Genomic DNA, 46,008 nt, shown 5'->3' with positions numbered 1-46,008 from the left:
GAAGATACACGGTTTAAAATAATTTAATTAATTTAGTAGAAATATGGAGTGTGATATCATGAATATTAATCTCATGGATAGAAAAATGCTTAAAATACTCTGTGCAAAGTCTGTATGTATGAGCTTGGGCGACAATTTGCACAGAGATAAATATTTAGTCGCTTTCAATAAATAAATTAATATATCTACAGGCTTTGTTTCCTTAATTAAATAATAGTTTTAAGGAAGTGAGCTTTATGAAATATGTAAGAAGTGATAGAATACTACCAGATGATTTAGTTAAAGAAATTCAAAAGTATATTCAAGGGCAATATATATATGTCCCTTCCCCTCCTGAAAAGAAAAAAAGATGGGGTGAAAAATCTAAAAGTAGAGATTATATAAAAGCTAGAAATGCAAAGATATTAAAGCAATATATAGGTGGAAAATCAATTAGCAATTTAGCTGAAGAATTCTTCCTTTCAGATAGTAGTATTAAGAAAATTGTATATAAAAAGAATAAATAGGTTAAAGCTACCACTCTTTTATGGGTGGTAGTTTTTATGTAAAAAATGATATAGAAATGATTAATCTCTTTCTAAAAAAATATAGAAGCTTTAGAATTATATTGAAGATGAAATTCATTTTAAAAATGAATTTGTAGATTTTTTTGTAAAGATTACAATAAAAGGAGAGAGTAAAAATGAATAAAAAAATATCATTAATTCATTCTAATAATTTAGCTTCAGTAGATTATGCTTATGCTGGACGTATCCCTTCAGGAATGGACATATTATTTTTAGCGGGGTCATGCCCTATTAATAGAGATGGGGAAGTACCTCATTTGAATGATTATGAGCTTCAGGCAAAACTCTGTGTAGAAAATTTGAAAGAAGCACTGAAAGACTGTGGTGCCAATTTAGAAGATGTTGTATATACTAGAGTTATTGTAGCATCCCAAAATCAAGCAGATTTGGTAACTGCATGGGATGCAATAAGAAAAGAGTTTGGTAATCATGATGTTCCAAGCACTTTATCTGGAGTTACAGTATTAGGATATGCAAATCAATTGGTAGAAATTGAAGCAGTAGCAGCAGTAGAAAATAGTAAGAAATGATAGTAAATATATAAATGAAGATTTTATTTATAGTTTAAGTTATTGATATAATAATCGATAAATCTAATAAAAGATGGTTTAAATATGGGGAAAATGAGAGTGTATTGGAGGAATCAAATATGAATGGTTTAGAGATTATTGATATCATTGAGAAGTCTGACAGATTACCAGTAATGAGTAGTGAAATAACTAATATAATAAATATGATTAGTGATTATGATACCATAAACATAGAAGATCTTGCGGAGAAAATAGCAAGTTGTGGTAATCTTAGAGAATCATTATTAAGCAATGTCAATTCTGGGTATTTTAGATTAGCAAGAAAAATAGAGTCTTTATCAGATGCAATAGTATATTTAGGAATGGAGACTGTTGAAAGGTTAATAATAGCATATTTAATAAAGTATTTAATTCCTAATGAGATGGGAAGATCAAAGGAGCTAAATAGGGGAAAGTATTGGAAACATTGTCTAGGTACTTCAATTTCAGCTACATTATTGGCTGAAAAGATAGGTAAAAAAGATAAATATAAATATTTTGCTTATGGATTGATTCATGATTTAGGAGTAGCATTACTTGATATATGTGTTCCACATATAGTTGATGAAGTTGTAATAGCGCAACAAAAGGGAATTCATCAAATAATAGCAGAAAGATTAGTAATGAAGGGAGCTACACATGAGCAATTTGGGCAATGGCAATGTGAAAGATGGGGACTACCTGAAGATATTAAAGAAATTGTATCACATCATCATACACCTTTAATGGCTAAAAATTATAAAGAAGAAGTTTATATTCTTTGCATAGCAGATTCAATTAGTTCTTTATATTATGAAAGACTATTATGTTTGAATACTAAATATGTATTAAATAAAAGTGTTATGAAGCAGATGGGAATAACTGAAGAAGATATTGAAGAAATAACTAAAGTATTACCAATGAAGGTTGAAGAAGCAAATAAACAACTTAATTTCAATTTATTTCAGCAATAAAATTAAGAGAGCTCCATCTAAGAGCTCTCTTATATATTTGCTTATAAAGCTTATTTTCATAAAACTTTTATAACTTAAAAGTATTTATAGATGAGTTAAAAATGCTTACTACAGAAATTAGACTAGTTAATACTCCTGATAATAAAAACCACTTATCTACTCCAATTATTTCGCACATTGGTCCAGCAATTAATAATCCGATAGGTGTAGCAAATAACATTATACTATTTACTATTCCAATAACTCGTCCCAAAATGCTAGGTTCAATAGAACTTTGGATTAATACATAAAATGAAGCACTATATAAGGGTCCGCTTAATCCTATTAGGGCTGACATAACAAGAAATCCTATGAATATATTGCTTGGAAGCAGTCCAGATATAGTTAAAGCAATACCTGATAGCAGGACAGAATAACCTATTATTTTTACCTTTTTGTATCGTTCTCCTATAATTCCGATTAATGTAGAACCAATAAGCATTCCAACTGCAAAAGCAATCTCAGCAAATCCAGCTTCAACAGCTCCACCATTAAAATGCGAACTTACAATAAGAGGAAATAAAGATCCTATAGGAATATATATCACAGCAACCATTGATAATATTATGGTTAATATAAACAATGCTTTATGTTTTTTTAGTTCTTTAAATCCATATTTAACTTCAGTAATAAAGCTTTCATTTTTAGTTTCTTCTATTTTTATTGGATTAGGTATATTTACAAAAGTTATTGATATACAAGCTATTACAGCTCCAATAATATCTACAAGCATAACATATTCAATAGAAACAAAACCAAGCATAAAGGCTGCTAAAGCTGGTCCAAAAATATTAGATGCAGATTGAATAAATTGAGTTACACTTGCTGCAACTGATAAATTTTCCTGTGGGACAATCATAGGGATTGATGCTTGCATTGCTGGCATATGAAATGCACTGCCTATAGATCTAATAATAAGAACAATATAAATTATACTTAAAGATTCTCTGCCAATAAAAAATGCAATTATTAAAATTAATGTTGCCATTGCAATTGCTATATCAGCATAAATCATAATAAGTTTACGCTTATTTCTATCTACAATTGCTCCAACAAAAGGTCCTAAAATTGCTTGAGGCAGAAAACCAACCATTGATGCAATGGTTAAAACAATTGCAGAGTTTGTTTCCATTGTTAACCACCAAACTATAGCAAATTGAACCATACTGCTTCCTATAATAGAAAAAAATTGTCCGGCTGATATTATATAAAATACTTTTTTCCAATTGTTAATTTCATTATTTTTTAATTTCTTTTCCATAAGTCAAATCTCCTTAATACTATTAAATTTTATTTCAAATTAGTTTAATAGCACAGAGCATGACTTTACTTAATGATAGTCACAATCTGTGCACTATCTTCTTAATTTTAAAGATCCAACTATCATATTTAATCCTCCTTAAAATTAGGCATAAAAATACTCTGAAGAATTATAGTTACCTCAAAGTAAAGTTAATGTCTAAAATTCTCTTATAGGATAATTTATTTTAATGGATTTGTAAAGCGCTTTTACTTATTTCTGAATTTTTGGACCTCAGAGGTAGTAAATTAAAGCTAAAAAAATCCAATTTTATTAAAAAAGTCCAAGCTTTACGTAATATTTCAGTTATTTTAAAAAGGAAATCTAAAAATATTAAAAACTTACATAAAGATATTTCTAAATTAAATTAAGGATCATGTGATAATATAAATATGTAGAGTGTAAAGCATTACAAAGTAAAGTAACATATAAGTGTTTGCATTGATTTAAGAAGAAGTTTATATAAATGTAAGCTATATATGTTAGAGGTTAAATACTAATAAAATATTATACATGTAATTTAATATGGAGGGGTTTAAATGAAAATCAAAAAATTAGCATCGATTTTATTGGCAGCAACGTTAAGTTTAGGTCTAGTAGCTTGTGGGAGTAATAGTGGAAGCACAGGCAAGAAGGACGAAGACAGCAAAAGCAAGAAAATAACAATATGGGCATGGGATGAAGCTTTCAACATAGTAGCAGCAAATAAAGCTAAAGAAATATACAAGAAAGAAAATCCAGATGCAGAAATTGAAGTTGTTACAATGGCTCAAGATGATATTGTAGCTAAATTAAATACAAGTTTATCCTCAGGATCATATGAAGGACTTCCTAATGTTGTATTAATTGAAGATTATAAAATTCAAGGATATTTAACAGCATACAAGGATGAATTTGCAGACTTATCATCAGTAGCTAAAAAAGATGACTTTGCAGAATATAAAACAGGTGTAAATTATATTGACGGTAAATTATATGGAGTACCTTTTGATAGTGGAGTAGCAGCAACTTTTTATAGAACAGATTTAATTGAGAAAGCTGGATACACTAAGGAAGATATGGAAAACTTAACTTGGGAAAAATACATTGAAATAGGTAAGGCTGTAAAAGAAAAAACTGGAGTTGCAATGTGTACATTAGATCCTAGTGATATAGGACAAATTAGAATGATGTTACAAAGTGCAGGAGCATGGTACACAGATGCTGATGGAAAAGTTTCAATTGCAGACAATCAAGCATTAAAGGATTCTATAAAAGTATATAATGAATTAGTAAAATCAGGAATAACAAAGCAAACAGCAGATTGGGATCAATTTGTAGGAGCATTTAATAATGGCGAAGTTGCATCAGTAGTTACTGGTTGTTGGATTGGACCTTCAATTAAAAAGGCTGAAGATCAAAGTGGAAAATGGGCTATAGCACCATTCCCTAAAATGGCAAGCAACTCTAAATCTGTTAATGCATCTTCAATAGGAGGAGCAGGTTGGTATGTTCTTAAAAATGTTGGAAATACAGATATGGCAAAAGATTTCCTAGGAAAAACATTTGCTTCAAATGCAGATTTAATGAACGATTTAGCAGATTCTATAACTTTAGTTAGTACTCTAAATAAAGCAGCACAAGCTTCAAATTATTCAAAACCAAATGAATTCTTTGGTGGACAAGAAATATTTGCAGATTTTGCAGATTGGACAGGTAAAGTACCTTCAGTAAATTATGGTTTACACACTTATGCTATAGAAGATATCATGACTGAAGCTGTTCAAGCTATAGTTAATGGAGCAGATATTGATTCAACATTAAAAACTTTCCAAGGTCAAATTGAATCAGCAGTAGCACAATAAGGATAAGAGATAAATATTATATTCCTTGAGACCTCGCAGGCTCCAAGTCACCAGAATATAATATTTATCATCACAGACTTAATAAAAATAGGTAATTAGTCTATAAATTCATAAATAATAAAAAATAGCCATTTATTAAAGGATAATTAGTAAATGGCTATTTCTTGTATAGGGGGAGTACACTTGAAGAGGAGTAATAACAATAGAAGTATAAATTATAAATTAGATCGAAAAGCGTGGTTATTTGTTATACCAAGTATCATACTAGTAACTGTATTTGTGTTTTATCCAATGATACAAGCCTTTATAACATCATTACAAAGTGGAATGGGTAATAATCTAAGTTTTGTTGGTATAGATAATTATAAAAGAATGCTTACAGATTCAACATTTAAAAAAGCATTATTTAACACGGTATTATATTTAGTGATTCAAGTACCAATCATGATTATTTTAGCTCTTGTAATATCAGCTCTATTAAATGATAAAAAATTAAAAGCAAGAGGATTTTTCAGAACAGCGATATTTCTTCCATGTGTTACATCACTTGTAGCATACTCAATTATATTTAAAAGTTTATTTGCAACAGATGGATTTGTGAATGTATTTTTAATGAAAATTAACATGATATCACAACCAATTGCATGGATTACTCATCCTATATGGGCTAAACTATTAATCATAATAGCAATAACATGGAGATGGACAGGTTACAATATGGTCTTTTACTTAGCAGGAATGCAATCAATTGATGATTCAATATATGAAGCAGCTGAAATTGATGGAGCAAATGCTTTTATGAGATTTAAATGTATAACACTTCCATTATTAAAGCCTATTATCTTGTTTACAACAATAAACTCAACAATAGGAACATTACAATTATTTGATGAAACTGTGAATATAACTAATGGAGGCCCAGCAAATGCAACAATAACTATTTCACAATATATATATAACTTATTATTTAAATATTCGCCGAATTTTGGATATGCAGCAGCAATTTCATATGTAATAGTTCTTATAATAGTAATACTATCATTTATTCAATTAAAAGCAGGAGGAGATAAAGATGAGTAAAAAAAGTGGAAAAAGCAGAGTAATAAATTTTTTGAAATATTCATTTTTAACTATTTTATCTTTTGTATCAATTTTCCCATTTATTTGGATGATTATAGCTACAACTAATAAATCAGTTGATGTAACAAGAGGAACTTTAATACCAGGAAGCTATTTCTTTGAAAACTTAAAAAGTCTTTTAGGATCAGATCTTAAATATATGACAGCATTTAAGAATTCATTAATAATTGCAGTTCTTACAACAGTCTTAGCCATGATAGTTTCTTCACTAGCAGGATATGCATTTGAAGTATATAAAACTAAAACTAGAGATAAAGTATTTAATTTTATATTACTATCTATGATGGTACCTTTTGCAGCTTTAATAGTTCCTTTATTCAGATTATTTAGCAAGCTTAATAATGTGCCAGGACTAAAGACAATATCATTAAATACTCATGGAGCAGTAATTATTATTTCAATTGCAACAGCCTTTTTGATATTTTTCTTTAGGCAAAATACAAAGACTTTTCCAAAGGATTTAATAGAAGCAGCAAGAATAGACGGTCTTGGAGAATTTGCTATATTCTTTAGAATTTACATGCCAACAATGAAATCAACTTATGCAGCAGCAACAATAGTTACATTTATGGCTAGTTGGAATAATTATTTATGGCCACTTATAGCTTTACAATCACCAGATAAAAGAACTTTACCACTTGTTATATCAGCTTTAGGATCATCATATACCCCAGACTATGGAATGATTATGACTGCAGTTGTAATTGCAACACTTCCTACAGCATTAATCTTCTTCTTAATGCAAAAGCATTTTGTTGCTGGTATGACAGGTTCTGTAAAGGGATAAAATTACCAATTTTCTGGACCTCAGGGGTCCAATAAATTGGTCCCCTGAGGTCCAGAAAATACCAAAATACTAATATAAAGAGGAGTGTATAGAGATTTATGTTAAAGTCAATAAACACACAAAATCAAAAGAACAAGACTATTGAACCTAGTTTAGCTTGGCTATCAGACCCAGAAATTTTTAGAGTTAATAGAATAGATGCTCATTCAGACCATTTGTTTTATGAGAATAGAGAAGATTTAGCATTAGGTTATAATATGCCTCTTAAGCAAAGTTTAAATGGAAAATGGAGATTTTCTTATGCAGTTAATCCAAGAAGTAGAATAAAGGATTTCTATAAAGAAGATTATGACTGTAGTGGATTCGATTTTATAAAAGTCCCAGGACATATTCAAATGCAAGGATATGATAAGTGCCAATATATAAATACAATGTATCCATGGGATGGAGTAGAAGAACTTAGGCCTCCACACATATCAGAGGATTACAATCCAGTAGGAAGTTATGTTAATTTCTTTGAAGTAAAAGATGAACTTAAGAATAAAAGAATATATATATCCTTCCAAGGGGTTGAAACAGCATTTTATGTTTGGTTAAATGGAAGTTTTGTAGGGTATAGTGAAGATACTTTTACCCCATCAGAATTTGAATTAACAGAATATCTTAAATATGGAGAAAATAAACTTGCAGTTGAAGTATATAAAAGAAGTAGTGCAAGCTGGATAGAGGATCAAGATTTTTGGAGATTTTCAGGAATATTTAGAGATGTATATTTATATGCAGTTCCAGAGTTTCATGTAAAGGATTTATTTGTAAAAGCTAACTTAGATGATAGCTATAATAATGGTAAACTAAAGGTTGATATAAATTTGGTAAAATTTACACCCCTGGGGTCCAAAAATTTCCAAATGAAAGCTTATTTAAAGGATAGAGATGATAATTTAATTTATAGCTTCGAAAATATTGATGTAAATGACAGTCTAAATGAAGCTAATGTTACTCTTAGTGCAGATATAAGTGATATTAAATCTTGGAGTGCTGAAGATCCATATTTATACACTCTTTATATTGAACTTTTAGATAGCGAAGGAAATTTATTAGAAATAGTTCCACAAAAGCTTGGATTTAGAAGATTTGAAATGATAAATAATATAATGCACTTAAATGGAAAGAGAATAATATTTAAAGGCATAAATAGACATGAATTTAGTTCTGTTAATGGACGAGCAATAACAGAAGAGGATATGCTTTGGGATATAAAATTCTTAAAGCAAAATAATATAAATTCAGTAAGAACATCTCATTATCCAAATCAATCTTTATGGTATAAGCTTTGCGATGAATATGGTATTTATTTAATAGATGAAGCTAATTTAGAAAGTCATGGTTCATGGCAAAAGATGGGAGCTTGCGATCCAGAGTGGAATGTGCCAGGATCACTTCCAGAGTGGAGAGATGTTGTTGTTGATAGAGCAGAATCTATGCTTCAAAGAGATAAGAATCATCCATCAATTTTAATATGGTCTTGTGGTAATGAATCTTATGCAGGAAGTAATATTTTAGAAATGACAAAGTATTTCCATGAGAAAGACGATACAAGATTGGTTCATTATGAAGGCGTAGTTTGGAATAGAGATTTTGAAGAAATAACTGATATGGAAAGTAGAATGTATGCAAAACCAGCAGATATAGAAGAATATTTAAATAATAATCCTAAAAAACCTTATATAAGCTGTGAATATATGCATGCCATGGGAAATTCCTGTGGAGGAATGAAGCTATATGCAGATCTTGAAGATAAATATCCAATGTATCAAGGTGGATTTATATGGGATTATATAGATCAGTCTATAGAAATAATTAAAGATGGAAAAAGAGTATTTACTTATGGCGGAGACTTTGATGATAGAGCAACAGATTACTGTTTTTGTACAGATGGAATTATTTATGCAGATAGGACAATATCTCCAAAGGTTCAAGAAGTTAAAAAGCTTTATGCAAATGTTAAACTTACTCCAGATAATAAAGGAGTAACAATAAAAAATGATAATTTATTTATAAGTACAGGTTGTTATGATTTTGTTGTGTATATAGAAAAGGAAGGAAATAAAGTTTTTGAAAAGACAATAAAAATTGATGTTAAGGCAAGTAGTAAAGAATATATCAAAATAGATTATCCAGAAATAAAAGAAAATGGAGAATATACTTATAATGTTTCTATGAGATTAAATGAAGATACATTATGGGCAGAAAAGGGACATGAAGTTGCTTTTGGACAAGGAGTTTATAATATAGAGAGCAATAATAATTGTATAAAAGGAGACTTGAAAGTTGAAAACGTAGCTTGTACAATTGTAGATGATGATGGTAATGTTTGCACTTTAGACAGCCCAAATACATTTAAAATAATTCATGGTGATGTGAATATAGGGGTTACAGGTAAAAACTTTTCAATGATGTTCTCTAAACAAGAAGCTGGTTTAATATCTCTTGTATATGATGGAAAAGAATATATAACAAGAGTTCCAAGAACATCCTTCTTTAGAGCAGCAACAGATAATGATAAGGGAAATAATCATAATTTTAGGACAGCACAGTGGCAAATAGCAGGAATGCATCAGATATTAGTAGATTTTAAATATATAGAAGAAAAAGATAAGATAACTTTAACTTATAAATTTGAAATGCCAGTTAGTGTTAAAACTTTTAATACAGTGACTTATACAGTGACTCCAGATGGAAGCTTAAAGGTTGATTTACACTATGAAGGTGTTGAAGGATTACCTGAATTACCGTTATTTTCTATGGATTTTAAGCTTAAAAAAGAATTAAGTAATTTTGAGTATTATGGATATGGCCCAGAAGAAAATTATATAGATCGTAATAATGGGGCAATGCTTGGAAGATTTAAAAATACAGTATTAAATAATTTATCCAGATATTTAATCCCACAAGAATGTGGTAATAGAACAGAAGTAAGATGGGTAAAGGTTACAAATAACAATGATGAAGGATTATGCTTTAAATATGTTGATAAGCCATTTGAGTTAAGCGTATTGCCATATAGCGCATATGAACTTGAAAATGCAATGCATATAGAAGAACTTCCACCTGTTAATTATACATGGGTACGTATAATTGCAAAACAAATGGGTATAGGTGGAGATGATAGCTGGGGAGCTCCAGTGCATGATCAATATAAAGTTTCATCTAAAGAAGATATAAACTTAAGCTTTATTATATCAAAGAATTAAATTTTTGAACCCCAGGGGACCAATTAATTGGACCCCTGGGGTCCAAAAAATTCCAAAAAGTATGGAAGGTTTTGAGGAGTGGTATTATGAAAAAGGGTTATTGTAAAGTTTTAATTGTAGAAGATGAATTTATTATGCGTCAAGGAATGAAGCATATGCTTGAGTGGGAGAAGGAAGGCTTTACAATAGTTGGAGAAGCAAGCAATGGACAAGAAGCCTTGGAATTAATTGAAATTTTAAGACCAGATATTATAATTTGTGATATAGTTATGCCTATATTAAATGGTGTTGATTTTTCGAAAATGGTACAAAAGGATTATCCAGATTTACAAATCATTATTTTAAGTAGCTATGATAATTTTGAATATGTAAAAAGTACTCTTTTAAATGGAGCAGTGGATTATATTTTAAAGCCAACATTAAATCCAAGTCAATTGTTAGCAACATTAAAAAAGGCTGTTGATAGAATTCCAGGTTTAGAATTGGTTAAAAATGAAGAAGTTTATTACAATAATTTAATTGAAAGATACTTACTTGGTTTTGATTCTAAATTAGATAGCAATAAATTTATAGATATATTTCCATATAGCTCTTTTAGAATATTTGGTATAAATTTAAAGCATGCTTGTGGAAGAAATAAAGATGATATAAAAAGAATAAAAACAGTAACCGAGAATTTTTACTTAAATAATAAGAGCTACAAATATCTAAGGATAATGATAAATGATGAAATCTTTCTAAATATAATTAATTACAAGATAAGCAAAGAAAATGAAATAGAAAAAAATATTGAAAAATATCTTGAGAAGAATATTATAAATAAAGAAAATGTTCTTTTTATAATCACCCCTAAGTTTGATAACATTTACAAGGTTAAAGAAGCTTACAATGAAAAATTTATACCATATTTGTCTCATAAGTTTTACCATAAGAATGATATATTATTAAACACAGAGAAATTAAAGACTACAGAAAAGTTAGAAAAATTTGATTCTAGTAGATATTCAAGCTATATAAAAAATAAGGAATTCAATTCAGCAATTAATATGATAGATGAGTATGTTAATTATGCTGTGAATTTGAAAATGGATGAATATAAGCTTAAGAATCTTGTGAAGAACTTGCTATATAATGTTCTGGTAACATTAGAAAATTATAAGATTGAAACTGAGGAACTAAGGCAAGGTTATTTTAAAAGAATAGATAATACTTCATATTCTCAAGATTTTATTAAAGAAATAGATAAAATAATATTAGAACTTAAAGATATTATTTCTAAAAGAGTTAGTATTGAAGAAGAAAAAATTAAGGAAATTTTAGAGTATATAAATGAGCATTACAATGAACCTCTTGAGTTAAGCGATATTTCAAGAGTATTTAATTTTAATTATTATTATTTATCATATTATTTCAACAATCATTGTAAAGAAGGTTTTTCAGAGTATTTAAATAGAATCAGAGTAGAAAAATCTTGTGATTTATTATTCCAGAACAAGTTTTATGTTTCTGAAATAAGCAATATGGTTGGATATTCAGATCATAGTTATTTTTGTAGAGTATTTAAAAAGATAACAGGATATACACCAAGCAATTACAGACGATTAAAATCAAGGGAGAGTGAAATGTAATGAAGAAGAAGCTGATAAAGAATAGTCTATTTGTTAAGATATTATGCGTTGTTGTTGCAGGAGTAATTTGTGTATCAGCTTCTATTAGTTACATTATAATTAATATATCTAAGAATATTTTTACAGATACATATAGTGATTCTCAAAAGAAAATATTTGAAGAGATAAATGATGAACTTTATGATTTTCATGGTGAACTAGTAAAAGTAATAAATTCTGTAAATTCACATAGAGCATTTAGACTTTTTTTCACTGCAAATGATTTATCAACAAAAGAAAATTTTTCAACTATATATAGTGTTAAAAATCAAATGAAATCAGCTTTATCAACTAACACTTATGATATGAGTGTCTTAGTAGTAGGATTAAATGAAAAATCTTATTTTAATCGATCAGAAATTTTAACTATGAGGCCAAAAGAAATATTGAATATGGATATTTCTAAGAAGGCATTAGAAAATAGTAAAACTATTATATATAACTATTTAGAAAAAGGTTTTACATCATCAACAAAGGATGAAGGAGTAATTGTCATAACAAAAGCTTTAAATTTGAAAGATGGGGAACCTTATGGAATTATATATTTTACAATAAAAGAAAAAGATTTTGAAAAATTCTATGATTATTTTACTTTAGAAATAAATGATATAGTTTTATTAAATGAAAATAATGAAGTCTTATCTTCAAATAAAAAAGAGAATATCGGACAAGTTCAAGAATCATTTAGAAGTAATATAGATGAGTTAGTGTTATCGAAGGAACTTAGTAAGAGTTATAATAACAAAAAGAATACAATATTAATTCAAAGATTGCCATATTGTAATTTAACCATATGTGGAACAGTTGATAATTATAAAGCACTAGGAAAAATGTATGATGTAAGTAAAATAGTTTTGATTTGCGTTGTAATAACTTTAGGAATTTTAATAGGAATATTTTTAATTGTTAGGCAAATGACAAGGCCTTTATATTTGCTTACTGAAAAAATGTCTAATGTAAGAAATGGAAACTTTGATGAATATATAGAAGTAAAAGGACCAGGAGAAGTTAAAGAACTTTCATCTACATTTAACTATATGATAAAGGACTTAAATAGATATGTTAATGAACTTGTTAAAGCTCAAAAGGAAAAAAGAAAAGCAGAAATTCATGCTTTGCAAATGCAAATAAATCCACATTATATTTTTAATACATTATCAAGTATAAAATGGCTTATATGGCAAGGCAGTAATGAAAAATCAATATCAGCACTTGATTCATTTATTAGCCTGCTTAGAAATACCATTAGTAAGACAGATGAGTTTATAACAGTAGAAGAAGAAATAGAAAATATAAAAATTATGTTTTATAAATAATATTAGATATGGGGATAGGATTAAGGTGGAATATTTTATAATGCCTGAATGTAATGGATATTTAGTTCCTAAGCTTATTTTACAACCATTCATTGAAAATTCATTTTTTCATGGTTTTCCATCTGACGAAGAAGGAAAAATTCAAGTATTTATAAAAGAACAAGGTGAAGATATAAAAATAGAAATATATGATAATGGAGTTGGAATAGAAGAAGAAACTTTAGAAAAGGTTAAAGAAAAGAGAGAAACAAGAAATGAGCATTTTAGTGGAATAGGAGTAAATAATGTTGATAGCAGGATTAAGCTTATTTACGGGAATCAATATGGAATAGAAATAAAAAGTAAATTAAATAAAGGAACCACAGTGACAATTTTACTACCTATAAAAGAATAATTTCCAATTTTTGGACCCCAGGGGTAATAGAGCTATTACCCCTGGGGTCCAAAAAATTGGAAATAAAATATTTTAAAAATACTCTTGTAAAGGTAATCAAAAGATGCTATATTATAAATATACAAAATATTGTACGTTAAATCGGGGGTGATTAGGTGGATGTTCATAATAAGCTTATGCAAAAGCTTGGAATAGCAATTACTTCTTTAGCAGTTGAATTTTTACCCTTAAATGTAGGTGATAGAATAAAAACTGTGGCAGAACTTTCTGAAAGCTATGATACAGCAAGAGGAACAATACAATCTGCCTTAAAATTCTTAAAAGAGCATGGTGCAATAACTTTAGAATCAAGAGGACATTTAGGAACTTTTATTCAGAATATAGACTATATAAGACTTCTAGAACTTACAGGTATAAAGTCATTAGTAGGGGTTATGCCATTACCATATTCAAAAAGATATGAAGGATTGGCAACTGGAATTTATAAATGTTTAAATGATAATGGAGTAAATACAAATCTTGCATTTATGAGAGGATCTAATCATAGATTAAAGGCATTAGAAGATGGCAGATATGATTTTGCAGTAACTTCAAGGTTAACAGCAGATTATTATTTAGAGAATAATAAACAAATCCAAATAGTTAAAAGCTTTGGAGATTTTAGTTATGTTAATGAACATATAATAGTTGTTTCAAAGGAATTTAAAGGTGAATTCAAAAAAGGAACAAGAGTTGGGATAGATAATTCATCTATAGACCAATTTATGCTAACAAAAATATATTTTGATGAAATAGAAGTAGAATATATTCCTCTAAGCTACAGTCAATTTATGACAGCTATAAAGGAAAATAAAATAGATGCAGCAATTTGGAATTTAGATGATATTGAAGATAGAAAAGATGATATTAAGTTTATTCCAATAAATAGAGAAAGTAAAAATATTAAAGATACAGAAGCAGTTATAATTTCTAACAGAAGAAATTCTATAGTTCCAGCACTTTTTTCTAGAGTATTAAATGTAGAAGATGTGAAGGAATATCAAAAATCAGTTATAGACAAGCAAATAATGCCTCAATATTAGGGGTATTGTAAGCATCAAAATACAAAAAAATGTACATTGGAGGTTTGAAGATGGATTTAACATTAAGATTAAACATACTAAGAGACGCAGGACAATTATCACAAGATAACTATGATAAAGTTATAAAAGTTATAGAATACTTTGAAGAAAAAAGGGGAATAAAGCTTTTAGAAGAAAATTCAGCTATGTTCATAACTCATTTGTGCTCTGCTTTATCAAGAATTGAAAATAATGATTTGGTAAATAAGCTAGAAGAGGTTGTAGCGCAATCTTTAAAGGAAGATAAAAATTATGAAAAAGCTGTGTTAGTAGCAAGGGATTTAGAGAATATCTTAGGTGAAATTCCAGAATCAGAGTTTGATTTTATAGTAATGCATGTTTGTACTTTACTTTAATTAATAACTTAATGTATGACAAGATAGAAAAATTTAATAATAAATAAACTTAATGCAAAAGCTAATACTAAAACTTAAAAAGAGAAATTTTAAAATATGGGAGGAATAAAAAATGAAAAGAATAGTAGTAGGCGGACAAATAGACAAACAAAGAGTAGCAGACATAATTGCCAAAGTAGCAGGAGACAAAGTGACAATTGAAATCAAAAGTGATATAGAAGCAGCGATGGCAATAAAAACAGGAACAGCAGATTTTTATTTAGGTGCATGTAACACTGGTGGCGGTGGAGCACTTGCAATGGCAATAGCATTACTTGGAATGAACCAATGTGCAACTGTATCAATGCCAGGAAATATTAGAAGTGAAGCAGAAATAAAAGCAGAAGTTGAAGCAGGAAAAAAAGCATATGGATTTACAGCACAACATGCAGAAGAAGTTATACCAGTAATACTTAAGTATTTACTATAGAAGTAAATTATAAAAATCAATCAGTTTTCATTTAAATTTATTATAAAAAATTTTAGGAGGTATTATTTATGCAATACGTAGTTGTAGCACTTTTAGGTGCACTAGCAGCAATATTAGCAAATGCAGGTATAGCTGTTTTCAATGATGGGTTTAGAGCTATAGTTCCAGAATACTTAGAAGGAAGAATGGACAAGAAAGCTTTAGCAGCAACATCTTTTGCAATTAGCTTTGGATTAGTTATAGGTTTTGGTATTCCAGTATCAATAGCTGCATCCATTATATTAATTCACAGTATATTATTAGGTACTGATATTATAGGTTCTTTCTGTCCAAGTGGCAAAAAAGGACTAGTTATATCAGGGGTAGTAGGAGCTCTTTATGGAGTAGGTATAGTTTATGGACTACAAATTGTAGTTGATTTATTTGCAAAGTTACCAGTTAATTTCTTAGGTGCATTAGGACAAGTTGGAACTCCAATAACAGTTGCTTTTGCAGTATTCCCAGCACTTGTTGTTTCTTATCAATTTGGAATTAAAAAAGGTTTCCTTACAGGAATAATTGCTTTATTAGTAAGACAAATTACTGCAATTTATGGAACTTTTGCTGTAAATGGTGGTGCAGCTAAAATTAAATTGGATCAAGAAGGTATGGCATTACTTGCAGGTATGATAATCATGATAATTTTCGCGATGCAAGAAAAAGCAGATCCAAATGCACCACAAATTGATTTAGCAGCAATTTTTGCTGAAAGAGTTAAGAAGATTAAAAAGAATTTACCTATATTAGCATTAATGGGTGGATTAGTATCAGCAGCAACAAGCCTTAGTTTAGTAGCTGGAGACCCAATAAGCTTAAATCTTTTAGCAGAAGGAAAGACAACTGAAGCTGCAATGACAGCATTTGCAAGAGGTATAGGATTTATACCACTAGTTGCAACTACTGCAATTTCAACTGGAGTATATGCACCAGCAGGTATGACATTTGTATTTGTTGTTGGATTCTTAATAGGAAACCCAATATTAGCATTTGTTGCAGGAGCAGCAGTGATGGCTTTAGAAATTTATTTCTTAGATGGATTAGCTAAGCTTATGGACAAGTTCCCAGGAGTTAGAAAATGTGGAGACAACATAAGAACTGCAATGAGTAAGGTTTTAGAAGTGGCTTTATTAATAGGTGGTATGATGGCTGCACAAGCTATGGCACCAGGACTTGGATTATTCGTAGTAGTTGGATTATATGTATTAAATAAAACTTCAAAGAAACCAATAGTAGACATGGCGGTTGGTCCAGTAGGAGCAATAGCAGTGGGTATATTAATAAACGTATTATACTTAGTTGGATTATATGTAGTACCTAAGTAGGAATGGGAAAAATTAAGGAATGAAAAAGTGAAAGAGTTAGGGAAATAACTCAGACAAGCTGAGTTGGGAAGAAGGGAAGAGTGAAAGAGTTAAGGGGATAACTCAGATAAACTGAGTTATGGGAAAAATGAAAAAAGTGAAAGAATTAAGGAATAAACTCCTAAGGAGTTTAAAAAATCAAATTTCCCATAATTCAGCTAGAGCTGAATTATCTCCACAATTTTTTCATTATTCATTTTTTCATTCTTCCCATTAAACAAAGGTGGTGTTTTTATGAATAAGGAAATTATTTATGCACATGAGCATATTACAATAGATTTGTCTGGAGTAAAGAAGGATATAGATTGTTTTTTAAATAATAAAAAGCAAACTATTGAAGAATTTAAAGATTTAAAGGCTAAAGGAGTTTCTACAATTATAGATGTTACAAATAGAGGCATGGGTAGAAGTACTGAATATGTAGCTGAAGTAATTAATGAAACAGGAATTAATATTCTTCAATCAACTGGATATTATAAAGAGCCATTTCTTCCAGAGGAAGTTTATAAAATAAATGAGAAAAAAATGGCTAAGATTTTAGTAGATGAAATAATAAATGGAATTGATGAAACATCGGTAAAGGCATCTGTTATAGGTGAAATAGGAACTAGTTTAAATAAGATAGAAGAGATGGAAAAGAAGGTTTTTGAAGCTTCATGTATGGCTCATCTTGAAACTGGAACTCCAATAATAACTCATACAACTCTTGGAAAATTAGGACTTGAGCAAATTGATATATTTAAAAATTTTAATGTGGATTTATCTAAGGTGACATTAAGTCATATAGATTTAAGTGGAGACTTAGAATATATGGTTAGACTTCTTGATACAGGAGTGAATATAGCGTTTGATACAATTGGGAAAAATAATTATCAACCAGATGAAAAAAGAGCAGAATGGTTAAAAGTGCTTTGTGAAAAAGGATATAGCAATCAAATAGTATTATCTATGGATATTACAAGAAAATCTCATTTTAAAGACAATGGTGGACTTGGGTATAGTTATTTAATAGATAACTTCTTGCCAAGATTATATGAAAAAGAAATTTCTAACAAGCATATAGAAAATATGTTAGTTAATAATATAAAAAATATATATAGACTAAAGTAGGAGGATAGCTTATGAGAACATACCCATTACATTCAATAGAGTTAGAGGAAGCAAAAAAGCTACAATTTAAAGTAATAGATACTATAACAAAGCATTTCGATGGGAGAGAAATCCTATCTTTAGGAGATTTAGGAGTTGTTAAAGGGCTAAATAAACCAACTTATACTAAAAAGGTAGAAAATGTTTTTGCAGAAGTATTTGATGCAGAAGCTGCAATTTTAGTAAGAGGAGCAGGAACAGGAGCAATAAGATGGGGATTAATTAGTTTCATGAAAAGTGGAGATACTATATTGGTTCATGATGCACCAATATATCCAACTTCAAAGGTTACAATTGAAACTATGGGACTTAATGTTGTAAAAGCTAACTTTAATAATTTAGACAATATAAAAGAAGTGATTTCAAAAAATCCAGAAATAAAAGGTGCATTAGTACAAAATACAAGACAAAAGATTGATGATTCTTATGATTTAGAAGAAGTTATAACTGCTATTAAAGAAGGTAATCCTAATATAAAAATAGTTACAGATGATAATTATGCAGCTTTAAAAGTAAAGAAAATAGGAAATCAATGTGGAGCTGACCTTGGAAGCTTTTCATCTTTTAAAGTATTAGGACCTGAAGGTGTAGGAGTATTAATAGGGAAGAAAGATCTTATAGATAAAGTTTACTCACTTAATTATTCAGGAGGAAGTCAAGTTCAAGGACATGAAGCAATGGAAGCTTTAAGAGGACTTGTTTATGCTCCAGTTGCATTAGCAATACAATCAGAAGTGAATGAAGAACTTGTAATTAGATTAAAGAGTGGAGAAGTTGAAGGCGTAAAAGATGCATTTCTTGCAAATGCTCAATCTAAGGTTTTATTAGTTGAGTTAAATGAAGATATAGCAGAAGATGTGCTGGAGTTAACTACAAAATATGGAGCAGCATCACATCCTGTGGGGTCAGAATCAAAATATGAATTTGTTCCTATGATGTATAGAGTTTCAGGAACTTTTAGAGAAGCAGATCCTACTTTAGAGAAAAGAATGATAAGAGTAAATCCAATGAGAAGTGGTGCAGACACCATAATAAGAATTTTAAAAAGCGCAATTGATGACGTTAAAAGAGAAGCAAAGTAAGGGGGAGTAAAGATGTTTCTTGAAAAAACAATAAATAGAAACAGAAAGTTGGTTCAAGCTGCATTTAAGCTCCATAAAGAAGGATTAATAATGCCAGATACTTATTTAATAGACTTGGATACTTTAATAGAAAATGCAAAAAAGATTAAAGACGAAGCAGATAAATATGGTATAAAGCTTTATTTTATGAGTAAACAAATAGGCAGAAATCCACTTGTTTGCAAGGAATTTATGAAACTTGGCTATGATGGAGCTGTAGTAGTGGATTTTAAAGAAGCTGAAGTTATGATTGACAATAATATAAAAATAGGTCATGTTGGACACCTAGTTCAAATTCCTAAAACTTTAATTGAAAAGGTAATTAAGTCTAGACCAGATTACATTACAGTTTATTCAATTGAAAAAGCAAAAGAAATAAATGAAGTTTGTTCAAAACTCGGACTAAAGCAAAATATAATGCTTAGAGTCTTAGATGAAAATGATAATTTATATTCGGGACAATATGGCGGATTTAAATTAAATGAACTTAAAAGTATAGGAGAAGAATTAACTAAGCTTAAAAGTTTAAACTTATCAGGAGTAACTTCATTTCCATGCTTTTTATTCAATGAAGAAAGTAATGAAATTAAAAGAACAAATAATATAGATACAATTAAGAAGGCTAAAGAAATATTAGAAAAAGAATTTAATATAAAAATAAATCAATTAAATATGCCTTCAGCTACTTGTGTTAATTCTATCGAAAAGATATATAGAGAAGGTGGGACCCATGGAGAACCTGGACATGGATTAACAGGAAGTACACCATATCATAAATTTAATGATGGAGATGAACTTCCAGCAATGGTTTATGTAAGTGAAGTATCACATAACTTACAAGATAAAGCTTATTGTTATGGAGGAGGCCATTATAGAAGATCTCATATGGAAAATGCTTTGGTTGGTCAAGATTTAGAAAATTCAAAGATTATAAAAGTTATTCCACCAACAGATGAGAGTATAGATTACCATTTTGAATTATCAGAAAACTGCAAGGTATCAGATACAGTAGTTATGGCATTTAGAACTCAAATCTTTGTTACAAGAAGCAATGTGGCAATAGTTAAAGGAATAAAGAGTGGTAATCCAGAAATAGTTGGAATTTATGACTCACAAGGAAGAGAAGTTAATTGATAGTTGTAAAAAATGCAAAGCATTTTTTAGTTCACAGTTCACAAGGCACAGTGCACAGTTGTTTTGATTTTATAGGTAACAGGTATAAGGTAACAAGTACTAAATGTAAACTGTGAACTGTGAATTGTGAGCTGTGAACTATATAAAATTGAATAAATAATTAGAGGAAAAGAAATGGATGCTGGGGATGGAAGTAGTATAACCCTGTGCTGAAGTTTCTTTTAATTATAAGCAGAAAAAATGAAAAATAAAAAAATGAAGGAATTGATGAGATAATTTGGCCAAGACTAACTATAGAAGTAGAAATTTAATTAATTAAATATATAATAATCAACAGTAGCGAAGTATATCAAGGTTATTATGTATAGTTATAAATTAAAATAACTTTGAACTGTAAACTGACAAATAACTGTGCACTGTGAACTGAGAACCGAAAAATAACTGTGAACCGTGAACTAAGAATTGTGAACTGACAAATAACTGTGAATTGTGAACCGTGAACTGTGCACTGAAAAAGAAGGAGGAAGTAATATGGGAAAATTTATTGTAATTGTACTCGATGGTTTTGGAATTGGAGAAATGGATGATGTTAAAGAAACAAGACCTCAGGATCTAAATTCAAATACTTGTCTTCATATATTAGAAAGAAGAAAAGATGTAACTTTGCCAAATCTTGAAAAGTTAGGTCTTATAAATATATTAGGAACAGAAATAAATGGAATGAAGGAAAATCCTCATGCAACTTTTGGAAAGGCAAAGTTAACTCATTTTGGAGCAGATACTTTTTTTGGACATCAAGAGATAATGGGGACAAAACCAAAGATGCCATTTAGAGAACCTATTAAAAATAAAATAGAAGCTATATATAATGCTATTAAGGAAGCTGGATATAAGGTTAGATATAAGCAAAGTAAAAAAGAAAAGTACTTAGTAGTAGAAGAGGCACTTACTGTTGCAGATAATATAGAATGTGATTTAGGTCAAGCCTTTAATATAACTTCAGCTTTGGATTTAATATCATTTAGTAAGGTGTTAGATATTGGACATATAGTTAGATCAATTGCAACAGTTCCTAGAGTTATAACTTTTGGAGGAAGAGAAATAACTTTAGAAGATATATTAAATGCAGAGGAAGAAAAAGATGGTGGGTATATAGGAATTAATGCACCAAAATCAGGAGTTTATAATAAGGGTTACGAATGTATTCATCTTGGATATGGAGTTAACCCAAAAAATCAAGTTTCAACAATACTATCAGAAGAAAATGTACCAGTTTACTTATTAGGAAAAGTAGCAGATGTAGTTATAAATGAAAAAGGCACAAGTATTCCTATGGTAGATACTGAAAAGGTGTTGAAAAGAACAATAGAAATATCAAAAGAAGTAGAAGAAGGATTTATATGTTGCAATGTACAAGAAACAGATTTATCAGGTCATGCAGAAAATGTTGATAGATATGCAGAAAAACTTCTTATAGCAGATGAACTTATAGGTGAACTTACTAAAACTTTGAAAAATGATGATATATTATTAGTAATGGCTGACCATGGAAATGATCCAACAATTGGTCATAGCAAGCATACAAGGGAAATGGTTCCCCTTATGATATATGGAAAAAATATAAAAGAAGGAACAGTTGGAGTAAGAGAAACACTTTCAGATGTAGGAGCAACAGTTGCAGATTATTTCAAAGTAAAAGCTCCTGAAAACGGAAGTAGCTTTCTGGAAAAAATTTGGACCTCAGGGGTGTAATTTATGGAAAAAGGAACAAAAGTATATAAAGCTAGAATTTTAGCAGAACAAAATTTATATAAGTCTGTTATATCTATAAATAAGACATCAGAAGAAGAAGTAAAAAATAAAGAAAAAGACTTCTTAACATTTGGCGTTAAAAATACTGTGGATATTCCTAAAGGTTTAGTGGATAAATTAAGAAAAAGTTCTAAATATTTATTTTTAACTGTGGATAAGATGTCTCATCTTGGTAGAAGTGTAGACACTGATTTAATTAATCCATTAACTTATAGATGCATGACAGGCTCAAGTAGTGGAACAGCTATTAATATTTTAAAAGGAATTAATGATTTTGGAATAGGAACAGATGGTGGAGGTTCAGTTTTAGCTCCAGCACTTAGTACTAACTTATATTCATTTATAGGATCAGGAGTAGGATTAGTCACAGGAAAGGAAAGTTTATCCACAGATAGTATATCTTTTACAGGAGGTATTGGGATAATTTCTAAAAATTTTCCAACATTAAAAAATGTAGTTTTTGATATTTTGGATAAGGAAATTCAAAATGATAAAATAAGGAATAAAGAATGTAATGAAAATGATTCTGATGTATTAAATAAGAGGAAAAATATAAATGATACTAAATTAAGAATAGCAATTCCTAAGCACAACTCAATTATTTTGCCTGATGATATTGATATGAGAGTTGAGATAGATAAAGTGATTAGTAATCTAAATAAACATAAAGTCTTTGAGGAAAAGCAATTAAAAAATCAATTAGATAGTAAGAATAGCAATGTTCCTGAAGAAAAAGGCATAAAGCTTGAATTTATAGAATACTCATTTGATAACATATATGAAAGGAATATAGCTATAAAAGAAATAAAAAATATATTTGATAAGGATATTGCAGATATTATTTTAACCTATGAAGGACCAATAGATATTTATGGCTATGATGAAACTATCCAAAGAAGCTTTAAGGGTAAGGCTGAAAAGAAAATAACATCTAATGGGGGAAAGGGAATAGTTAAAGCAATAAATATGTGCAAGTGTACAGGAATCACCATACCAGGAGAGAAGCTTGCAAGTGGATTTGTTATTTGCGCAAAAGAAGGAATACAGGGATTAATTAATGCATTTACTTTAGGACAAGCAATTGACGAATGTATAGAAAAGAATGAGATGTTTAATAGATATTTTATTGATAGAGAAAAGTTTATCGATAGTATAAATTTAGATTAATATGGAAAAAGAAAGTTCAAATTACTGATATTATGTTATAATAAAATTCAAGACTATTTATAGTAAGAGATCATTTTAGGAGAAAAGGCATATGAGAAGTGAAAATAAAAACAACATTTATCAATAATTACAAATTTTATTCCATTTATGTTGTTAATTTTATGCATGTATATAATACATAGGTATGTATATATATATGCTGATGATTTATATTATTCTAGGGACATTCAAAATGGAATTTCATTTTTGCCAAAACTTATGTGGAAGGAATTAAATACGAATGGAAGAGTATGGGTCCATGTAATATTATCGCTTCTGGTGAAGTATGATGTATTATTATATAGAATAATAAATCCAATAATTATAACATTAGGAGCTTTTTTAATTGCCAAGATTAGTAATAAAGATATAGAGAATAATAAGATTTTACCAGCAGCTATTGTAAGCTCACTTTTGTTTTTAGCAATGCCAACACAAATAGCTAATACAACTTTATATTATGCTGCATGTGCCTTAAATTATTTATATCCTGCTTTAGTTTCTATATTATTTGGATATGTATTTCTAAGATATTTTTCAAAGGAGGGAAACTTATCTAAAGTTAACTTGTGGATTATTGTACTAGGATTTTTTTCAGGTTCATCAACTCAACAAGCGGGAGCGATTGGAATTGGATATTTTGTTTTGATAAGTTTATATATAGTGTTTATTAAAGGATATAAATTAAAGCCCAAATATTTTATAAATTTTATCCCACTACTATTGGGGTATGGCTTAGTTACATTTGGATCAGTAAAAAGAATGTTACTTGAAAAAGATAGTGGAGTAGTAATTAAGATATCAGAAACTGTAACAGAGATACTAAAAACAAATATATTTTCAAAACCTGTAGCAATATTTACTATGCTTGTATGTATATGCTTAGTAATATGGATAATCAAGTTTTCTAAGGAGCATAATCAAAATAAAATACTTAGATATTTCAATATATTATTAGCAATAGGTTTGTTAATATCAAGCTTATGTTATATATATGTTGTAATTATTAAGGGATATAAAGTTGAAGTTATTACTTTGGAAAATATAACTAGTGAGATTACTTTATTTTATCTAGGATTCACTATAATTTATATTTTTTCCATGATATATGTAGGAATTTTTATATTATTGAATAGAGGAAATCCATTTATTTTATCGTCTATGATAAATGCAATAGGTGCCCAAGGTATGCTTTTAGTTGCTGATTCAAGATTTGCAAGTGCATATAAAATAATTTTTCCATCTCAATTATTAATATTTATATTTATTTGCTATACATTCTCAGAGTTATATTACGAGGAAAGTATAAAGTTAAATAAGATAGTTTTTTATGTTTTAATAATTCCTTATTTAATAATAGCATTTAAATATTATTTTATAAATTACAAGGGATATAAAAATACATCCATAGAAATAGATTATAATTTAAATATTATAAAAGAATATCAAAACTCTTCAGATAAAAGTAATATAACATTTAAAAAGGTACCACCCAGTATCTATGGATATAATTTAGGCAACTGGAATGAAATGCCTTATTTTATGAAACAATGCTATAGAATAAATGAAGATACTATTATAAATTATATTAAGTAGTAGTTTATCTTGAAGTTTATATAGGATTTATTTATTAAAATAAAAAAATAGACATCTGAATAAGATTAATGTGATAAGATGTCTATTTTTATTTCATAAGATATGCTTGATTGATATTATTTAAATAATTTATATAATATGTTATCAATTCTTATTAAGTCTATTTATCTTTAAGAGCCAGCCTGACAACTAAGAAGTTAATAGGTATTGAAATACAATAAACAAATATTGGTGCAAGTGTTTTACTAATTCCTAAGTAAATAAATATATTTAGCAAAATCATTTGTAATAAATAGTTAAAAATATGAGCAAAAGTAAATTTAGCTCCCTTCTTAGCAGATACATTAGTTTTAAAAGTAAAATATGTTGACGCTATATAATTAAAGCAAAAGCTTATTATATAGCCTAATGTATAAGAAATATTGTACTGTAAACCCAATTTTTCCAATATTATGTAAATTGAATAACTAATAATAGTAGCTATTATTCCAACAATAGCAAAGCGAAAAAATTGAAGAATAAAATCAATATTAAGTTTTTTCATAATTAAATCTCCGTTATTTAATGTCTTTTATATTTGATTCATCAGTAATATAGTTAGGTCTGTTTTTAACCTCTAAATATGTTCTAGATAGATATTCACCTATTATTCCAACAGAAATTAATTGAATTCCACCAATAAATAGTATTATACATAGTAAAGAGGCATAGCCAGGAACATCTTTTCCGAAAGCCAAAGTTCTAATAATTATATATATAGTATAAAGAAAAGAACCAGCAGATATAGTTATTCCTAAAAAGCTAGCTATTTTTAATGGAGCAACAGAAAAGGATACTATTCCTTCTATAGCATAGGTAAACAATCCCCAGAAAGACCAAGTAGTTTGCCCTGCAATTCTTTCAATATTATCTATTTCTATCCATTTTGTTTTGAATCCTACCCATTCAAATATCCCTTTAGTAAATCTGTGATATTCAGAAAGTTCTAAAACAGAATCAACCATTTTCCTATTCATTAATCTATAATCAGTAGCAGCTTCAGTTATTGTAATTTTTGAAGTTTTATTAATAATTTTATAGAACAACTTTGCAAAATAACTTCTTATTAAGGGTTCTCCATTTCTATTTCTCCTTTTAGTTGCTACAGAATCATAATTTTCTTCAATTGAAGAAATCATTTCTGGTAGCAAGTGAGGTGGATGTTGTAAATCTGCATCCATTATTACTACTAAATCACCTAAAGAATTTTTTAAACCTGATAACATTGCAGCTTCTTTACCAAAGTTTCTTGAAAATGTAATATACTTTATATTTGAATTTAAAGAAGCAAGCTTATATATGATATTTTCGTATTATCAATACTTCCATCGTCAATAAATATAACTTCAGTATCATAGTTATCAATGGAATCAGTAACTTTAGTAAGTTCTGAATAGAAAAGTTCCAAGCCTTCTGCTTCATTATAGCACGGAACAATAATACTTATTAATTTATTTACTTTCATATTAACTCCTTGTAATTTATATTTTATTACTATATTTCTAAATTTTAATTCTATCCTAAAAAATCATAATATTCAATAAGTTTAGTATAAATTATAAAATTATATAAAATATGGAGGATTAAATTCATATAAAGAATTTAAAAGAATATTTAAATGAAGAGATATTATAAAGAAGATAATTTTGTAGTTACTGCGTCAAATACGCTAAGTAAATATAGTGATTTTAGTTACTTAGAGTATAGTATTTTTCACAAGTCAGAAACAGCTCTAAAAAACTTTTCTATAAAAACATCTGAAATAAAAGAGCTAAATAACTTTAACTTATATATTGTATCTAAAGATGAAGAAAGATATCAAGAAATAAGTTGCACACTTATTTAAAATAGGAAAAAGATTGGCGCTTCTGCATCCAATCTTTTTTTCATTATTCATTTATGGAAAATATGAATTTATGAAGTTCTTTGGTTGTTCCATCTATATCTATATTAGTATGGTACATATCTGTAAATCCTGCACTTATTATATTTTCATCTGAAGGAAATCTTCCTTGTTCTATATTACTTAACCCCATTCCTAAAGCTTTACTTGAAATTGATATAATTTCAGAGTTTGAAAGGTTAGTTGTAACTAATGGTAATACATTATTTATAAGACTAGGAATTTCAGTTAAATTAATATCTTTAAATTTAACAAATAAAGCATTTAATACATCTCTTTGACGTTCAGTCCTTTTAAAATCTCTACCAGCTGTATATCTAATTCTACAATAAGCAGAAGCTTGAGTTCCATCTAAAAGCTGCATACCAGAAGTTGTTATATGGTTAGTAGTTGTCCCATTGTTTTGATCTATATTATCAATATATCCATTAATATATTCTAGTTCCTCAGGAGTTATTTCAATTTCTACTCCACCAAGTGCATCTATTATTTTAGGAAGTCTTGCTAAGTCAACTTGTACAAACTTATCTATTTTTAAATTAAAATTATAGTTAATTGCTTTTAGTATTGAACTAGGTCCACCATCTAAAATTGTATAGTTTAAGTTCATTTTACCACCTTGAGGTAAATCTAAGTAAATATCACGCATTAAAGAACAAAGCTTTATATTATTATTTTTTGTATCAATAGATAATATCATTGTTGCATCTGCAGCACTTACTTCATAAAGTTCAGAAAAATCACTTCCAAATAAAGCAATAGTTATAACATCATTAGCTTCTTTAGGGGCTTCCTTCCCTGTATTAGTAACTTCATTTCTATCAACCTCAACTCTTTCAACTTTACTAGATAGATAATATGTATAAGATACTATTGAACCTATAATTATTAAAAGGATTACAATTGCAGAAATAAGTCCAATCTTCTTTTTTGACATTTTTTTCATATATTAGCCTCCAATTTTTGAAATATAGATATATTATAGCAAAAATAAAGATATATTGGAAATAGAGAAAAATGTACATTTTAAATAAGTGTATTTGATATTAAATGTAAAAAATGATAAAATTACTACGAGTAGTTTTTGAAGAATTATAGTATAAAATTTTATGTGATAGCGTGAAGTTTCATATGAAAAAATAGAATTAATTAAAATAAAGGAATATTTTTAATATTTAGGGGGAAAAGAATGAAAAAAATAATATCTGTCATATTATCGTTACTCTTTTTAGTACCATCAGTAAAACCTCTAGCAGATGACGCAATAGAGAAAAATAATATTTATAATTATATGATAGAAAATGGGACAAGCCTTGGAGTAGATAACCTTAGTGAAACTTTAGAAAATAATAATCTACCATTAATGTCAAATGGATCATCAGAAACAGTAAATAATATAGTTGTGATTATTAGATTCAAAGGTGAAAATGAGTTTATGAATGTAGAAAAATCAAAGCAATTATATGAAGCATATAATTTATTTAATGATTTAAATAATGATAAAGTTGCAGATGAAGGCTCAATTTCACTAAATTCATATATAAATGATTTAACTTATGGAGAAGTAAAAGTAAATACTGATATTTATCCTAAAGGAAATAATACATATTTATCAATTGAGGCACCACAAACAAGAAGTTATTATGAAAAATATGCGGCAGGAAGTAAAGAAGAAGAAGCTCTTATAAAGTGGGCATTTGATTCGATAAAAGATAATATAAGTTTATCAGCTGATGAATTAGATAAAAATAGTGATGGTGAAATTGATGTAGTAACTTTTTTATGTACAGGAGCTACGGTAGGAAGCAATATGCTATGGCCGCATGAAACTAGATTTTTTGGTGACTCATCAATAAATGGGAAAAAGTTAGCTACATATAATTTAATTAATGTAGGAACTGATGAAAATAATATTTTTAATAAAAGTTTAATAAAAGTAGCAATACATGAATTTTTACATGCATTTAATTACCCTGATTTATACAGATATTATTATAGAGGAAATCCAGTCGGAGAATGGGATGTAATGGCAAATACAGATGGATATGGCCAGTTACCTTTAGTATATACTAGAAATTTTTATAGTGGATTGAACATGAATATTGAAGAAATCAGTAGTGATGGAACATATACTGTTAAATCATCGCAAAGTTCAAATAAGAATGATATAGTTGCATTTAAAATTAAATCGCCTTTGTCAGAAAAAGAATATTTTATGGTAGAATTCAGAAAGAAGTCTGGAAATTGGGACAGCACTCTGCCTGGTTCAGGACTTATTGTTTATAGAATAAATGAAAATGTTAACGCATATTTAGGAAATAGAAATGGATATCCAGATCATATTTATGTCTTTAGAAATGGTGATATTAATAATACATATGCGTCTGGAAATACAAGAACTGCATTTTTATCACAGGAATCAGGACGGACAAGCATTGGGAGTAATGATTTAAATAGTGGATTTATTTCAAATAGTTTATTTTTTGATAATGGGCAAAATAGTGGAATTGTAATTTCAGAAGTAGGTAGTGCAAAGGGAAATGAAATAAGTTTTAAAGTTACATTTCCAAAAGAAAATAATGAATTTAAGTTTACAAGTATTATAGGAGTAGATAGATATGATACAGCAGCAAAACTTAGTAGTTCAAACTTTACTTCATCTGATACAGTAGTATTAGTTAATGGACTAGCAATAGCAGATGGGTTAGCTGTTACTCCTTTAGCTACATACTTAAAAGCACCTATATTATTAGTAGAAAGTGATAGCATTCCACTAGAAACAATAAATGAAATAAAAAGACTTGGAGCAAGAAAAGCAATAATAGCAGGAGGAGAAGGCGTAGTATCTAGGAATGTTCAAACAAAGTTAAATCAATTAGGAGTAAATAATGTTGAAAGACTAGGTGGAAGTGATAGGTATGAAACATCTCTTACAATTGCAAAATATATAGATAATAATTGTTATGATGTTGAAAATATAGTGATAGCAAATGGATATGCGGAAGCAGATGCAATGTCAATAGCATCTATTTCAGGAAGAGATAAAATGCCAATAATATTAACAGAAATAAATTCTTTAAATTCTAATGGTTATAATTGGTTAAAAGGTGAAGGGTTAAAAAATGCATATATAATTGGAGGCACGGGAGTTATATCAGATAAGCTATTAAATGATATTAATTTGATTACTACTTCAGATATTAAAGGAAATAGGCTAGGAGGAAGTGATAGATATAAGACTAATGCACTAGTAATAGAAAGATTTTTTGGTAATTATATTGAAAAGATATATGCATCAAAGGGATATGAACTTATAGATGCATTAAGCGCAGGGCCTGTGGCTGCATTAAATAGTGGTGCTATAGTTTTATGTGATGATTATTTAGATATAGATCAAAATATAGTATTTGAAAAAAAACAAAGTAAAGAAGTAATACAGATAGGTGGAGGAGTTTCAAGTAATTCCATAAATTCCTTAAAGTATGTATTTAAATAGAAAAAAATGTAAATACTTATAATACTAATATAAAATGTAGATTATAAGTATTTTTTTTATTTAATTAATTCTATAAATTATAATATTTAACTATATAATTGATAAAAAAATATCGTAAATTTCGACAGAGAACTATTAGCGTAACATTATGAAAATTAATATTAAGTTAATATTAGTAGAATATTTATGTTTTAAGAAAATTTTAATTTAATTTTTAAAATAATAAAAAATAAGCCAATAAAAAACACTGAATTTACATAATTGGTATTAAATTACAAGGGTTTGTTTTGATAAATATCTATGATATAATTATTTGTGCTATAAATAGTAATATTATTTGTAGCATTAGTAATAAATATGTAGAAAGAATATTTAAATATTAATGATAATGATTTAGAAATTTATTGTTTTGATAATTAGGGGGATAGGTATGGATAATATTAATACTAGTAATCAGCAAATTGAAATAACATATAAAGCGACCAATAAGGTTGGTTATAATGCAGTTAAAAGATTAGCAGATATAGTTTTATCATTGATTTCCATTGTTTTATTAAGTCCAATATTTATAATTGTTGCAATAGTTATAAGATTTGATTCAAAAGGGAAAATAGTTTTTGGACAAAATAGAATTGGTAAGGATATGAAAGAATTTAGAATTTATAAGTTTAGAACAATGTATGAAAATTCAGAAGAAATTTTTAAAATTTCACAGAGGAACAAAAAAATGAGTATTATATAAATTTTAAATTAGATAATGATCCAAGAATAACAAAAGTTGGTGGTTTCTTGAGAAAGACAAGCTTGGATGAGCTGCCACAACTAATAAATATATTAAAAGGTGATATGAGTATAGTTGGCCCAAGACCAATAGTTGAAAAGGAAATTGAAAAATATGGATCATATGCTGAAGCCGTATTTTCTATATTACCTGGATTAACAGGATATTGGCAGGCAAATGGTAGAAGTGATACAACTTATGATGAAAGAGTTAAAATGGATATGTATTATATTAAGAATAGATCTTTATTAATGGATATAAAAATTATATTAAAAACTTTTATTTCTGTTATCAAAAAAGAAGGAGCAGTATAATAAATACATTATAAGAGGTGATTAGATGAAATGTGCACTTATTATGGCAGGAGGAAGAGGCACTAGGTTCTGGCCAGTCTCCACTGAGGAAAAACCAAAGCAATTCTTAAAATTGCTTGGAAATAGATCGATGTTGCAAATGACTGTAGACAGGCTAAATGGATATATGGATATTGAAAAAATATTTATTTGTACATCTAAAAAATATGTAAATTTAGTAAAAAAACAAATACCTAATATTCCAGATAAGAACATAATTGTAGAACCATTTGGTATGAACACAGCTCCTTGTATAGCACTTTCTTCAATTTTAATAAATAAATATTATCCTAACTGTAATATCTTAGTTTTACCAGCTGATCATTTAGTATCAAAAGAGAATAAATTTATTAGTGTTATTGAAAAAGCAAATAATTATTTAATTAAAAATAGTAATGCGATTATAACATTTGGAATTCGACCTAATAGACCAGAAACTGGTTATGGATATATACAGATAAGCGAGAATAATCATGATGAAATTTATAAAGCAATTAAATTTGTAGAAAAACCTAATTATGAAAGTGCTTTAAAATATTTATTGAGTGGTAAGTATTTATGGAATAGTGGAATATTTGTATGGAATTCAACATATATAATTGAACTTATTCGTGAGTTTTTACCAAATACATATGAAGCTTTAGAAGGTATAATTTCATGTGAATATGAAGATTTACAAGAAATAATAGATAATAATTATCATAATACAGATGCTATATCTATAGATTATGGAGTAATGGAAAAGGCTCAGTCTATTTATGTTATTCCTTGTGATTTTGGATGGGATGATGTTGGAAGTTGGAATAGCTTAGAGAGGTATGCTGAAAAAGATGAAAATGGTAATGTATTTATAGCTAATGGAATCACTCATAATTCAAGTAACAATATTATTCTATCGCGAAAACCAATAGTAGTTAATGGGATTGAAGATATAATTGTTGTTGAAACTGAAGATTATATAATGATTTCTTCCAAAAGTAATGAACAAGAAATTAAAGAAGCCAAAGCACAATTAGATAAAATGAAATATATGGAGGAATAAGGGTGGATATAAGTATTATATGTCCTATATATAATGGAGAAAAATATATTGAAGCTTTATATACAGATATAAGAAAACAAAAAGGTGTCAATATATCAGAAATTAAATTTATTCTTACAGATTCTAAAGATAAGAGTGAAGAGATACTTGAAAAATTGAATGTAGAATATACTAAAATATCAATTAATAATTTTTCTCATAGCTTAGTTAGAGAAAAAGCAGCTTTTGAAGCTAAGGGAGATATAGTAGTATTTATAACTCAAGATATAAAAATTTGTGATACAAATTGGCTTTATGAATTAGTAAGTTCTATAGAAGATGGAAAATGTGATGCCGCATTTAGTAGACAAATAGCGTATGATAATCATACTATTGAAAAGTATACTAGAGAAATAAATTATTCAAAGGAATCTAGAATTGTATCAGAAAAAGATATTGAAAAATTAGGACTAATGACATTCTTCTTTTCAGATGCATCTTCAGCAATATTAAAGAAAACATTTATAAAATTAAATGGTTATGATGGTAAAAATCTTCCTACTAATGAAGACATGTATTTTGCTTATAAATTAATCATGAATGGATATAAAATTAATTATGCTGCTGATTCAATAATAATTCATTCTCATGAGTTTTCGTTAAAAGAGGTTTATAAAAGATATAAAGATATAGGAACATTTTTCGCAGCAAATGATTACTTGAATGAATATAGTGCTAATGATAGAGGAATAGATGTTTTTATTTATATTTTAAAAAGAATTTTACAGGATAAAAAATATATCTATTTTAAAAGTATTTATGAATTTTTTCTGCAGATTTATAGGTATGAAAGTTGGAAAAATGAAATGGAGAGAAAAATAAATGAAAGTATTATACATATCATCATTTTTGCCAAAAAGGAATGCTAGTCAAGCTGGGGTTAATATAACTTATAATATAATAAGAACATTAAGAGAAAATATCAATTGTGATGTAGATTTATTATGTACTCTTAATTCAGATGAATATGGAAAAGATGATAGCGATATTAAGATTATTACAGAAGATCAATATTATATTGAGGTTTCTAAGAAAAAGAAAATTGTTAATATATTTAAAAATATATTAAAACCTATAATAGCATCTGTTAGATTTGATAAGAGAGTTATAAGCTTATTAGAGAAAATAGATAAAAAATACGACTATATAATTATAGATTACACCCAAAATATTTCATATATAGATTTCCTTAGAAAAAGATTTCCAACTTCAAAGATTTCTATTATAGAACATGATGTTTCTTTTTTGGGTTTAGAAAGAAGAGTTAACCAAGCTAAATTCTTAAAAAAAGCATTGTATAAGTTCGAATATAAAAGACTAAGGAAATATGAATTAAGTCAACTTAAAAAGTTTGATAGAATTTATACATTAAATGAAAAAGATAAAAATCTAATAAGTGAATTAAAGAATGTAGATATTTTAAGTCCATTTATTAATAAATGGAATTTTAAATATAAAGAGCATGATACATTTAATATTATGTACTGGGGAGCAATGAATAGAAAAGAAAATGAAATTGCAGTATTAAATTTTGTTAATGATATATGGCCTAGTATAAATAAAGAAAACGTGAAATTTTATATTATTGGAGCTAATCCAACTAAAAGAATAATGGATTTGCAGAATGATAATATAATAGTAACAGGGTTCGTAGACGATCCAAGTGAATACTTTTCAATTATAGATTTATCAATAGTCCCATTAACTCTAGGAGCAGGAATTAAAATTAAAGTTTTAGAAAGTTTAGCTAATGGAATACCAGTGTTGACTACATCAATTGGAGCTGAAGGGATTAATTATAAAGATGAATTTATAGTTACTGATAGTTTTGAAGAGTTTGCTGATAAAATAAATCTACTTAATGAAAATAAAGAAATGAGAATTTATATGTCAGAAAAATCATTAAAACTAATAAATCATCAATTTGGATTTAAGGGAAATGAACAAATATTAAGAAAGTTTATAAAATAAATGAGGTTGTAGGTATCAAATGGATAATAAAGTAGGAATTATACTTGTTAATTATAATGGAGCTAAATTTAATTCAGATTGTATTGAATCAATTAAGAAATCAAGTCACAGTAATTTTGAAATTATAGTAGTTGATAATGCTTCTAATGATGAATCTGTAATGATACTTGAAAGAGACTATAGTAAAGATATAGTACTAATAAAGTCAGCAGAAAATTTGGGCTTTAGTGGAGCAAATAATTTAGGGATAGATTATGCATTAAGTAATGGTTGCGATTATGTAATGTTGTTAAATAATGACACTATAATTGATAAAGATATGATTAATATTATGATTAGAGAATCAAATGCTGAAATTGTGATTACTCCTAAAATATATTATTTTGATAATAATAAAGTAATTTGGTCAGCAGGTGGGAAAATGTTATGGAAAAAAGGAATTCCATATCAACTAGGATTAGGTGAGGAAGATAAGAGTCAGTACAACTTATCTTATAATGTAGAAATAGCTACTGGATGTTGTTTGTTGATTCCAAAGAAAGTGATTAGGAAAATTGGAAAACTGAATGATGATTATTTTCTTTATTATGAGGATACCGATTTATCTGTCAGAATGCTTAAAGAAGGCTTTAAAATAAAATATATTCCAAATGCATTTATGTATCATAGAGTAAGTGCATCAACTGGTGGAGAAGAGTCATATATTTATATTTATTATAATACTAGAAATAGGCTTTTATTTAACAAAAGATATAACTCAAAAAACAAAGTATATTATACAACATATTTCTACATAACAAGATTATTTAAAATAATCAAATGGATTCTTGAAGGAAGAAGAGATTTATGTTCAGCCACGATAAAAGGAATTGTAGATTTTTACAGTGAACAACTTGGGAAACTTAAGCAAAATTAAAGGAAATAGGAGGCAAAATGGATAATAATAAGATATTAAAAATATTTAACAAAGAGTATATGTACACTTTTCTGGCTATGTATTTAGTATTTTTTGTTAATATTATACACTTATTTGCAATTAAAACTGATTATTTCGGAAGAATTTCTTTTGTAGCAATTATACTTATTGGTACAATAATTTTTAGTATAGATTTATATAGAAGATATGAATTTATAAAAATTGATTATATATATAAATTTATTCTTATAAATATAATATTTTTTATATATGTTTTGCTAAATGGAATTATTAATGGAAACATTAAGAGATTAATATATGGCGGATATCAATATATATTATACGGATTGATTTTTTATGCTATGTATATTTTTTTAAAAAACATAAATTTAAAAAAATTTCTTAATTACATAATAATATTTAATACAATGAATGCACTAATATGCATTTATGAATATGTTACAAAGGGAAACTTAATACCAACTGACTATGGACAAATAGCTTATGAAGGCGTAGTAATTTATAGAGGAAGGGCTTTCTTTGGATCATTTCTTAATGCAGGAGTTGTCCTAGGAATGTCTGTATTCTTAGCATTATTTTTTTTAATAAAGTATTATAAGGAAAAAAATATAAAGTTAGTCTTTATATATTCTTTTAGTGTACTTATTCATGTACTAGGTATTTTTTCAACTGGTTCTAGAGGGCCACTTGTTTCTTTATTTGGAGGGATTCTTTTTGCATTTATTACTTACTCTATTATAATTTCTGATAAAAGGAAACAAAATATAGTAGTTTTAGTAATAATGATTATTTTAGGCTTATTAGGTTTAGCATTAATACTAAATATAGATGCAAGTAAAATTGAAAATTCCTCAATAAGTTTTGCTATTCATAGAATACAAACTATATTTAACTGGACAACAGACAAAGGGAATGTAATGAGAATAGAAAGATGGAATTTTGGATTAGATTTGTTTAAAAGTAATCCGATTTTTGGAGTTGGAATAGCAACTACTGGAGCAAAAGGATTAGATACATTCTCACTTGGGGTTACAGAAAGCGGAGTTATAAAAAAATTAGCTGAATTGGGAATATTAGGGACTTTGCTGTTTTATATTCAATTTATATATATAGGTAAAATTTCATTTAAAAATATTGTTTCAAAAAATATTGATTTTGAAAAACAGATATTTGTTCTATTAGTATTTTCAGCATTAATTACATTATTTATAGAAGAATTTATTTATCAAGCACTTGAAGCCGAAGTAGTAGCTTTCTATCTTTGGATGTTTGTAGCTATAATTTTTAATGTAGCTAGTTACAAAAATTGTAAATTTATTAATTAGGAGTGGTAATATGAAGGGGATAGTTTTAGCAGGGGGATCAGGAACAAGGCTTTATCCAGTAACAAAGGCAATGTCAAAACAAATGGTACCGATATATGATAAGCCTATGATTTACTATCCAATGTCTGTGCTTATGTTAGCAGGAATTAGGGAGATATTAATTATATCTACACCAAGAGATATAGTGAATTTTAAAGAGTTATTTAGTGATGGTTCAGAATTAGGACTTAAAATTGAATATGCAATTCAAGAGCAACCAAATGGTTTAGCAGAGGCATTTATCATAGGAGAAGAATTTATCGGAGATGATAATGTTGCTATGATATTAGGAGACAATATATTTTATGGACAAAGCTTTTCTAATCATTTAAAAGAAGCAGCTTCATTAGAAAAGGGAGCAATGATATTTGGATATTACGTACAAGATCCTAGATCATTTGGAGTAGTTGAATTTGATGAGAAGAATAAAGTTTTATCTTTGGAGGAAAAGCCAGAAAAACCAAAATCTAAATATGCTGTTCCAGGACTTTATTTCTATGATAATTCAGTAGTTAAGAAGTCTAAAGAATTAGCCCCTTCAAAAAGAGGAGAACTTGAAATAACTGATTTAAATAGAGTATATATGGAAGAGGGAAATTTAAAGGTTAATTTATTAGGTAGAGGAATGGCTTGGTTAGATACAGGAACTCATAGCTCAATGCTTCAAGCATCTAATTTTGTTGAAGCAGTTCAAAATACTCAAGGAACTTATATAGCTTGTTTAGAAGAAATATCATATAGAAAAGGTTGGATAAGTGCTGAAGAAGTTAAGGAACTTGCAAAACCTTTAATGAAAACAGGCTACGGAAAATACTTAGTAGATGTAGTTGAAGAGTTAGAGGCTAAAAAAAGATAAATTAGGAGATGTAGTTATGAGTAATTTTAATTTTATAGAAACAAAAATTAAAGACTTATACATAATAGAGCCTAAGGTTTTTGGAGATAATAGAGGCTATTTTATGGAAAGTTACAATAAAAATGCTTTTGTTGAAGCTGGATTAACAATGGAGTTTGTACAAGATAATGAATCAAAGTCTAAAAAAGGGGTACTGAGAGGAATGCATTTTCAAACAAAGCATACTCAAGGAAAGCTGGTAAGAGTAACTGAAGGTGAAGTTTATGATGTAGCTGTAGATTTAAGAAAAGGATCACCTACCTTTGGAAAGTGGGAAGGTGTTTTATTAACAGCTGAAAACAAGAGACAATTCTATGTGCCAGAAGGCTTTGCACATGGATTTTTAGTTGTTTCGGAAACAGCAACCTTTAATTATAAGTGTACTGACTTCTACGCACCAGAATATGATAGTGGACTTCTTTGGAATGACCCAGAAGTTAGAATAGAGTGGCCATTAGAAGGAATTGAAGAAATTCTTTTATCAGAAAAGGATAAGAAACAAAAGACTCTAAAAGAATTAGATTTACCTTTTGAGTATAAGTAAGGAGAATTTCTATGAAGATATTAATAACAGGATCTAAGGGACAATTAGGAAATGAGCTTCAAAAGATAATTAAAACTGGTGAAGCTGAAATAGGAAAAGTTAGTAAAAATATTAAAAACTCTGAAGTTTTTGCTTTAGATGTAGAAGAATTAGATATAACAAAATTAGAAGATGTTAAAAGAGTTTTAAATGAAATCAAGCCTGATGTTGTAATAAACTGTGCTGCAGCAACTAATGTAGATGGTTGTGAAAGTAATCAAGATTTAGCTTTTAAAATAAATGCTATTGGGCCAAGAAATCTAGCGATAGTATGTGAAGAAATAGGAGCAAAATTAGTTCAAGTTTCAACAGATTATGTATTTAGTGGAGTCGGTGAAATGCCTTTAACTGAATTTGATTTAACAGCACCGTATAGTGTTTATGGTAAAACTAAACTTAAAGGCGAAGAATATGTTAGAGAGTTTTCATCAAAATACTATATAGTTAGAACAGCTTGGCTTTATGGATATGTTGGTAAGAACTTTGTTTATACTATGATGAATTTAGGAGCTCAAAAAGAATCTTTAAGCGTAGTAAATGATCAACTTGGAAATCCAACAAATGCTAATGATTTAGCATATCACATATTAAAACTAATAGAAACTGATGAGTATGGAGTATATCATTGTACAGGAAAAGGTGAATGTAGCTGGTATGACTTTGCAACTGAAATAATGAAGCTTGCTGAAAGAAACTGCAAAGTAAATCCATGTACTTCTGAAGAATATAAGAATATGTATCCAAATTCAGCTAAGAGACCAGAGTATTCATCTTTAGATAATATGATGCTAAGATGTACTGTTGGTGATGAAATGAGAGATTGGAAAGAAGCATTGATAAGTTTTTTTCAAAACTTATCTAATCAATAATTGATAATGTATAATTAATGATGAAACTCTAAAGAGTTTCTAGATATAAAATTATTAGTTTTTAATTAAAATTAACTGTAAGGGGAGAATTATAAATGAAAACTTATTTAGTAACTGGTGGAGCTGGGTTTATAGGCTCAAACTTTGTATTATATATGCTTAATAAATATGAAGATATAAGAATTATAAATTTAGATAAGTTAACTTATGCAGGGAATCTAGAAAACTTAAAAGGTATAGAAGATGATTCTAGACATATATTCGTTCAAGGAGATATATGTGATGCAGAACTAGTATCGTCATTATTTGAAAAATATAAAATAGATTATGTTGCTCACTTTGCAGCTGAATCTCATGTTGATAGAAGCATAAAAGAGCCAGAAGTATTTGCTAAGACTAATGTACTTGGAACAGTTAACTTATTAAACTGTGCTAAAAATGCTTGGGAAACTAAAGATGGATGGAAAGAAGGAGTTAAGTTCTTACATGTTTCGACAGATGAAGTATATGGTTCTCTTGGAGAAACAGGATACTTTATGGAAACTACTCCATTAGACCCTCATAGCCCATATTCAGCAAGTAAGGCAGGATCAGATATGATGGTTAAGGCATATGGAGATACTTATAAAATGCCAGTTAACATAACAAGATGTTCTAATAACTATGGACCATTTCAATTCCCTGAAAAATTAATACCACTTTTAATAAATAACTGCTTAAATTTAAAGGACTTACCTATTTATGGTGATGGATTAAATATAAGAGATTGGTTATATGTTGAAGATCATGCAAAGGCAATTGACATGGTTATTAATGGTGGAAAACTTGGAGAAGTTTATAACGTTGGGGGACATAACGAAAGAACTAATATTCAAATAGTAGATACAGTTATTAAATATATTCATGAGAATGTTGATAATAAAGTAACTGAAAATTTAAAGAAGTTTGTTGAAGACAGAAAAGGTCACGATAGAAGATATGGAATAGATCCAAATAAGATAAAAGAAGAATTAGGTTGGTATCCAGAAACAACATTTGAAGTTGGAATAGTAAAAACAATAGAGTGGTATTTAAATAATAAGGAATGGATGAATAATGTTACATCTGGTGATTATAAGAAGTACTATGAAAACATGTATAAATAGAACTTATGAAAGATTAAGGTGTAATGTATGAAGATAATATATGCTTGTGAATGGAATAAAAATAAGGAGACTACTTGGTCTGGAACAACATATTCATTACTAAGTTCTATTAAGAACAAGGTAAGAGTAGAAGAACTTGATCTATCTCCAAGTCTTCCAATTAAGATTTTAAATAAGATCTTAGGACTAAGAATTAGAAATGGTAATATATCATTTGTAAATACTTTAAACACTTTTAATAGATATTTTTTTCAAAAAAAAATTAATAATGCTTTATTAAATAACAATAAAGATGTAGTTTTACAAATTGGGGATTATGGTAAATGCAAAAATCAATCATATATATATCAAGATTTAAGTGTAGATTCACTTGTTTATTTTCGTGAAAATTTTCCAGAACTTTTTAAATATAGCGGATATGAAAATATATCTTATAAGCAATTAAATAAAAGATTAGAACAACAAATTGAAATATATAATAATTGTCAAGGTATATTAACGATGAGTAAGTGGTTATCTAATAATCTTGTAGAATATACAGGTATACCAAAGGAAAAGGTCCACTGGGTGGGAGCTGGTATCAATCTAGATAAAAACAAAATTAATAATTGTGAAAAAGATAATAGAAGAATTCTTTTTGTAGGAAGAGATTTTAAAAGAAAAGGTGGAGACTTGACTTATAATGCATTTAAAATATTAAAAGATAAATATATAAAAGATGCAGAGCTTTATGTTGCAGGACCTACTGATTGGCCATTAGATGAAAAAATAGATGGAGTTACTTTTTTAGGAGATCTTAGTTACGCAGAACTAAGTAATTATTTTAATTTATGTGATATATTTTGTTTACCTTCTAGATTTGAAGCTTATGGATTGGTGTTTATTGAAGCATTAACTTATGGATTACCATGTATAGCAAGAAATGAATTTGAGATGAAGGAATTTATAAATCATGGTGAAAATGGATATTTAATAGATGAGGATAATCCAGAAAAACTGGCTATATTAATGAAAGATTTATTAGTTAATGAAACAATTAAAAAGAATGTAATTAAAAATAGAGATTTTTATATAAATGAATATTCCTGGGACAGTGTTGCCAATAGGATTACGAGTATTATAAATAATAATTATGAAGTAGAGTGAGATGGAATTTAGAATGAGTAAATTAGGAAAACTTTTTAATGTATGTATATCATATATAAGCTGTTTATGTTTTAGAAATAGTAAGAAAGTAATATTTGGTTCATGGTTTGGAAATAAGTTTGCTGACAATAGTAAGTATTTGTTTAAATCTATGTTAGTTGATAAAAGATTAAGAGCAATATGGATAACAAAAAATATTGATATTTATAATGAAATGAAAAAACAAGGCTATGAAGTATATATACATAATTCACTAAAAGGGATATATCATCAATTAACTGCTTCGAAATACTGTACTTGTACAGGAAAAGATGATGTATCGTACTATTTATTAGGAAATGCAAAACATATAGAATTATGGCATGGAATTCCATTAAAGAAGATAATGTATGATGATAATATTAATAATAATCACAAAGATAATGATGATGATAATATATTAAAAAAATACTTAAAGGACCTGAAGCAAAAGTCTAGAAGTAGTATCCACTAGTGATATAATTTCACAAATATATACTAGTGCCTTTAGAATTAATAAAAATAAAATTTTACAATTTGGTCAACCAAGAAATGACGTGTTTTTTAATGACGATATTGAAGATAATAATTTTCCTAAAGAATATAAAGAAAAAAAATAATATTATATATGCCAACTCATAGAAAAGAAGGAAAGGTTAAATTTGATATAGATAAGATATTAGATTTAAGAAAAATAAATGAATTATGCAAAGAAAATAATATGCTTTTTTGATTAAAAAGCATTATTATCACAACAATGAAAATATTAATTTAGGTGACTTCAGTAACGTACTTGATATAACTAATGAAGAATATGATTCTCAAATGTTATTAAAGTATACTGATATATTAATCACTGATTATTCAAGTTGTTATATAGATTATTTACTTTTAGACAGACCAATAATTTTTATAATTTTGATTATGATGATTATTTACAAACAGATAGGGAAATGTACTTCGATTATGAAACTATTACTCCAGGTAATAAGGTTAGTAACTATGAAGAGCTAGAAAGTGAAATAAAGAGTTTAATAAATAATAGTGATTCCTTATCGGAAGAAAGGAAAAAAGTAAGAAATTTATTATATGATAAACAAAATCAAAATATTGTAGCTAATAGGTTTATTAATTATTTGATTTAAAGATTATATCATATTGGAAAGGCATGAAAATGAAAAGTAAAAATGTTATAAAAAACTTTTTATATAATAGTTTATATCAACTATTAATAATAATTACGCCAATAATAACGACACCTTATATTTCAAGAGTGATTGGAGCAGAAGGTATTGGTACATATACCTCTACATTAGGAGTAGCACAACTTTTTTCTATTATTGGAATGATAGGAATCATGAACTATGGAAGTAGATCTATAGCATATGTAAGAGATAACAATAATAAGTTAACTAAAACTTTTTGGAATATATGGTTAATACAATTAATTTTTTCAAGTATAAGCTTACTTATATATTTTTTAATATTTGTTGGATATAGTCCTTTAGGATTTAGAGAAATATTTATTATTCAATCACCTATTGTTATAGGAGCTATATTTGACATTTCATGGTTATATGTAGGGTTAGAAGATTTTAAAAAAACAGTAAGTCGAAATATCTTAGTTAAGATAGTAGGTATACTTTGTATATTTATTTTTGTTAAATCTTATGATGATTTATATAAATATATAGCTATTAATTCAATTAGTACATTTCTAGGAATATTGACCTTATGGATGTTTATAAGACAATATATTAGGAAAATAGATTTTTCAAGTTTTAAGATATCTGAGCATTTAAAGGGAGCATTTTTGTTGTTGGTCCCACAATTAGCAGTACATTTTTATACAGGATTAGATAGAACAATAATTGGAGGTTTATCAAATTTAACCGAAGTTGGATTTTATGATCAATCACAAAAAATTTCAAGGATAGCTTTAAGTTTAGTAACTTCTCTTAGTACTGTACTAATGCCTAGAATAGCAAATATGTTTGCTAACAATGATACAGAAAAAATAGACGATTATTTGTATAAGTCATTAAATTTTACTGTTTTAATTTCATCTTTACTAATGGCTGGAATAGCAGGGGTAACCAATGATTTTGTACCTGTATTTTTTGGGACAGAATTTAATATAATATCTCCATATATGATAATTACAAGCTTAATAGTAGTTTTTATACCAATAGGCGGAGTTTTCGCAAATCAATATGCTTTACCAACTGGGAAAAATAAAGAATATATAATGCCATTAGTTTTAGCGGCAATAATAAATATTTTAATTAATTTTACTTTAGTTCCTAAATTAGGCGCTTTAGGTGGAGTTATAGCAATAGTTTTGACAGAACTAATAACTATGTGCATTAGAATTATACTGATAATAAGATATATTAATGTTAGAAAAATATTAAGTGATATTTACATATATATTATTGTTGGGATAGCTAGTTCAAGTTTAACAATATTATTAGGTAAATTATTTAGTCCAAGTATTTTGGCTATCTTAATTGAAAGTATATTTTGTATAGTAATTTATTCTATCTTAATTTATATATTCTCTAAATTTCTAGAGAATATATAAAAACTTTTTAGAAATTTATAAGAATAGAATATTAAAAAAAATAAAGGGGTGAGTATAATGAAGAAGGTAATAACATATGGAACTTTTGATTTATTGCATTATGGACATATAAATTTATTAAAAAGAGCTAGTGAACTAGGAGAATATTTAGTTGTAGCATTATCAACTGATGATTTTAATAGATTAAAGCACAAGCAGGCTCATTTTAGTTATGAAGAGAGAAAGCTTATATTAGAAGCAATTAGATATGTTGATGAAGTAATACCGGAGAATACTTGGGAACAAAAAATAGAAGATGTTCGTGAAAATAATATAGATATATTTGTAATGGGAGATGATTGGAAAGGAAAATTTGATTATCTTTCAGATTATTGTGAGGTAGTATATCTAAGTAGAACAGAGGGGATATCAACTACGAAGATAAAAAAGATTTAAAAGGATAAAAATATCATTAACTATAGAGATAAGCATAAGTTAATATTTAAAATTTAAGTTTTTGAGGAGACTATATTAGCATGAAAAAAATAATTACATGAATATAGTAAAGGCATTTGGAATAATAGCAATGGTAGTAGGACATAGTAATTATTCATCTAAACAAATTATATATCAATATCATATGGCATTATTTTTCTTTACCTCTGGATATTTTTATAATAATAGCAATTCTAAAACTCCAATTAAATATATTATAAAAAAAATAAAAACAAGCTATTTAGTATATGTAAAATATTGTTTGTTATTTTTGCTTCTAAGAGATATATTTTTGAAAACATATATTTACTCTACAAATGATTTTAATCAAAATAGTATATTATATAGTATTAAGGAGATTATAACTCTAAATTATAATGAAGGATTATTAGGCACTTTTTGGTTTATAGTAACATTATTTTTTGTGTCAATTTTATACAACATTATTTCTTATATTTGTTATAAAGTATTACCTAAAAGAGCTGAAGAATTAAAGCTTGTATTTCTTATTATGCTTTTTTCATATGGATTTTTAACACTTAAATATAATATTAATTTATATGAAATAATTAAACCTAAACATATATTATTATTTAGATTTATTTATAAAATTATAAGTCCTAAAGTAGTAATAACATTACTAATATATCATTTAGGTTATTTTTATAGACAACATGAAGAGAAGATTAGTTTTAAATTAAGTTATTGTATAGCATGTATTATTCTTCTATTTTTAAATAGTAGATATGGGAATATAGGTATTGCTGATAATATATTTGTTAATCCAGCATTTTTTATAGTAAACTCTTTACTAGGAATATATATTAATATATATTTTGCCAAATTAATAAGTGATAAATATAAGAATGATATTCTACATTTTATAGGACAAAATACACTTTATATAATGACCTTTCACTTTTTAGCATTTAAGATTACTACAATGGTAATAATAATTACATACAAACTGCCATTAACAACCTTATCTACATTCCCTGTAATATATGATATAGGTGGAGCGTGGTGGTTATTATATAGTTTGGTTGGAATTTTTGTACCGTTAATAATACCATTAATAAAGAATGGATTTAAAAAAAGTTTTTCTAAAACAGTTAATATTCAAAAAGAGAGTTAATTATATAATTATATAAGATTAATATAATTATATAATTAAAA

At 27.5% G+C, this 46,008-nt stretch carries 41 protein-coding genes and 3 pseudogenes; 40 read left to right on the top strand and 4 right to left on the bottom strand.

Translation table 11 applies throughout. The features are described from left to right. The first annotated feature begins 236 nt into the window (after positions 1-236). From A500_RS11730 to A500_RS11720, 3 genes are all read left to right on the top strand, one after another. Positions 237-506 carry a CD3324 family protein gene (locus A500_RS11730; RefSeq protein WP_016207806.1) on the top strand — a complete coding sequence of 90 codons (270 nt, stop codon included), beginning with the start codon at positions 237-239 and terminating at the stop codon, positions 504-506. Positions 507-682: 176 nt separating this feature from the next. After that, positions 683-1,096 carry a RidA family protein gene (locus tag A500_RS11725; protein WP_016207805.1) on the top strand — a complete coding sequence of 138 codons (414 nt, stop codon included), beginning with the start codon at positions 683-685 and terminating at the stop codon, positions 1,094-1,096. Between the two features lie 119 nt (positions 1,097-1,215). Beyond that, positions 1,216-2,088, top strand: coding sequence for an HDOD domain-containing protein (locus tag A500_RS11720; protein ID WP_016207804.1), 873 nt, complete (start codon positions 1,216-1,218; stop codon positions 2,086-2,088). 67 nt (positions 2,089-2,155) lie between these two features. On the opposite strand, the gene A500_RS11715 is transcribed toward A500_RS11720, so the two are convergent. Then, on the bottom strand, positions 2,156-3,388 hold the full coding sequence (locus A500_RS11715) for an MFS transporter (protein WP_016207803.1): 1,233 nt from the start codon (positions 3,386-3,388) through the stop codon (positions 2,156-2,158). Between the two features lie 578 nt (positions 3,389-3,966). Here A500_RS11715 and A500_RS11710 point away from each other — a divergent pair. From A500_RS11710 to A500_RS11635, 17 genes are all read left to right on the top strand, one after another. Further along, the gene (locus tag A500_RS11710) at positions 3,967-5,271 is read left to right on the top strand and encodes an ABC transporter substrate-binding protein (RefSeq protein WP_016207802.1); all 1,305 of its coding nucleotides are present in this window, start codon (positions 3,967-3,969) and stop codon (positions 5,269-5,271) included. A 183-nt stretch (positions 5,272-5,454) separates the two neighbouring features. Further along, the gene (locus A500_RS11705) at positions 5,455-6,351 is read left to right on the top strand and encodes a carbohydrate ABC transporter permease (RefSeq protein ID WP_016207801.1); all 897 of its coding nucleotides are present in this window, start codon (positions 5,455-5,457) and stop codon (positions 6,349-6,351) included. Beyond that, positions 6,344-7,198 (top strand): carbohydrate ABC transporter permease, encoded by an 855-nt coding sequence (locus A500_RS11700; protein ID WP_016207800.1) that lies wholly within the window; start codon positions 6,344-6,346, stop codon positions 7,196-7,198. The genes A500_RS11705 and A500_RS11700 overlap by 8 nt, the downstream gene beginning before the upstream one ends. 98 nt (positions 7,199-7,296) lie before the next feature. After that, the gene (gene lacZ, locus A500_RS11695) at positions 7,297-10,452 is read left to right on the top strand and encodes a beta-galactosidase, LacZ type (protein WP_016207799.1); all 3,156 of its coding nucleotides are present in this window, start codon (positions 7,297-7,299) and stop codon (positions 10,450-10,452) included. A gap of 86 nt (positions 10,453-10,538) precedes the next feature. Continuing rightward, positions 10,539-12,080: a response regulator transcription factor gene (locus tag A500_RS11690; RefSeq protein WP_016207798.1), complete on the top strand. Its 1,542-nt coding sequence runs from the start codon at positions 10,539-10,541 to the stop codon at positions 12,078-12,080. Next, entirely contained in the window at positions 12,080-13,435 is a 1,356-nt protein-coding gene (locus A500_RS11685) for a sensor histidine kinase (protein ID WP_083935697.1), read from the top strand. Before A500_RS11690 ends, A500_RS11685 begins: the two co-directional genes overlap by 1 nt. Before the next feature lie 25 nt (positions 13,436-13,460). Then, positions 13,461-13,829 (top strand): sensor histidine kinase, encoded by a 369-nt coding sequence (locus A500_RS20030; protein WP_157453656.1) that lies wholly within the window; start codon positions 13,461-13,463, stop codon positions 13,827-13,829. A 155-nt stretch (positions 13,830-13,984) separates the two neighbouring features. Then, positions 13,985-14,911, top strand: coding sequence for a GntR family transcriptional regulator YhfZ (gene yhfZ, locus A500_RS11680; protein ID WP_016207797.1), 927 nt, complete (start codon positions 13,985-13,987; stop codon positions 14,909-14,911). A 50-nt stretch (positions 14,912-14,961) separates the two neighbouring features. Beyond that, positions 14,962-15,306, top strand: a complete 345-nt coding sequence (locus A500_RS11675) for a PRD domain-containing protein (protein ID WP_016207796.1) — start codon at positions 14,962-14,964, stop codon at positions 15,304-15,306. A gap of 112 nt (positions 15,307-15,418) precedes the next feature. Then, positions 15,419-15,775 (top strand): DUF2620 domain-containing protein, encoded by a 357-nt coding sequence (locus tag A500_RS11670; protein WP_016207795.1) that lies wholly within the window; start codon positions 15,419-15,421, stop codon positions 15,773-15,775. A gap of 68 nt (positions 15,776-15,843) precedes the next feature. Then, positions 15,844-17,136: a YhfT family protein gene (locus tag A500_RS11665; protein ID WP_016207794.1), complete on the top strand. Its 1,293-nt coding sequence runs from the start codon at positions 15,844-15,846 to the stop codon at positions 17,134-17,136. Positions 17,137-17,409: 273 nt separating this feature from the next. Next, a complete protein-coding gene (locus A500_RS11660; RefSeq protein ID WP_016207793.1) occupies positions 17,410-18,285 on the top strand; it encodes a phosphotriesterase family protein in 876 nt (291 codons plus the stop codon). Positions 18,286-18,296: 11 nt separating this feature from the next. Next, positions 18,297-19,406, top strand: coding sequence for an aminotransferase class V-fold PLP-dependent enzyme (locus A500_RS11655; protein WP_016207792.1), 1,110 nt, complete (start codon positions 18,297-18,299; stop codon positions 19,404-19,406). A gap of 12 nt (positions 19,407-19,418) precedes the next feature. After that, positions 19,419-20,579 (top strand): YhfX family PLP-dependent enzyme, encoded by a 1,161-nt coding sequence (locus tag A500_RS11650; RefSeq protein ID WP_016207791.1) that lies wholly within the window; start codon positions 19,419-19,421, stop codon positions 20,577-20,579. 531 nt (positions 20,580-21,110) lie between these two features. Beyond that, on the top strand, positions 21,111-22,331 hold the full coding sequence (locus tag A500_RS11645; RefSeq protein ID WP_016207790.1) for a phosphopentomutase: 1,221 nt from the start codon (positions 21,111-21,113) through the stop codon (positions 22,329-22,331). Between the two features lie 3 nt (positions 22,332-22,334). Further along, on the top strand, positions 22,335-23,558 hold the full coding sequence (locus A500_RS11640; RefSeq protein WP_016207789.1) for an amidase family protein: 1,224 nt from the start codon (positions 22,335-22,337) through the stop codon (positions 23,556-23,558). 123 nt (positions 23,559-23,681) lie between these two features. Beyond that, positions 23,682-25,193, top strand: a complete 1,512-nt coding sequence (locus A500_RS11635) for a DUF6056 family protein (RefSeq protein WP_341349956.1) — start codon at positions 23,682-23,684, stop codon at positions 25,191-25,193. A gap of 160 nt (positions 25,194-25,353) precedes the next feature. Here the strand turns inward: A500_RS11635 and A500_RS11630 are convergent, their stop codons facing one another. Then, entirely contained in the window at positions 25,354-25,737 is a 384-nt protein-coding gene (locus A500_RS11630) for a GtrA family protein (protein WP_016207787.1), read from the bottom strand. Positions 25,738-25,750: 13 nt separating this feature from the next. Further along, positions 25,751-26,697: pseudogene (locus tag A500_RS11625) on the bottom strand (glycosyltransferase family 2 protein). Between the two features lie 153 nt (positions 26,698-26,850). Here A500_RS11625 and A500_RS11620 point away from each other — a divergent pair. After that, the gene (locus A500_RS11620; protein ID WP_016207784.1) at positions 26,851-27,078 is read left to right on the top strand and encodes a hypothetical protein; all 228 of its coding nucleotides are present in this window, start codon (positions 26,851-26,853) and stop codon (positions 27,076-27,078) included. Positions 27,079-27,121: 43 nt separating this feature from the next. Here the strand turns inward: A500_RS11620 and A500_RS11615 are convergent, their stop codons facing one another. After that, positions 27,122-28,081, bottom strand: coding sequence for an LCP family protein (locus A500_RS11615; RefSeq protein ID WP_016207783.1), 960 nt, complete (start codon positions 28,079-28,081; stop codon positions 27,122-27,124). Positions 28,082-28,324: 243 nt separating this feature from the next. Between A500_RS11615 and A500_RS11610 the strand changes: the two genes are divergently transcribed. From A500_RS11610 to A500_RS11535, 19 genes and pseudogenes are all read left to right on the top strand, one after another. Then, a complete protein-coding gene (locus A500_RS11610) occupies positions 28,325-30,631 on the top strand; it encodes a cell wall-binding repeat-containing protein (protein ID WP_016207782.1) in 2,307 nt (768 codons plus the stop codon). Positions 30,632-31,061: 430 nt separating this feature from the next. Further along, positions 31,062-31,726 (top strand): annotated as a pseudogene (locus A500_RS22080) (sugar transferase). Positions 31,727-31,751: 25 nt separating this feature from the next. Beyond that, positions 31,752-32,807: a mannose-1-phosphate guanylyltransferase gene (locus tag A500_RS11600; protein ID WP_016207779.1), complete on the top strand. Its 1,056-nt coding sequence runs from the start codon at positions 31,752-31,754 to the stop codon at positions 32,805-32,807. A 2-nt stretch (positions 32,808-32,809) separates the two neighbouring features. Beyond that, the gene (locus tag A500_RS11595; RefSeq protein WP_016207778.1) at positions 32,810-33,715 is read left to right on the top strand and encodes a glycosyltransferase family 2 protein; all 906 of its coding nucleotides are present in this window, start codon (positions 32,810-32,812) and stop codon (positions 33,713-33,715) included. Then, a complete protein-coding gene (locus tag A500_RS11590; protein ID WP_016207777.1) occupies positions 33,669-34,817 on the top strand; it encodes a glycosyltransferase in 1,149 nt (382 codons plus the stop codon). Before A500_RS11595 ends, A500_RS11590 begins: the two co-directional genes overlap by 47 nt. 19 nt (positions 34,818-34,836) lie before the next feature. Further along, a complete protein-coding gene (locus tag A500_RS11585; protein ID WP_016207776.1) occupies positions 34,837-35,733 on the top strand; it encodes a glycosyltransferase family 2 protein in 897 nt (298 codons plus the stop codon). Between the two features lie 17 nt (positions 35,734-35,750). After that, positions 35,751-37,079 (top strand): O-antigen ligase family protein, encoded by a 1,329-nt coding sequence (locus A500_RS11580; RefSeq protein WP_016207775.1) that lies wholly within the window; start codon positions 35,751-35,753, stop codon positions 37,077-37,079. Between the two features lie 10 nt (positions 37,080-37,089). Next, positions 37,090-37,974: a glucose-1-phosphate thymidylyltransferase RfbA gene (rfbA, locus tag A500_RS11575; protein WP_016207774.1), complete on the top strand. Its 885-nt coding sequence runs from the start codon at positions 37,090-37,092 to the stop codon at positions 37,972-37,974. 16 nt (positions 37,975-37,990) lie between these two features. Beyond that, entirely contained in the window at positions 37,991-38,557 is a 567-nt protein-coding gene (gene rfbC, locus A500_RS11570; protein WP_016207773.1) for a dTDP-4-dehydrorhamnose 3,5-epimerase, read from the top strand. Between the two features lie 11 nt (positions 38,558-38,568). Continuing rightward, complete coding sequence (gene rfbD / locus A500_RS11565) at positions 38,569-39,465, top strand: dTDP-4-dehydrorhamnose reductase (RefSeq protein WP_016207772.1); 897 nt, start codon at positions 38,569-38,571, stop codon at positions 39,463-39,465. A gap of 95 nt (positions 39,466-39,560) precedes the next feature. Next, complete coding sequence (gene rfbB, locus A500_RS11560) at positions 39,561-40,610, top strand: dTDP-glucose 4,6-dehydratase (protein WP_016207771.1); 1,050 nt, start codon at positions 39,561-39,563, stop codon at positions 40,608-40,610. 27 nt (positions 40,611-40,637) lie between these two features. After that, positions 40,638-41,756, top strand: coding sequence for a glycosyltransferase family 4 protein (locus A500_RS11555; RefSeq protein WP_016207770.1), 1,119 nt, complete (start codon positions 40,638-40,640; stop codon positions 41,754-41,756). A 13-nt stretch (positions 41,757-41,769) separates the two neighbouring features. Next, positions 41,770-42,249, top strand: coding sequence for a CDP-glycerol glycerophosphotransferase family protein (locus A500_RS19535; protein WP_016207769.1), 480 nt, complete (start codon positions 41,770-41,772; stop codon positions 42,247-42,249). 4 nt (positions 42,250-42,253) lie between these two features. Then, a complete protein-coding gene (locus A500_RS22075) occupies positions 42,254-42,394 on the top strand; it encodes a CDP-glycerol glycerophosphotransferase family protein (protein WP_157453657.1) in 141 nt (46 codons plus the stop codon). After that, on the top strand, positions 42,391-42,507 hold the full coding sequence (locus A500_RS21735) for a hypothetical protein (RefSeq protein ID WP_341349954.1): 117 nt from the start codon (positions 42,391-42,393) through the stop codon (positions 42,505-42,507). Before A500_RS22075 ends, A500_RS21735 begins: the two co-directional genes overlap by 4 nt. After that, a pseudogene (locus tag A500_RS21340) lies at positions 42,504-42,919 on the top strand (CDP-glycerol glycerophosphotransferase family protein). The gene A500_RS21735 and the pseudogene A500_RS21340 overlap by 4 nt, the downstream one beginning before the upstream one ends. Positions 42,920-42,948: 29 nt before the next feature. After that, positions 42,949-44,358: an oligosaccharide flippase family protein gene (locus tag A500_RS11545; RefSeq protein WP_016207767.1), complete on the top strand. Its 1,410-nt coding sequence runs from the start codon at positions 42,949-42,951 to the stop codon at positions 44,356-44,358. A 57-nt stretch (positions 44,359-44,415) separates the two neighbouring features. Further along, positions 44,416-44,793 (top strand): glycerol-3-phosphate cytidylyltransferase, encoded by a 378-nt coding sequence (tagD, locus tag A500_RS11540; protein ID WP_016207766.1) that lies wholly within the window; start codon positions 44,416-44,418, stop codon positions 44,791-44,793. A 97-nt stretch (positions 44,794-44,890) separates the two neighbouring features. Continuing rightward, positions 44,891-45,967 (top strand): acyltransferase family protein, encoded by a 1,077-nt coding sequence (locus A500_RS11535; protein ID WP_016207765.1) that lies wholly within the window; start codon positions 44,891-44,893, stop codon positions 45,965-45,967. The last annotated feature ends 41 nt before the right edge of the window (positions 45,968-46,008 follow it).

It is taken from the genome of Clostridium sartagoforme AAU1, from assembly GCF_000401215.1.
GTDB lineage: Bacteria > Bacillota > Clostridia > Clostridiales > Clostridiaceae > Clostridium > Clostridium sartagoforme.
The sequence above is the reverse complement of the archived record's forward strand: the minus strand, read 5'-3'. Positions and strand labels throughout refer to the sequence as shown.

Bases quoted from the DNA above. Each gene is read 5' to 3' on its own strand.
- A500_RS11545 (WP_016207767.1), top strand. From the start codon at position 42,949: ATGAAAAGTAAAAATGTTATAAAAAACTTTTTATATAATAGTTTATAT.
- tagD (WP_016207766.1), top strand. From the start codon at position 44,416: ATGAAGAAGGTAATAACATATGGAACTTTTGATTTATTGCATTATGGA.
- rfbD (WP_016207772.1), top strand. From the start codon at position 38,569: ATGAAGATATTAATAACAGGATCTAAGGGACAATTAGGAAATGAGCTT.
- A500_RS11685 (WP_083935697.1), top strand. From the start codon at position 12,080: ATGAAGAAGAAGCTGATAAAGAATAGTCTATTTGTTAAGATATTATGC.
- A500_RS11580 (WP_016207775.1), top strand. From the start codon at position 35,751: ATGGATAATAATAAGATATTAAAAATATTTAACAAAGAGTATATGTAC.
- A500_RS11665 (WP_016207794.1), top strand. From the start codon at position 15,844: ATGCAATACGTAGTTGTAGCACTTTTAGGTGCACTAGCAGCAATATTA.
- A500_RS11670 (WP_016207795.1), top strand. From the start codon at position 15,419: ATGAAAAGAATAGTAGTAGGCGGACAAATAGACAAACAAAGAGTAGCA.
- A500_RS11650 (WP_016207791.1), top strand. From the start codon at position 19,419: ATGTTTCTTGAAAAAACAATAAATAGAAACAGAAAGTTGGTTCAAGCT.
- A500_RS11555 (WP_016207770.1), top strand. From the start codon at position 40,638: ATGAAGATAATATATGCTTGTGAATGGAATAAAAATAAGGAGACTACT.
- A500_RS11655 (WP_016207792.1), top strand. From the start codon at position 18,297: ATGAGAACATACCCATTACATTCAATAGAGTTAGAGGAAGCAAAAAAG.
- A500_RS11725 (WP_016207805.1), top strand. From the start codon at position 683: ATGAATAAAAAAATATCATTAATTCATTCTAATAATTTAGCTTCAGTA.
- A500_RS11675 (WP_016207796.1), top strand. From the start codon at position 14,962: ATGGATTTAACATTAAGATTAAACATACTAAGAGACGCAGGACAATTA.
- A500_RS11615 (WP_016207783.1), bottom strand. From the start codon at position 28,081: ATGAAAAAAATGTCAAAAAAGAAGATTGGACTTATTTCTGCAATTGTA.
- rfbA (WP_016207774.1), top strand. From the start codon at position 37,090: ATGAAGGGGATAGTTTTAGCAGGGGGATCAGGAACAAGGCTTTATCCA.
- lacZ (WP_016207799.1), top strand. From the start codon at position 7,297: ATGTTAAAGTCAATAAACACACAAAATCAAAAGAACAAGACTATTGAA.
- A500_RS11710 (WP_016207802.1), top strand. From the start codon at position 3,967: ATGAAAATCAAAAAATTAGCATCGATTTTATTGGCAGCAACGTTAAGT.
- A500_RS11620 (WP_016207784.1), top strand. From the start codon at position 26,851: ATGAAGAGATATTATAAAGAAGATAATTTTGTAGTTACTGCGTCAAAT.
- rfbC (WP_016207773.1), top strand. From the start codon at position 37,991: ATGAGTAATTTTAATTTTATAGAAACAAAAATTAAAGACTTATACATA.
- A500_RS11535 (WP_016207765.1), top strand. From the start codon at position 44,891: ATGAATATAGTAAAGGCATTTGGAATAATAGCAATGGTAGTAGGACAT.
- A500_RS11590 (WP_016207777.1), top strand. From the start codon at position 33,669: ATGAAAGTATTATACATATCATCATTTTTGCCAAAAAGGAATGCTAGT.
- A500_RS11720 (WP_016207804.1), top strand. From the start codon at position 1,216: ATGAATGGTTTAGAGATTATTGATATCATTGAGAAGTCTGACAGATTA.
- A500_RS11600 (WP_016207779.1), top strand. From the start codon at position 31,752: ATGAAATGTGCACTTATTATGGCAGGAGGAAGAGGCACTAGGTTCTGG.
- rfbB (WP_016207771.1), top strand. From the start codon at position 39,561: ATGAAAACTTATTTAGTAACTGGTGGAGCTGGGTTTATAGGCTCAAAC.
- A500_RS19535 (WP_016207769.1), top strand. From the start codon at position 41,770: ATGAGTAAATTAGGAAAACTTTTTAATGTATGTATATCATATATAAGC.
- A500_RS11730 (WP_016207806.1), top strand. From the start codon at position 237: ATGAAATATGTAAGAAGTGATAGAATACTACCAGATGATTTAGTTAAA.
- A500_RS11610 (WP_016207782.1), top strand. From the start codon at position 28,325: ATGAAAAAAATAATATCTGTCATATTATCGTTACTCTTTTTAGTACCA.
- A500_RS11660 (WP_016207793.1), top strand. From the start codon at position 17,410: ATGAATAAGGAAATTATTTATGCACATGAGCATATTACAATAGATTTG.
- A500_RS11640 (WP_016207789.1), top strand. From the start codon at position 22,335: ATGGAAAAAGGAACAAAAGTATATAAAGCTAGAATTTTAGCAGAACAA.
- A500_RS11690 (WP_016207798.1), top strand. From the start codon at position 10,539: ATGAAAAAGGGTTATTGTAAAGTTTTAATTGTAGAAGATGAATTTATT.
- A500_RS11630 (WP_016207787.1), bottom strand. From the start codon at position 25,737: ATGAAAAAACTTAATATTGATTTTATTCTTCAATTTTTTCGCTTTGCT.
- A500_RS11585 (WP_016207776.1), top strand. From the start codon at position 34,837: ATGGATAATAAAGTAGGAATTATACTTGTTAATTATAATGGAGCTAAA.
- A500_RS11700 (WP_016207800.1), top strand. From the start codon at position 6,344: ATGAGTAAAAAAAGTGGAAAAAGCAGAGTAATAAATTTTTTGAAATAT.
- A500_RS11645 (WP_016207790.1), top strand. From the start codon at position 21,111: ATGGGAAAATTTATTGTAATTGTACTCGATGGTTTTGGAATTGGAGAA.
- A500_RS11715 (WP_016207803.1), bottom strand. From the start codon at position 3,388: ATGGAAAAGAAATTAAAAAATAATGAAATTAACAATTGGAAAAAAGTA.